This window comes from Pseudomonas sp. WC2 (assembly GCF_050586545.1).
Taxonomy (GTDB): domain Bacteria; phylum Pseudomonadota; class Gammaproteobacteria; order Pseudomonadales; family Pseudomonadaceae; genus Aquipseudomonas.
On the sequence record NZ_JBOBDR010000013.1, the window covers coordinates 115,344 to 173,014 of the forward strand.

The 57,671-nt window shown below is 61.2% G+C and carries 41 protein-coding genes and 3 pseudogenes (1 of these 44 only partly in view); 21 read left to right on the forward strand and 23 right to left on the reverse strand.

All coding sequences use genetic code 11. The annotated features are described in order from the left end of the window. Nucleotides 1–4,046, forward strand: the 3' portion of a protein-coding gene (locus tag ACQ4OE_RS17365; RefSeq protein WP_430947360.1) for a TcdA/TcdB pore-forming domain-containing protein. It extends 3,064 nt beyond the left edge of the window; 4,046 of the gene's 7,110 nt are visible here — the last part of the coding sequence; its start codon lies off the left edge, out of view; its stop codon occupies nucleotides 4,044–4,046. A gap of 67 nt (nucleotides 4,047–4,113) precedes the next feature. Here the strand turns inward: ACQ4OE_RS17365 and queD are convergent, their stop codons facing one another. Both queD and ACQ4OE_RS17375 read right to left on the reverse strand, forming a co-directional pair. Then, complete coding sequence (queD, locus tag ACQ4OE_RS17370; protein WP_003223505.1) at nucleotides 4,114–4,470, reverse strand: 6-carboxytetrahydropterin synthase QueD; 357 nt, start codon at nucleotides 4,468–4,470, stop codon at nucleotides 4,114–4,116. 85 nt (nucleotides 4,471–4,555) lie between these two features. Then, nucleotides 4,556–5,635: a patatin-like phospholipase family protein gene (locus tag ACQ4OE_RS17375; protein WP_122590521.1), complete on the reverse strand. Its 1,080-nt coding sequence runs from the start codon at nucleotides 5,633–5,635 to the stop codon at nucleotides 4,556–4,558. A gap of 247 nt (nucleotides 5,636–5,882) precedes the next feature. Between ACQ4OE_RS17375 and ACQ4OE_RS17380 the strand changes: the two genes are divergently transcribed. The 4 genes from ACQ4OE_RS17380 to ACQ4OE_RS17395 are packed head-to-tail and all read left to right on the forward strand — an operon-like array spanning nucleotide 5,883 to nucleotide 8,484. After that, nucleotides 5,883–6,191 carry a PepSY domain-containing protein gene (locus ACQ4OE_RS17380; RefSeq protein WP_122590520.1) on the forward strand — a complete coding sequence of 103 codons (309 nt, stop codon included), beginning with the start codon at nucleotides 5,883–5,885 and terminating at the stop codon, nucleotides 6,189–6,191. Next, a complete protein-coding gene (locus ACQ4OE_RS17385; protein WP_430947361.1) occupies nucleotides 6,191–6,502 on the forward strand; it encodes a PepSY domain-containing protein in 312 nt (103 codons plus the stop codon). Before ACQ4OE_RS17380 ends, ACQ4OE_RS17385 begins: the two co-directional genes overlap by 1 nt. A 3-nt stretch (nucleotides 6,503–6,505) precedes the next feature. After that, nucleotides 6,506–7,174, forward strand: coding sequence for a response regulator transcription factor (locus ACQ4OE_RS17390; protein WP_122590516.1), 669 nt, complete (start codon nucleotides 6,506–6,508; stop codon nucleotides 7,172–7,174). Then, nucleotides 7,171–8,484, forward strand: a complete 1,314-nt coding sequence (locus ACQ4OE_RS17395; protein ID WP_430947362.1) for a sensor histidine kinase — start codon at nucleotides 7,171–7,173, stop codon at nucleotides 8,482–8,484. The genes ACQ4OE_RS17390 and ACQ4OE_RS17395 overlap by 4 nt, the downstream gene beginning before the upstream one ends. 220 nt (nucleotides 8,485–8,704) lie before the next feature. Here the strand turns inward: ACQ4OE_RS17395 and ACQ4OE_RS17400 are convergent, their stop codons facing one another. Together ACQ4OE_RS17400 and ACQ4OE_RS17405 are read right to left on the reverse strand one after the other, a co-directional pair. Further along, nucleotides 8,705–9,460 carry a methyl-accepting chemotaxis protein gene (locus ACQ4OE_RS17400; RefSeq protein ID WP_430947413.1) on the reverse strand — a complete coding sequence of 252 codons (756 nt, stop codon included), beginning with the start codon at nucleotides 9,458–9,460 and terminating at the stop codon, nucleotides 8,705–8,707. Nucleotides 9,461–9,562: 102 nt separating this feature from the next. After that, nucleotides 9,563–10,852, reverse strand: a pseudogene (locus tag ACQ4OE_RS17405) (HAMP domain-containing protein); the annotation flags it as partial. A 256-nt stretch (nucleotides 10,853–11,108) separates the two neighbouring features. On the opposite strand from ACQ4OE_RS17405, the gene ACQ4OE_RS17410 reads away from it, so the two are divergent. From ACQ4OE_RS17410 to ACQ4OE_RS17420, 3 genes and pseudogenes are all read left to right on the forward strand, one after another. Then, nucleotides 11,109–12,425 carry a Na+/H+ antiporter family protein gene (locus tag ACQ4OE_RS17410; protein ID WP_430947363.1) on the forward strand — a complete coding sequence of 439 codons (1,317 nt, stop codon included), beginning with the start codon at nucleotides 11,109–11,111 and terminating at the stop codon, nucleotides 12,423–12,425. A gap of 197 nt (nucleotides 12,426–12,622) precedes the next feature. Next, nucleotides 12,623–13,447, forward strand: a pseudogene (locus ACQ4OE_RS17415) (cache domain-containing protein); the annotation flags it as partial. A gap of 102 nt (nucleotides 13,448–13,549) precedes the next feature. Beyond that, the gene (locus ACQ4OE_RS17420) at nucleotides 13,550–14,305 is read left to right on the forward strand and encodes a methyl-accepting chemotaxis protein (RefSeq protein ID WP_430947414.1); all 756 of its coding nucleotides are present in this window, start codon (nucleotides 13,550–13,552) and stop codon (nucleotides 14,303–14,305) included. 109 nt (nucleotides 14,306–14,414) lie between these two features. Here the strand turns inward: ACQ4OE_RS17420 and ACQ4OE_RS17425 are convergent, their stop codons facing one another. Beyond that, nucleotides 14,415–15,350 (reverse strand): LysR family transcriptional regulator, encoded by a 936-nt coding sequence (locus ACQ4OE_RS17425; RefSeq protein WP_430947364.1) that lies wholly within the window; start codon nucleotides 15,348–15,350, stop codon nucleotides 14,415–14,417. A 110-nt stretch (nucleotides 15,351–15,460) separates the two neighbouring features. On the opposite strand from ACQ4OE_RS17425, the gene ACQ4OE_RS17430 reads away from it, so the two are divergent. The 3 genes from ACQ4OE_RS17430 (at nucleotide 15,461) to ACQ4OE_RS17440 (ending at nucleotide 16,674) form a co-directional block, all read left to right on the forward strand. Continuing rightward, a complete protein-coding gene (locus ACQ4OE_RS17430; RefSeq protein WP_430947365.1) occupies nucleotides 15,461–15,946 on the forward strand; it encodes a DMT family transporter in 486 nt (161 codons plus the stop codon). A gap of 2 nt (nucleotides 15,947–15,948) precedes the next feature. Next, nucleotides 15,949–16,404 (forward strand): DMT family transporter, encoded by a 456-nt coding sequence (locus ACQ4OE_RS17435; RefSeq protein ID WP_122590647.1) that lies wholly within the window; start codon nucleotides 15,949–15,951, stop codon nucleotides 16,402–16,404. 102 nt (nucleotides 16,405–16,506) lie between these two features. Continuing rightward, nucleotides 16,507–16,674, forward strand: coding sequence for a metallothionein (locus ACQ4OE_RS17440; protein ID WP_122590502.1), 168 nt, complete (start codon nucleotides 16,507–16,509; stop codon nucleotides 16,672–16,674). 23 nt (nucleotides 16,675–16,697) lie between these two features. Here ACQ4OE_RS17440 and ACQ4OE_RS17445 read toward each other — a convergent pair whose 3' ends face one another. Next, complete coding sequence (locus ACQ4OE_RS17445) at nucleotides 16,698–16,970, reverse strand: hypothetical protein (RefSeq protein ID WP_430947366.1); 273 nt, start codon at nucleotides 16,968–16,970, stop codon at nucleotides 16,698–16,700. A 38-nt stretch (nucleotides 16,971–17,008) separates the two neighbouring features. Next, entirely contained in the window at nucleotides 17,009–17,236 is a 228-nt protein-coding gene (locus ACQ4OE_RS17450) for a DUF6555 family protein (protein ID WP_122590498.1), read from the reverse strand. A gap of 136 nt (nucleotides 17,237–17,372) precedes the next feature. Here ACQ4OE_RS17450 and ACQ4OE_RS17455 point away from each other — a divergent pair, with 136 nt between their 5' ends. The 3 genes from ACQ4OE_RS17455 (at nucleotide 17,373) to ACQ4OE_RS17465 (ending at nucleotide 19,451) form a co-directional block, all read left to right on the forward strand. Then, entirely contained in the window at nucleotides 17,373–18,155 is a 783-nt protein-coding gene (locus ACQ4OE_RS17455; protein WP_430947367.1) for an AraC family transcriptional regulator, read from the forward strand. Between the two features lie 137 nt (nucleotides 18,156–18,292). Next, nucleotides 18,293–18,466, forward strand: coding sequence for a DUF1427 family protein (locus ACQ4OE_RS17460; protein ID WP_007969534.1), 174 nt, complete (start codon nucleotides 18,293–18,295; stop codon nucleotides 18,464–18,466). 28 nt (nucleotides 18,467–18,494) lie between these two features. Beyond that, the gene (locus ACQ4OE_RS17465; protein ID WP_430947368.1) at nucleotides 18,495–19,451 is read left to right on the forward strand and encodes a quinone oxidoreductase family protein; all 957 of its coding nucleotides are present in this window, start codon (nucleotides 18,495–18,497) and stop codon (nucleotides 19,449–19,451) included. An 89-nt stretch (nucleotides 19,452–19,540) separates the two neighbouring features. Here the strand turns inward: ACQ4OE_RS17465 and ACQ4OE_RS17470 are convergent, their stop codons facing one another. Next, a complete protein-coding gene (locus ACQ4OE_RS17470) occupies nucleotides 19,541–20,500 on the reverse strand; it encodes a nucleoside-specific channel-forming protein Tsx (RefSeq protein WP_430947369.1) in 960 nt (319 codons plus the stop codon). A gap of 513 nt (nucleotides 20,501–21,013) precedes the next feature. On the opposite strand from ACQ4OE_RS17470, the gene ACQ4OE_RS17475 reads away from it, so the two are divergent. The 3 genes from ACQ4OE_RS17475 to mnmH all read left to right on the forward strand — a co-directional run bounded on the left by ACQ4OE_RS17475 (nucleotide 21,014) and on the right by mnmH (nucleotide 33,911). Then, nucleotides 21,014–31,537 (forward strand): autotransporter-associated beta strand repeat-containing protein, encoded by a 10,524-nt coding sequence (locus tag ACQ4OE_RS17475; protein ID WP_430947370.1) that lies wholly within the window; start codon nucleotides 21,014–21,016, stop codon nucleotides 31,535–31,537. A 236-nt stretch (nucleotides 31,538–31,773) separates the two neighbouring features. Continuing rightward, nucleotides 31,774–32,808, forward strand: coding sequence for a selenide, water dikinase SelD (gene selD / locus ACQ4OE_RS17480; protein ID WP_430947371.1), 1,035 nt, complete (start codon nucleotides 31,774–31,776; stop codon nucleotides 32,806–32,808). Then, nucleotides 32,808–33,911, forward strand: a complete 1,104-nt coding sequence (mnmH, locus tag ACQ4OE_RS17485) for a tRNA 2-selenouridine(34) synthase MnmH (protein WP_430947372.1) — start codon at nucleotides 32,808–32,810, stop codon at nucleotides 33,909–33,911. The genes selD and mnmH overlap by 1 nt, the downstream gene beginning before the upstream one ends. Before the next feature lie 139 nt (nucleotides 33,912–34,050). Here mnmH and ACQ4OE_RS17490 read toward each other — a convergent pair whose 3' ends face one another. Beyond that, nucleotides 34,051–34,725, reverse strand: a complete 675-nt coding sequence (locus ACQ4OE_RS17490) for a histidine phosphatase family protein (protein WP_430947373.1) — start codon at nucleotides 34,723–34,725, stop codon at nucleotides 34,051–34,053. Nucleotides 34,726–35,042: 317 nt separating this feature from the next. Between ACQ4OE_RS17490 and ACQ4OE_RS17495 the strand changes: the two genes are divergently transcribed. Together ACQ4OE_RS17495 and hemB are read left to right on the forward strand one after the other, a co-directional pair. Then, nucleotides 35,043–35,741, forward strand: coding sequence for a glutathione binding-like protein (locus ACQ4OE_RS17495; RefSeq protein ID WP_430947374.1), 699 nt, complete (start codon nucleotides 35,043–35,045; stop codon nucleotides 35,739–35,741). Nucleotides 35,742–35,992: 251 nt separating this feature from the next. Beyond that, nucleotides 35,993–36,967 (forward strand): porphobilinogen synthase, encoded by a 975-nt coding sequence (hemB, locus tag ACQ4OE_RS17500; RefSeq protein WP_430947375.1) that lies wholly within the window; start codon nucleotides 35,993–35,995, stop codon nucleotides 36,965–36,967. Nucleotides 36,968–37,097: 130 nt separating this feature from the next. On the opposite strand, the pseudogene ACQ4OE_RS17505 reads toward hemB, so the two are convergent. Next, nucleotides 37,098–38,632: pseudogene (locus tag ACQ4OE_RS17505) on the reverse strand (FAD-dependent monooxygenase). Between the two features lie 288 nt (nucleotides 38,633–38,920). After that, entirely contained in the window at nucleotides 38,921–41,125 is a 2,205-nt protein-coding gene (locus ACQ4OE_RS17510; protein WP_430947376.1) for a TonB-dependent receptor, read from the reverse strand. Between the two features lie 267 nt (nucleotides 41,126–41,392). On the opposite strand from ACQ4OE_RS17510, the gene ACQ4OE_RS17515 reads away from it, so the two are divergent. Then, nucleotides 41,393–42,484, forward strand: a complete 1,092-nt coding sequence (locus ACQ4OE_RS17515) for a DUF1615 domain-containing protein (protein WP_430947377.1) — start codon at nucleotides 41,393–41,395, stop codon at nucleotides 42,482–42,484. A 7-nt stretch (nucleotides 42,485–42,491) separates the two neighbouring features. On the opposite strand, the gene ACQ4OE_RS17520 is transcribed toward ACQ4OE_RS17515, so the two are convergent. The 11 genes from ACQ4OE_RS17520 to ACQ4OE_RS17570 all read right to left on the reverse strand — a co-directional run bounded on the left by ACQ4OE_RS17520 (nucleotide 42,492) and on the right by ACQ4OE_RS17570 (nucleotide 55,218). Then, a complete protein-coding gene (locus ACQ4OE_RS17520; protein WP_122590477.1) occupies nucleotides 42,492–43,184 on the reverse strand; it encodes an anti-sigma factor domain-containing protein in 693 nt (230 codons plus the stop codon). Continuing rightward, entirely contained in the window at nucleotides 43,181–43,714 is a 534-nt protein-coding gene (locus ACQ4OE_RS17525; protein WP_430947378.1) for a sigma-70 family RNA polymerase sigma factor, read from the reverse strand. Before ACQ4OE_RS17525 ends, ACQ4OE_RS17520 begins: the two co-directional genes overlap by 4 nt. Before the next feature lie 164 nt (nucleotides 43,715–43,878). Continuing rightward, nucleotides 43,879–44,400, reverse strand: a complete 522-nt coding sequence (locus ACQ4OE_RS17530) for a DUF3455 domain-containing protein (RefSeq protein ID WP_430947379.1) — start codon at nucleotides 44,398–44,400, stop codon at nucleotides 43,879–43,881. Between the two features lie 168 nt (nucleotides 44,401–44,568). Beyond that, entirely contained in the window at nucleotides 44,569–46,203 is a 1,635-nt protein-coding gene (locus ACQ4OE_RS17535; RefSeq protein WP_430947380.1) for an ABC transporter ATP-binding protein, read from the reverse strand. Between the two features lie 14 nt (nucleotides 46,204–46,217). Beyond that, nucleotides 46,218–47,240 carry an ABC transporter permease gene (locus tag ACQ4OE_RS17540; RefSeq protein WP_122590470.1) on the reverse strand — a complete coding sequence of 341 codons (1,023 nt, stop codon included), beginning with the start codon at nucleotides 47,238–47,240 and terminating at the stop codon, nucleotides 46,218–46,220. After that, nucleotides 47,240–48,304, reverse strand: coding sequence for a microcin C ABC transporter permease YejB (locus tag ACQ4OE_RS17545; RefSeq protein ID WP_401044297.1), 1,065 nt, complete (start codon nucleotides 48,302–48,304; stop codon nucleotides 47,240–47,242). The genes ACQ4OE_RS17540 and ACQ4OE_RS17545 overlap by 1 nt, the downstream gene beginning before the upstream one ends. 1 nt (nucleotide 48,305) lies before the next feature. After that, nucleotides 48,306–50,171: an extracellular solute-binding protein gene (locus ACQ4OE_RS17550; RefSeq protein ID WP_430947381.1), complete on the reverse strand. Its 1,866-nt coding sequence runs from the start codon at nucleotides 50,169–50,171 to the stop codon at nucleotides 48,306–48,308. Between the two features lie 149 nt (nucleotides 50,172–50,320). Then, the gene (locus ACQ4OE_RS17555) at nucleotides 50,321–53,032 is read right to left on the reverse strand and encodes a TonB-dependent receptor (protein WP_430947382.1); all 2,712 of its coding nucleotides are present in this window, start codon (nucleotides 53,030–53,032) and stop codon (nucleotides 50,321–50,323) included. Nucleotides 53,033–53,238: 206 nt separating this feature from the next. Further along, the gene (locus ACQ4OE_RS17560; protein ID WP_007918272.1) at nucleotides 53,239–53,640 is read right to left on the reverse strand and encodes an ExbD/TolR family protein; all 402 of its coding nucleotides are present in this window, start codon (nucleotides 53,638–53,640) and stop codon (nucleotides 53,239–53,241) included. Then, nucleotides 53,640–54,326 carry a MotA/TolQ/ExbB proton channel family protein gene (locus tag ACQ4OE_RS17565; RefSeq protein WP_371857721.1) on the reverse strand — a complete coding sequence of 229 codons (687 nt, stop codon included), beginning with the start codon at nucleotides 54,324–54,326 and terminating at the stop codon, nucleotides 53,640–53,642. Before ACQ4OE_RS17565 ends, ACQ4OE_RS17560 begins: the two co-directional genes overlap by 1 nt. Nucleotides 54,327–54,393: 67 nt before the next feature. Beyond that, nucleotides 54,394–55,218 (reverse strand): energy transducer TonB, encoded by an 825-nt coding sequence (locus ACQ4OE_RS17570; RefSeq protein ID WP_430947383.1) that lies wholly within the window; start codon nucleotides 55,216–55,218, stop codon nucleotides 54,394–54,396. A gap of 1,113 nt (nucleotides 55,219–56,331) precedes the next feature. On the opposite strand from ACQ4OE_RS17570, the gene ACQ4OE_RS17575 reads away from it, so the two are divergent. Beyond that, nucleotides 56,332–56,955 (forward strand): glutathione S-transferase N-terminal domain-containing protein, encoded by a 624-nt coding sequence (locus tag ACQ4OE_RS17575; protein WP_122590463.1) that lies wholly within the window; start codon nucleotides 56,332–56,334, stop codon nucleotides 56,953–56,955. A gap of 128 nt (nucleotides 56,956–57,083) precedes the next feature. Here the strand turns inward: ACQ4OE_RS17575 and ACQ4OE_RS17580 are convergent, their stop codons facing one another. Next, nucleotides 57,084–57,524: a CBS domain-containing protein gene (locus ACQ4OE_RS17580; protein WP_064389193.1), complete on the reverse strand. Its 441-nt coding sequence runs from the start codon at nucleotides 57,522–57,524 to the stop codon at nucleotides 57,084–57,086. Nucleotides 57,525–57,671 lie beyond the last annotated feature (147 nt).

The following is a 57,671-nucleotide window of genomic DNA, read 5'->3' on the forward strand; positions in this document are numbered from 1 at the left end:
AGCAGCAGTCTGCGTTGCGTCATCGCTCGCTTTCGGAAAATTCACGGATGGGCGAGAGTCTGGCGCAGCTGGATGCCTACCAGCGAGTGCGGGAATTCGATTTGGCCACCACTCAATTGCGCAGTGAGCATTCGCTGGGGCGTGAATTTCTGCCGCTGCTGGAAACCCTCAAGAACAGCGGGGGCGATCAATTCACGTTGACGATGATGGATGCGCTCAACCCCAAAAACACCGTCCATGTCACAACCGCTGATTCGCGATTTATGAGAATCAAGCGTCACATCCAGCATCTGGTTGAGTCCGCCGCCGGCAAGAACACGTCACCGGGTGAAAGCGACGGGGGCAGCCGACTGAGTTTTGCCTTTGCCATCCAGACCCTGGTCACCGAGATGCGCAGCCGGGAGTACCAGTCCGAACACGGAGCGGTGCCGGCGCTGTCCGTTGCCCTGCAGATTCAGGTCTATGTGAGCTACGCGCAGCTGGCCTTCGGTGTCGTGACAGACGCCGCGCAGGTGATCAACCTGGTGCGCCAGGTCGCCGCCAGCGAGCAGGCACTGGTCAAGCAGCAGGCTTCAGTGTCCGGACGTGTGCTAGGGCGGGTCGGTGCTCCGGCGGGCGTCGGCTTCTCATTGGTGAATATTGGTTTCGATATTCATGGCCTGATTGTGGCAACCAATCAGGAACAACGCTCGCGCTTGACCACGCAGTTGGTCTTCGATGTGGCGGCGTTGGCACTTGATGTGACCGCGTTGGCGGTAGGAGGAACGGTGGGCGCGGCGGCGTCGGCGCTGTCCGTGCCACTGTTGGGCATCGGGATCGGGGTGACAGCGATTGCAAGCAATCTGGGCGAGATCAACGACAAGGCCCGGGCTGTCGGCAGGCATTTGTTCCTGATTCACGAAGCCTATGGCCCTCAAGGATGCGAGATCAAGGACGGCGTGCTCATCTTTGCCCCCGAAGCGATCATTACCCGTCTTGATTTAAAGGCCCGCCGAGCCGATTTCGACAGCCAGAAGTTTTTTCCGCCGATTTTTGCCACGGTCGGGCTGCCCGACTACAGCAAAAAATCCGAAGACCTGCACCGGGCAATCAATATTCGCGAGGCGATGAAACGGGATAGCCATCTCGAGTTCGGACATGCAGATGATCAAGGCATTCACACGGTCGTATTGCCCTGCACGCCGCTCTGTTACTACGGTTATGAGTTTCAGTTGGGGAGCGCGGGCTTTGCGCCGGACGAGGATATCTACTCGCGTTTGAGAGACCACCAGGCCCATTATGAAAGCCTGCCGCGAGGGGAATTCGAGGAGGGCATGAGCACCTCGTATCCGAACGTTCTGGATATTTGGAAGGAGCAAATCGAGTTCCCCTATTCAGCGAATGGCGAACAGCGCTTCCAGTTTTTTTCCACCTCGCCGTTCCCTCATGTTCTTTACAAGTTGGTGCCGGTCAACAAACCCACAACGATTAGCGTGCAACTGAATGAGCATGCGCGATATCTGGTGGTTCCTGAACTGCCGGACGAATGGCATCAACTGTTGAGTTACGACATCAGCGCGGACAGGGGCTTATCCCAATTGACCCTGACGCGCGGCCTCGTCTCTGTACGCCTGCGTCAGTCGCTGCCGGTCGGAACGGAGTCCCCTGAAGGATGGAAAGACACGGTCAGCTGGTTGATTCGTGCGCCGTGGGTGAGCGATACGGAAATTGGCTTTATCGGTGACCAACTGATCGTTGATGGCATCCGGATTACCGGCTTCAGCGGGTTCCTTCAGCTCAAGGGTGGGGAACTGTTCCAGTTCAACCCTGAGCGAAACGCCTGGATGCTGGTATCGATCACGCTGGAAAAACCCGCGCAATTGTCCAGTCCCGTGTTGCAACGTCTGCGCGCACTTTCTCAAGCCAAGCGAAACGCGACGGCTTATGTACCCCTGCATAATTTTGTCATCCCGTTTGATGAAGGGGCTGACCCGCAGCACACCACGGGCTACTACGATGTGGCAGCGGACCGGATGGTGTATGTGCGCGATCTTCCTGCGTCTTTGATTGAAGGCGTTGTATTGGCCGCGGTTGCAGGCTCGCAGGCGTGGTTCTATCAACCGGATCACGCCACTGTGTGGCGAGTGGACGCCGTGACCGGGTATGTCAGACACGCCTATCGCCTGCTGACTCCGCGTCAGGGTTCGAAAATCGTTGCAGCAGAGCTGACCGCCGACGGAAAACTGCGCGTGGTGCAGGAAACGATCAGCGAGGAGCAAACCCGCTACACGCTTGAGTATCTGATTGCCGAAAACAGCCTGACGTTTGTCCATTTCAACGCGTTCGAAAAAGTCTGGCGCGAGGACATGTTCGGCCTCGACTACTGGAAAGAACCGCTGAATCGTTTCCGGCAGCCCGATACGAAGATCGATGACACCACCGCCATGGACGTGCCTCTGAGCCGCTGGCGATCCGCCGATTTCGTCGCGCTGCGTGGCTACAACCAAGGCGATACGGTCGTTTCCGGCTGGATTCGCATGAGCGATTTCAAGTTCTACTTCAACAACGAATCGAGTGACGACTCGCCCGGGCAAAAAGTTCTGCTGATGTCGAATCAGTTGGATGATGGGATGATTTTTTACGACGTGAAAAACAGGTCGCTGATCCGTGGTTTTCCCGAACCCCAGAAGGGTGACTTCCTGCCCGATGAGGTCGTTGAACACGACGTCGCAGAAGTGAGTCAGTCGGCAGGTCGATACATCATGACCAAGACCAATGGGCGGATGTTCGACATCGCTCAAGACGGTGCGCTGGTGTTTATCGGCGTTGGCAAGCGTTGGCTCGAACAGCAACCGGACTGGCCCAACGCTCTGCCTGAACTGGTGACGGCCTACGGAAAGCGACCGTTCCCGGTGATAGGCGTCTCCGATTTCACCCAGCGTGCGATGCTGGCTGTCTGGTGTATCGACAACAGACTGTTGGTGAGCCAGGTCAGTCCCGGTAAAGAACTGGCGCTGCTGGGCCTGACCCCGGACGGTGAGGCGGGCTGGCTGCTGGATATTGAAGCGGGGCAACTCTATCGTCAGGCATTGAGCTCAGCGTCGTCAGTGCGCGAGGCGTTTGCCGGCGGGACGAAACTGCGGAATCCGCAACACTTGCCGATCGCGCAAAAGGTCTGGTCCGATTGGTCATTCGCCAAAGTGGAAATCAATGGTCAGGGATTGCTGGGGCGGACCCGAGACGGTGTCAATCTTGAGCTGTCTGATCATCAGCCCGCGAAGATTGTCGGCGTCGAAAATCAGTGGTCTCAGACTGAACAGACGGGCATGTCCCTGAACGCACGTTTGCGAAAACTGCTTTCCGGCCATGACCATGCGCCCATGCTGACGATTGAGAACCTGGGCAACAGCTTTACCTACTATGTTGCCGAGCAGGACTATCTGTTTACGGTCGACGCGCGGCAGGACGGCCAGTGGTCGGTGCTGCTGGGTGTGCAGAACCAGACAGAGTCATTGTTGTTCGATCCGTTCGACAGTCTGGTCTTGAACCGTGGCTCGAAAAACCAGATCTGGCTCACGGACAGCCATGCGACTCGAGAGGGTGAAATACTCACGCTGGCAACCGAGTACAAAATCGATGACTTGCAGCCTTTGCTGGTCGATGGTGTCGACACATTGATATTGGCGTTCGGTGGTATGTCGCAGATTTGCCGGGTTGCGGAAGAAGTCTGGCAGCGCCTGGAGTGTCTCGTCGTTGATCGTCGAAATACGCCTGAGCAGATCGGCTCATTCGAGCACAACCTGGTGCTGGAAATGGCCGGGCGCGATCAGATGCTGCTGTCAGAGGCGGGGGGAAATCTGTTGCTGATCGATCCGGACAGTGCGCGCACCTTGATGGTTCTGAATGGAGAACCGCAAGAAGCGCAGGGTCGAGTGCCGCTGTACCTGAGCTTCAACATTCAGGGGCGCGAGCACAAATACAGTCTCGGACAGTTGCATGGCGCCTTGAAGGCACAGAAGCACAATGGCGTTGAATTGAAGACGGTGATCAGCTCACTCATCGGTTGAAACGTCGGGCGATGACTCAGTCGCAAAAAAAGGCTCGCGAGCATTGTCTGCTCGCGAGCCTTTTTGCTTATTCGCCGCGATAGATGCAGCCGCTGGTGCAGGTCTCGTGAATACGGATCGCGCTCAGTTCCGGCAGCAACGGCTTCATTTCATTCCAGATGAATTTGGCCAGCACTTCGCTGGTCGGGTTTTCCAGGCCAGGAATGTCGTTCAGGTAGTTGTGATCGAGACGCTCGTACAGCGGCTTGAAAATCGCTTTGATCTCGGAGAAATCGCGGATCCAGCCGGTGTGCGGATCGAGGTCGCCGCTGAGGTGAATCGCCACTTTGAACGAGTGACCGTGCAGACGTCCGCACTTGTGGCCGTCCGGGACGTGCGGCAGGCGGTGGGCGGATTCGAAGGTAAATTCTTTGAAGATTTCCACGGTATTTTCAGCTCTGTTCAGATGGCGTTCGCCGCAGCGATTCGGGCAGGCGGCGAGTTTACCAGCTTGTGTTTGGCCGTGCTGACTAAAGGGTCAGCAAGCGCTCGGCGAGGCGACCATTGGCAGTCAGTTCGAGGAATTCGTCGCCCAGACGGCGGCTCTCGTCCATCGCCGCGTGCCAGTATTTCTGCCGACTCGACGCGTCGCCCATGAAGCGTTTGAAGTCGTTGCGGTCGGGCAGTTTGCCGTAGGGCAGACGCGCCAGATATTCCTTCGACGGCGCGAGCAACAGCACGTCCTGCAGGCGTTCCACCGAGGCTTTGCGCCACGGCAGGGTTTTGTCGAACCAGCCGGGAATCACTCGGTCGGTGAAGTGCGGATAGAGCACGATGCCGTCGCCGCTGTAGGGCAGGTCGAGGTGATAGTCGAGCAGACCGCCATCGCGGAAGGTGCCAGCACCGGCGCCCGGCAGGTCGCGCACGCCTTCCATGACCATGGGAATCGAACCCGAGGCGAGCAAGGCCTGACGCAGATTGCCGGCATTCAGGGCAACGAAACGTGACGGGAAATCGTTCAGTGCATTGACCGGCGGGGCGAGGCGCGGATCGTGGATGATCAGCCGTTCGAAGTGCCGCGACAGTCGAGCGCGGCCACGCAGGTTATCGGCGATCACCGAGCCCAGTGCCAGCCCCAATCGCCCGCGATGGTCATCGGCAAGACGCCCCTGACTTTTCACTACCATGATGTTCAAGCGGTAATGCGCGTTGTCGAGGATGCTCGCGTCGCGGCCATCGAGCAGGTCATTGAGCATGCGCTGCGAGCTCTGACTGATCTCGGCCATGGTTACGCCTTTGTTGAAATTCTGCTCGGCGTACAGGTGACCGAGGCGGCGAATGCCTTCGGCGGCGTCCGGCAGGCAGGCGCTGGCGAAGCGCCAGGAACCGACCGACGCCCCAATCAGCGAACGCTCGCGCGGCGCACTCGGCAGCCATTCGCCGAACAGCGCCAGATCGAGTCCCTGAATTCCCAATGCCTTCGGTCCACCGGCAGCGCCGGGCAGGGTGCCGACGTCGGCGGCGTTCAGGCCCTCGGCGCGAATACGCGCCATGGCGCGCGGGCCGGCCTTGAGGGTGAGGGCAGGGAATTTGATGTGGATGGCGGTCATACCGGTCTCGATCGTTAGCAAGCGAAGGATTATAGAACCACTGCGGCCCTCTGTGGGAGCGAGCCTGCTCGCGAATGCGGTGTGTCAGACACATCATTACTGACTGACACACCGCATTCGCGAGCAGGTTCGCTCCCACAAGGGGGTAATGTGTTGCGCTGGGGCAATGATGGCAATTCAGTTTCAGTTAAGTTCAAATCGCTAAGGTGCCCACCGTAAAGCAGCACATAAAAAATACGGAGACACCATGAAAACCCTGACTGCCCTGACCATCGCCTCGATCATCGGCTTGACTGCCGGCACCGTTCACGCCCGCGATCTCGGCCCCGATGAGGCCCTGCGTCTGCGTGACGCTGGTACTATCGTGTCCTTCGAGAAGCTCAATGCCACCGCGCTGGGCAAACATCCGGGCTCGACGATCACCGATACCGAGCTGGAAGAGCAGTACGGCAAGTACATTTACCAGATCGAAATGCGTGATCCGCAGGGGCTCGAATGGGATCTGGAATTAGACGCGGTGACCGGGCAGGTTCTCAAGGATCATCAGGATACGTAATGAAGGTTAATGTTCGCGCCACGCGCCGCACGGCGTGGGTGCTGTTGTTGTTTTGCTCGACGGCCATGGCCCGCGACCTCGGTCCGGACGAGGCCCTGAATCTGCGCAAGCAGGGTGTGATCCTGCCGCTGGAGCAAGTGCTGCAGCAGGCGATGGATCGCTATCCCGGCGCGAAACTGCTGGAAGTCGAGCTGGAAGAAAAACACGACGTCTACATTTATGAAGTCGAGTTGCTGACCGTCGAGGGTGTCGCCCGTGAGCTGCACTTGAAGGCCGATACCGGCGAATTGGTGAAAGACAAGGAAGATTGATCGATGCGTTTGCTTTTGGTGGAAGACCACGTACCGCTGGCCGACGAATTGCTCGCCGGTCTGCAACGCCAAGGCTATGCGGTGGATTGGCTGGCGGACGGCCGCGACGCGCTGTATCAGGGCAGCAGTGAGCCGTATGACCTGATCATTCTCGACCTCGGCCTGCCCGGCGTGCCGGGGCTTGAGGTGTTGGCGCAGTGGCGTGCTGGCGGCCTGGCGATCCCGGTGCTGATCCTCACCGCGCGCGACTCCTGGGCCGAACGCATCGAAGGATTGAAGGCCGGTGCCGACGATTACCTGACCAAACCGTTTCATCCCGAAGAGTTGTATTTGCGCATTCAGTCGCTGTTGCGTCGCTCCAAAGGCCAGTCGAATCAGCCGACATTGCAGGCTGCCGGCCTGCACCTGGACGAGGGGCGCCAGTGCGTGGTGCGAGATGGCGCCGACATTCAATTGACCGCGGCCGAATTCCGCCTGCTGCGCTATTTCATGCTCCACCCCGAGCAGATCCTCTCCAAAAGCCATCTCGCCGAACACCTCTACGACGGTGAAACCGAGCGTGATTCCAACGTCCTTGAAGTGCACGTCAATCACCTGCGGCGCAAGCTTGGCAAAAGCGTGATCGAAACCCGCCGCGGCCAGGGTTACCTGTTCGGCGGGCAAGCTTCGTGAGGTCAATCCAGCGCCGCTTGAGCCTGGGTTTGATCAGCGTCATGGTGATCGTCGGCGTGGTGGTGGCGCAAACCAGTTTGTGGCTGTTCGAGGTGGGTTTGCAGCGCTACCTCGAAGCGGGTCTGCGCAACGACAGCGAAAGCCTGCTGGTGGCGCTGGTGCGTGGCCCGAATGGTTTGCAACTGGATGAACGACATCTGTCGCCGGCCTATCAGCGGCCGTTTTCCGGGCATTATTTCCGCATCGACTTTGCCGACAGCCACTGGCGCTCGCGCTCGTTGTGGGATCAGGATCTGCCGCTGATGGAACATCCCGGTCTGCACAGCAACCTGCAATTGGGCCCGGACGGCCAGCAACTGCTGGTGCTGCGTTCGGACTACCGGCGCTTGGGCCAGTCAATTTCGATCAGCGTCGCGCAGGATTACACGCCGGTGCGCGAGAGCTTTCAGCGCATGCGCCAGATTGGCTTGGGCCTTGGTTTGGCGGCGTTGCTGTTGATTCTGTTCTTGCAGCGCTTGACCGTGCGCCGCGCATTGAAGCCGCTGGAAAGAGCGCGCGAGCAGATCGCGCAGTTGCAACAGGGCCAACGTTCGCAACTCGACGATCAAGTGCCGGTGGAGCTGGAGCCGCTGGTGGCGCAGATCAACCATTTGCTCGCGCACACCGAAGACAGCCTCAAGCGTTCGCGCAATGCCTTGGGCAACCTTGGTCACGCATTGAAAACGCCGTTGGCGGTGCTGTTGAGCTTGGCGTCGAGCGAGAAACTGGATGCCCACCCGGAGCTGCGCAAGATCCTCACCGAACAGTTGGAACAGGTGCAGCAGCGGCTCAATCGTGAACTTAATCGCGCACGGTTATCCGGGGATGCACTGCCCGGCGCGCTGTTCGATTGCGATGCTGAACTGCCGGGGTTGCTGGCGACGTTGAACATGATTCACGGCGAGCATCTGGCCTTGAGTTACGTCGCCCCAGCGGGGCTGCAACTGCCGTGGGATCGTGAGGATTTGCTGGAGCTGCTGGGCAATCTGCTCGACAACGCCTGCAAGTGGGCGGACGCCGAGGTGCGCTTGAGCGTGGTCGAAACGGCTGAGGGATTTGCCCTGAGCGTGGAAGATGACGGGCCGGGGATCCCTGAAGAACAGCGCGCGCAGGTGTTCAGTCGGGGAGCGCGGCTGGATGAGCAGACGCACGGGCATGGGTTGGGACTGGGGATTGTGCGCGATATTGTTGATACGTGGGGCGGGACGCTGATGTTGATGGAAAGCGAGTGGGGCGGGCTGAAAGTGTTGATTGAACTGCCTCGGCGGTGAGGCTTTTAGAAGCCCCTCACCCTAGCCCTCCCGAAACGTCGGACCGCCCAGAGGGAGAGGGGACTGACCGAGTGGGATGGCCGAGGTATGCCGACTTGGGATATCGAGTCGAACTCAGGTTTTGAAAAGCACATAGATCGGCTCCCTTTCCCCTCTACCCCTTGGGGGAGAGGGCTGGGGTGAGGGGGAAAGGATTTACCTGACACCCCAAAATCCCGGGTCACACCCGAAACTGATCCATCAAACTCTGCTGCTGATTCGCCAGGCTGTTCAGCGACTGACTCACTCGCGCTGACTCGTTCGCTTGGCCGGACAACGATTCCGTCACATCGCGAATCGTTGCCACGTTGTTATTGATCTCCTCGGCCACCGCACTCTGCTCTTCAGCGGCGCTGGCGATTTGCAGGTTCATGTCGCTGATCACCGTTACCGCCTCACCGATCTGGCGCAGCGCCGTCACCGCTTGACCCACCTGTTCGACACTGCCTTGTGCCTGACGATGGCTGTTACCCATCGAACCGACCACATCCTGCGTACCGCTTTGCAATTGCTCGATGACCTGACGGGTTTCTTCCACCGATTCTTGCGTGCGGCGGGCGAGGTTGCGCACCTCGTCGGCGACCACGGCAAAACCACGTCCGGCTTCACCGGCACGCGCCGCTTCAATCGCGGCGTTGAGCGCCAGCAGGTTGGTCTGCTCGGCGATGGCGCGGATGGTTTCCAGCACGGCGCCGATCTTCTCGCTGTTGGCCGCCAGACCTTCGACTTGCACCATCGCCGCGCTCATGTCGGCGGCGAGGGTGTCGATGCTCGCGGTGGTGCGGTCGATCACGGTCAGGCCCTGACGGGTGGCGCGGTCGGCGTCCTTGGCGGCTTCGGCAGCCTGCGCTGCGCTGCGCGCGACGTCTTGTGCGGTGGCACTCATTTCGTGGGAAGCGGTGGCGACCTGATCGACCTGGCGATATTGCTGCTCCATGCCGGCGCTGGTCTGGGTCGCGATGGCCGACGATTGATCGGCGGTGTTGCGCGCGTCCTGCACCGAGCGTTTTACCTCGGCGATGATTGGCTGCAATTTATCGAGGAACTTGTTGAACCAACCGGCCAACTGACCCAGTTCGTCCTTCTTGTCATAGGCCAGACGACGGGTCAAATCACCTTCACCGCTGGCGATGTCTTCAAGCATGTGCGCCACACCGAGGATCGGTTTGGTCACGCTGCGCGCCATCAGCCACACCAGCAGCAGCCCGATCAACGCGGCCAGCACGCCGAGGCTCAGCTCGATCAACGTGCCTGAATGATTGCTCGCGTCCAGTTGTTGCTTGAGCGCTTCGGCGCGGCTGACCAGGACTTTCTCCGGCACATCAAGCAACACGCCCCACGACGGGCCACCGGGAATCGGCTGAAACGGCGACAGCACTTTCAACTGGCCGTTGCTGTGCAGGCTGCTGACGCTGGTGCTCGAAGCGAGTTTGCTCAGCAGTTCGGCGCCGCTGGTTTTGTCCACGGCGTCCAGACGCTGGCTGAGTTTGCTGGCGTCCGGGCTGTAACCGGCGAGCAGGCCGGCGGGGCTGATGATGCTGACGGCGGTCTGGCCGTCATAGAGCTTTTTGCTCGCGCTTTGGCTGATCGCTTGCAGGCTGTTGAGGTTGATGTCCACCGACAGCGAAGCGATGACTTTACCGTCGACCATCAACGGAAAGACGATGCTGGTCATCAGCACGTTGTGGCCGTCGATCACGTAGAAATACGGTTCGATCACACACGGTTTGAGCGTGGCGCGCGGGCAGGTGAACCAGGCGTTGGCCGCCTGACCGCTGGGGCCGGTGCTGGTGTCGGACATGTCGCTTTCCGGCAGCGCCATCGAGGTGACCTTGCCCGGGGTCGGTTGCGACCAGTACAGGGCGAAACGACCTTTGTCGTTGCTGCCCAGTTCAGCCTGACCGGCGAACAATTCGTCTTTGCCGTCCAGCGCGTTGGCTTCGAACACCAGCGACAGGCCGAGCAGATCCGGGTTGGCTTGCAGCGCGGACTTCACTTGGCGGGTCATGTCTTCGCGCAGGTCGAAGGCGTCGAGGAAACGTTTTTCGGCCTGTTCGCGCAGGAACAGCACCTGCCGCGAAAAACCGTGGCCGTACTGATAGGCGTCCATGAACTGCTGGCGAATGCCTGCCGCTTGCACTTCACCTTGGGATTCGATGCGCGCCTGAGCGGACTCGGTGAGCATCTCCATGCTGGAGGCTTTCACCAGTTCGGAACTGTGCTCCATGCGATACAGCGAAAGACCCACCAACAGGGTCACGATACCGGCCAGGCAGAGGCCGGCGAGCAGGGTGATTTTCCATTGGATGGAAAGTTGTCTGAGCGACATGGAGACGTCCTTATTCGATAAATATCTGAGACTTTGCACTGTAACGGCCCAAGAGCAGTTTTCTTGAGCTTCGAGCCGCAAGCTGCAAGCGAAAAAACGCAAAAGCTTGCCGCTTGTGACTTGCAGCTTGTCGCTGCTTCATTCACAGTGCGCGCCCTTCTAATAAGACCCTCTTTGCAAATCCGCCGGTAAACCCGGGCGGACTCATCCTGTCTGGCGGTCGGTTTTCCACCGCAGTGTTTTTCGAGGTAGTGAAATGAATGCAGTCATAGCGGCGGTCGGCGTCATGCTGATTCTCAGCTTGTCCCGCGTGCACGTCGTGATCGCTTTGATCGTCGGGGCGCTGGTCGGCGGCCTGACCGGTGGTCTGGGCATAGACGCCACGCTCAAGGCCTTCAACAGTGGCCTGGGCGGCGGCGCAACGGTGGCGTTGTCCTACGCGTTGCTCGGCGCTTTCGCCGTGGCGATTGCCAAGTCGGGTCTGGCCCATGCGCTAGCCGACAAGGCCTTGGCGATGGTGGACCGCCAACATGCGACCGGCGGCAACAGCGTCAAGTGGTTGCTCATTGGCCTGTTGTGGGTGGTGGCGATTGCCTCGCAGAACATTCTGCCCATCCACATTGCGTTCATTCCGCTGCTGGTTCCGCCGCTTTTATATGTATTGACCAAGCTGCAACTCGACCGCCGCCTGATTGCCTGCGTGATGACGTTCGGTCTGATCACGCCGTACATGTTCCTCCCGGTAGGCTTCGGTAACATCTTTCTCAACGAAATTCTGTTGGCAAATGTTGCGCGCAGCGGCGTCGATATCAGCGGTATCAATGTGACCCACGCCATGGGCATTCCGGCGTTGGGCATGTTGGTCGGGCTGGGCATTGCCTTTATCAGCTATCGCAAAAAGCGCGTGTATGACCTGGCGAAAATCGAGCAGGTCGAACAGGTCGCGGTGCAATACAACCCGTTGAGCCTGGCGATTGCCGGGGTGGCGATTGCCGCCGCGTTCATTGTGCAGTTGCTGCTGGACTCGATGATTATCGGCGCGCTGGTCGGCTTTTTGATCTTTTCGGCCTCCGGTATCGTCAAGTGGCGCGAGACCGATGATCTGTTTACCGAAGGCATGAAGATGATGGCGATGATCGGCTTCATCATGATCGCCTCTTCCGGTTTCGGTGAAGTGATCAAGGCCACCGGGGAAGTGCAGACGCTGGTGCAAGCGTCGGCAGCGTGGATCAATCACAGCAAGGGCATCGGCGCGTTGATGATGTTGCTGGTGGGGTTGCTGGTGACCATGGGCATCGGCTCGTCCTTCTCGACCGTGCCGATTCTGGCGGTGATTTTCGTGCCGTTGTGCGTGCAACTGGGGTTCAGCCCGATTGCGATCGTGTGCATCGTCGGCACCGCCGGTGCGCTAGGCGACGCTGGTTCGCCGGCCTCGGATTCGACCCTCGGTCCGACCTCCGGTTTGAACATCGACGGCCAGCATCACCACATCTGGGACACCGTGGTGCCGACCTTCCTGCACTACAACCTGCCGCTGCTGGCGTTCGGCTGGGTGGCCGCGATGGTTCTCTGATCTGCAAAATCCCCATTGTGGGAGCGAGCCTGCTCGCGAAAGCGGTGGGTCATTCACAATTACAGTGACTGAGCCGGCCCATTCGCGAGCAGGCTCGCTCCCACAGGGGATTGGGGGAATCCCTGACTCAACTTTTGCTTTGGAGTGCCGTTAAAGCCTTTAACCACGCCAATAAAATCAAAAGAGTGAGCCCCACAATGCGCCTGAGCCTCAAGGCTAAAGTCCTGTCCCTCGCCGTTCTTCCGGTGTTGCTCTTTGCGCTGGTCATCAGTCTGACCACGCTGTTCATCCTTCAGGAACAGGCGCACAAAGAGGTCGAACAGACCCGCGAGCGTCTGCTCGGCGACGCCAAAGCGACCCTGCAAAGTTACGTCGCCGTGGCCATGACCACGATCAAACCCCTCTACGACGCCGCCACCCCGGGTGATAACGAAGCACGCGCGCAGGCGATCAAACTGCTTTCGGGCATTCGCTACGGCAAGGACGGCTACTTCTTCGGCTACGACTCCGAGACCGTGCGCCTGTTCAAGGCCAACGACCCGGAAGGCGTGGGCAAAAGCTTCAAGGACAACCGCGACCCCAACGGCGTCTACGTCAACCTGGGGCTGGTGAAAGTCGCGAAGGACGGCACTCACTATCTGCAATACAGCTCGCCGCTGCCGGGCAACGCGCAGGTGCTGGTGCCGAAACTCGGTTACACCGAATACCTGGCGAAGTGGGACATGGCGGTCGGCACGTCGGTCAATCTCGACGGCATCGAAGCGCAAGTGGCGCTGGTCGAAGCGCAGGTGCAGGAGCGCATGCAAGGCGTGGTGCTGAGCATCGTCGGCGTGGCGGTGGTGGTGTTGCTGGTGATCGCGGCGGCGGGGATGCTGCTGGCCAACACCATTCTGCGTCCGCTAACGTTGATGAAAGCCAACCTCGACGACATCGCGGCGGGCGAGGGTGATCTCACCCGCCGCCTGAACATCACCAGCCAGGACGAACTCGGCGAACTGGCCGGCTCGTTCAACCGCTTCGTCGACAAGATCCACGGCCTGGTGCGGCAGATCACCGAGATGACCACGCAACTGACCGGGCTGGTCACGCAGGTGTCGGATCAGGCGCAGCGTTCGGATCAGGCGATGGAGCGTCAGCGCCACGAGACCGATCAGGTCGCCACGGCGATCAACGAAATGTCCGCCGCTGCCCAGGAAGTGGCGAAGAGCGCGCAGAACGCCGCCGTCGCCGCTCAGCAGACCGACGAAGAGGGCCAGAGCGCCAAGCGTGTGGTGGCCGGCAGCATCAAACAGATTCATGCACTGGTCGATGACATCCGCAGCAGCGGTGTGTCGCTCGACAGTTTGCAGCAGGACGTCAGCTCGATTGTCGGCGTGCTCGGGGTGATTCGTTCGATTGCCGAGCAGACCAACCTGCTGGCGTTGAACGCTGCCATTGAAGCCGCGCGCGCCGGTGAAGCCGGGCGCGGCTTTGCCGTGGTCGCGGACGAGGTGCGGGCGCTGGCCAGTCGCACGCAGATCAGCACCCAGGAAATTCAGGGGATGATCGACCGTTTGCAGGCGGGCACGCAGCAAGCGGTCGAGGCGATGCGCCGCTCCAGCGAGGCCGGTGACGGCACGTCGCAACAGGCCAATCAGGCCGGTGCTTCGCTAGATGCGATGGCATCGTTGATTGCGACGATCAACTCGATGAACGCGCAAATCGCCAGTGCGGCGGAAGAGCAGACAGCGGTCGCGGAAGAGATCAACCGCAGCGTGCATCAGATTGCGGTGGCGGTGGATAACGTTGCCGATGAGACGCAACTCGGCGCGCAGACCTCACGCAGCCTGGCCGAACTTGGCCAGCGCCTGGGCAAACTCGTGGGCCAGTTCCGCATCTGACTCCGCTCACAATCCAATGTAGGAGCTGCCGCAGGCTGCGAACTTTCGATCTGCTTTTTAACAATCAAGATCAAAAGATCGCAGCCTGCGGCAGCTCGTACATGGGAAATCACGGTCTGTCCCAATAGGGCACATCACCGAAGCACTCAACGAAGAAATCAATCACCGTCCGCACCTTCACCGACAACCGTCGACTCCCCGGCCACAGCACCGCAATCTGCTGCGGCTCCAGGCTGTTCGACACCTGATATTCCTTCAGCACCGGCACCAGCGTGCCTTCGCGCACCGCTTCACCAATCAGCCACGACGGAAACATCACCAGGCCCAAACCTTGTTCTGCGGCTTGGGTGAGGGTGTCAGCGTGGTTGCCGGTGATCGGGCCTTTCACCGAATACGGCGTCCAGTCCTCGCCCTCGCGGCGGAAAAACCAGCGTTGCAGACCGGCCGCGCCTTTGTAGGCCAGGCATTGGTGCTGCGCGAGGTCTTCCGGTGTTTGCGGCGTACCGTGACGCTTGAGATACGCCGGGCTGGCGGCGACCTGAAAACGGTGCGGCGCCAGAATCCGCGCCTGCATGCTGGAGTCGTGCAGCGGGCCGATGCGGAACAGCAAATCCGCGCCTTCTTGCAGCGGGTCGACGTAGTGGTCGGTCTGCTGGATATCCAGTTGCAGCTTCGGATAGCGCGCGCACAACTTGCCCAGCCACGGCGTCAGATGCCGCTGGCCGAACACCACGGGGGCGTTGATGCGCACCAGACCGGTGGGTTCGCTTTGCTGTTCCTGCAATGCCTGTTCGGCTTCCTCCAGTTGCACCAGCACCAGTCGCGCGTGATGGCCGAGCATGCGCCCGGCTTCGGTCGGCGTCACCGCGCGGGTATGGCGGTAGAGCAATTGCTGATTCAGCGCCTGCTCCATCAACTGGATCTGCCGCGAGATCGACGACGGCGCCACGCCTTCGCGACGGGCAACTTCGGAAAAGCTGCCGTGGTCGAGTACCGCGACAAACAGCCTGAGTGACTTGAATCCGAGTTCATTAAGCCCGTGCATGGTTTGTCCTGCTGTGCGTGTTGCGCAAAAGTGTTGTCCGGATGCTCCCATTTATCGCAAAGCGGCGCCAGCCGATAATCCGCGCCCTCGTTAATCCGTGGAAGTTGGTTATGCAAACGTTGGATGAAGTGGCTGTTGAGGCGCCGGTGGCGAGGTCGTGGTTGCGCTTGTTGCTGCTGCCGCTGGTGATCCTGGCCGGGATGGGTTTGTCGGTGGAGGCCGGATTGCTCGGGCCGTTGGGTGTGCAGGTCGGGCATCTGTGGGCGACCTTGAGCATTTTTGGCGTCGGCTCGGCGATTCTGTTTTTGCTGCTGCTGTTCGCCGGCCCGCAGAAAGGCCCGGCGCTGAACACGTTGCCGCGCTGGCAACTGATCGGCGGGTTTCTCGGGCCGATCTACGTGGTGGTGTTGACGCTGGCCACGCCGCACATTGGTATCGCCATGACCATGATCGCGATCCTCTCCGGTCAGGTCGGCAAAAGTGTATTGATCGATCATTTCGGCTGGTTCGGCGCGACGCGTAAAAAGGTCAACGGTGAACGCTGGCTGGCGCTGCTGCTGATTGTGGCGGCACTTGTTCTGATTGCTCGGGGTTGATGATGAGTCTGATTATTTTGCTGGCCGTGGTGGTTGCAGCGGGTGCGGTATTGAGTGTTCAAGCGGCGATCAATGGGCGTTTGGGCGAATCCGTTGGGGTGTTGCGCAGTAGTTTGCTGACGTTTGCCGTTGGGGCCGTGGTGACCGGGTTGCTGATTCTGTTTTTCGAACCGGCGCATTCGGTGGGGTTGCTTGATGTGCCGAAATGGCAGCTCAGCGGCGCGCTGTTTGGTGTGGTGTACATGATCGTCATGGTCGGCGCGGTGCCCCGGGTCGGCACGGCGGTGGCGACGGTGGCGGTGATCGTCGGGCAGTTGGGGATGGGCATGTTGATTGATAATTTCGGTTGGCTCGGCAACCCCGCCATCGACTTGTCCGCGAGCCGGATTCTGGCGATGGTCTGTTTGGCGCTGGCTTTGGTGTTTATGTATCGGAGTAGTGTGCGTTCGGCTGATTGATTGGGTTAGGGGCATATCCCCAAGATCCCGGACACCTCCTACACTGGTTATCAAGGCTTGCCCATCAAGCCTCAGACAACCACCAAAACAGGAGTCTGTCCCATGCCTGATAGAAAATGCGACTGCGCCGAATGCAAATGCATGATCAAGGAAGGCGATCATGCCTACGCCGTCCACGGCAAACACTACTGCTGTGAAGCCTGTGCCCATCACCACAAAAGCGGCGAAAAGTGTTCAAGCAAAGGCTGCGATTGCGGCCATTCCAAATAACTGCACGCATAAAAAAGTGGAGCCTAATCAGGCTCCACTTCCAGTTTCAGGCTCTCATCATCCAGCCGCTCGGCATGCCGCACCGTACCCTGTAACCGCCGCCCTTCAACCCGGACAACCACGGTTTTCGCCTGGTCGAGATCTTGCGGTAAAGGCGCGGGCACTTTCAGGGCGAAGCGGTACGGATCATCTTCCACGGCTTCCAGGCCGACGCGACAGTCCACACTCCTGGTGATTCGCCCAAACAGCGTATCGAGGCCGTAGTCCAGATGCGCCGGGCTGATGATGGTGCTCATGGTGATTCCCCCGAATGATACCGATGGCCTGATCGAGCTTAGCTGGTCGGTCGCCAAACGACGTTTTCGACGCCGAATTTTTCTGCCATCGGCTTGCTGGTCTTTTGCACTTTCTCCCGGCCGAAACGCGGAATTCGACCGACACCGGCATCGCAGCTCGCCCAGTGCCAAGCCTCGGCATTATCCATTTTGTCCGAACGGATAATGAACGACTTGGCGGCGCCGTGAAGGGTGTATTCGATGACGTAGAGTTTTGCGTTGTTCATAAAGCCCGTAATCCTCCCTGTGGTAATAGAAGGATCGCGGCGCGTCGGGAAAATTCACTCGGATTGTCCGACGGTATCTATCGTTGGCGACGTGCGGCTGCACTGGTTACCATGGCGCTTCCGCCAACCCCAACGAATGCTCGTCATGGCCCTTGCCGCGCCCCCCGATCTCAGTGACACCGACGTGCCCGTGCAGCGTGTCGCGCGCACCTATCCGCGTGGCTTGTTCATCGAGCCCCATGAGCATGTCTGGGGCCAGCTGCTGTATGCCATGAGCGGGGTGATGTGGGTCGAAACGCCGCATGAAGCGCTGGTGGTGCCGCCGCAGCGCGCGGTGTGGTTGCCGCCCGGTGTGCCGCACGGAATTCGCGTGGTCTCGGATTTGCAGATGCGCAATATCTACCTGCGCCCGGCGCTGGCGGCGACGCTGGATCAGACGGTGCAGGTGATCGAGGTCGGTGGTTTGCTGCGCGAGCTGATCGTCGGGCTGGTGGAGCAGGGCGACAGCGGCGAGCCGGAATACTATGAGGCACTGGTCGGGCTGGCGTTACTGGAGCTGAAACGCGCAAGGCGTTCGCAGCTGAAGATCCCGATGCCGGATGACTCGGATCGACGTTTGATGAATCTGTGCCAGGCAGTGATGGCGGCGCCGTCGCTGGAAATTCCTTTCGAGCAACATGCGGAAAATGCCGGCGCCAGCGTGCGCACCTTGGCGCGGTTGTTCAAGGACAGCCTCGGCATGGGTTTCGCCGAATGGCGTCGGCAGGTGCAACTGGCGACGGCGGTGGCGGAGTTGATTCAGGGCGTGGCGGTGAGTGTGATTGCCCGGGAGCTGGGCTATTCGCCGAGCAGTTTCAGCGACATGTTTCGGCGGGAACTGGGTGTCGCCCCCTCACAATTTGCAGTGGAGCAGGATTAATCAACCCTGCATAAATCCACTGTGGGTTCTGCGGTGTGCATTCGATACTTGTCCGAAATTCAGAAGTCCTTGGCCGATGCCGCCGCGCCCACATCCCTAGACTCTGCCCATTCCCTTCAAACGGCGGAGTTCTCTCCATGAACTACCTGATTTCGCTGGCCATCGGTCTGGGCGTCGGCCTGTTGTACGGCGCGCTGGATTTCCGCTCCCCCGCACCGCCGGCCATCGCGCTGGTCGGTTTGCTCGGCATGCTCGCCGGTGAACAGTTGTGGCCCATGGGCCGGCAACTGGTCGCCGGTTGGCTGTCCTGAATTCCTTTCTCCTTCGGTGGATCACTCCATGAAAGCACTGCAATTCGATAAAACCGGCGACCTGTCGGCCCTGCGTTTCGTCGAGGTGCCGACCCCGGTGCCTGGCGCTGATGAAGTGCTGGTGCAGATCAGGGCGGCGGGTTTGAATCCCAGCGATGTGAAGAACGTCCTTGGCCGTTTTCCCTACACCACGCTGCCACGGATTCCCGGTCGGGATTTCGCTGGTGTCATCGTCGAAGGTCCGCCAGCGCTGATCGGCCAGGAGGTTTGGGGCACGGGTCGTGAGCTGGGCTTTTTCGCCGATGGCTCTCACGCAGAGTTCGTCAAACTGCCGGCCAACGGTGTCGCACTCAAACCGTCGCGCCTGAGTTTCACCCAAGCCGCCAGCCTCGGCGTGCCTTACACCACGGCGTGGGATGCGCTGGAGCGCAGCCTGGTGACGGCTGACACCCGCTTGCTGGTGATCGGCGGCGGCGCGGTGGCCACGGCGGCACTCGCATTGGCGAGAGTGCGCGGCGCGCAGATTCTGGCGGCGGCGCGGCGTCCGGAGCAGGTCGCGGATTTGCAGGCGCAGGGTTATCGGACGATTCAACTGGATAAACCCGAAGACCTTGGCGCGCAGGTCGATGCGGTGTATCGCGGTGGCGCCGACGTGATCTTCGACACCACCGGTTTCTGGCTGCCGGCCTCGGTGTCGGCGCTGGCGACTTTTGGCCGCATCGCAATCATCGCCGCGCCCGTGGACGGTCAGGTGCAATTGCCAGCGCTGGCGTTGTATCGCCGGGGCGGTTCGGTGGTGGGGGTGAATACGCTGCTGTACGGCGTCGAAGCCTGTGCGGCGATGCTCGGCCAGTTTGGCCGGCTCTTCGACGAGGGCTCGCTGCCGCTGCCGCAGGGGCTGGTGGAGTCGCCGCTGGCCGAAGGGCTGCAGCGTTATTCGGATGTGAATCAGGGCAGCGGCGACAAGGTCATCCTCATCCCCTGATCCAGCGCCAAACCCTGTGGGAGCCAGCAGCGCTGGCTCCCACGGTTTTTTTGTGTGGATCTCAGGATTGCGCGACGTCACGCTGAACATCAGAACTGATAACCGACGCCGGCGTAGTAACCCCAGCCGTTGGAACGCGCGCGGAAATTGCCGTCGCCGAAATTCAGCTCGCTGCCGTCCTCCCAGTTGCCGCCGTTGTGGAAATATCGCCCGACCAGCGTGAAGCGCAAATGGGTGAACGAGTAGAGCAGCACGTTGGTTGCCACCGTCGCATTGGCGGTGCGCGCCGGGTTGTCCTTGTGGATGTCGGAGCCGAAATCGAAGTTGGTGAAGCCGATGTAGGTCAGCGAAGCGCCGTTGCTGAATTTGTCGATGGGGATGATGTATTTCAGCTGCGCGCGGTAGCCGTCCCACGAATATTCGTTGCTGGCGCCGTAGTTTTCCCACTGGTAGCGACCGTACAGGTTGGCCGACAGATTGACCCGCGAGTGGGTGTCGATGTCGGTGCCGAAACCGCTGTAGAGGGTGTTGGCGCGGTTTTCTTTGCGGCTGCCGTGGTCGTAGATCCAGTCGAACGCGACGTACCATTCCTTGAACGGGCCGATGGCCAGGCTGCGCCCGGCGAGGTAGTCGATGGAGATGCGCGGCTCGTGCTCCATGAACACCGGTGAGCCGTGATCCCATACGCCTTTGTCGTGGCTGTTGCCGATGTTGAAGATCTTCGGGATGTCGATGTAGCCGTACAGTTCGAAGGGGCCTTTGCGGCCGAAGTACTCGTATTCCAGGTAGATATCGTCGGCGGGTTGCGGGCCGAAGCTGATGTCTTTGCTGCCGATCAGCATCAGGTCCTGGTTGTACCAGTCCGACAGGTATTCACCTTTTTTCGGCGGGCTGGCTTCCGGGCTCAGTGCTTCGCCTTGTGCCGACTCTTCCGGCAGGGCGGGTTGGGCAAAAGCGCCGGCGCTGTGAAGTCCGGTAACGCCGGTCAGTAGCAAGGAAACAGCAAGCGAGCGCACAAACGGTGCGCGAACAGAAGAGGCGGCGTGCATTCAAAGTCCTTTTTTCGGATCGAGGCCCGTGTTCCGTGGGCTTGTACGGTTTTGTTACGAAAACGTTGGGATTGACGTTACGCAAACGTTTGCACAAGGCGTACCAGAATCTTCAATGAGCTGAAAAATCAGCGCTTTCCGGTTTTTTCCTGATGTACCGGTCAGACACGGTTTTCCAGGCACTACAGTCCCTGTGGGAGAGCGCCTGCTCGCGAAGGCTGCCTGACAGAAAAATATTCGCCAACTGACACACCGCTTTCGCGAGCAGCCTCGCTCCCACAGGTGTGGTATCGCCCTCAGAACCAGTCATAGCTGGCCGAAACCCCGATTCCAGACCCCTCTAGTATTAAAGTATTAACACCATTTAATCCGTGCCCCATCGCCGGGCGTCTACTAGCTTTGTCCCCAAGAACGCGGTTTTTGTGATGACCGTCGCAGTCTTGATTCGCGTGTGGAATAAGCACGGCTCTGCGCGCCTTCAAGGAAGAAATTGGCCACGACAAGGAGTAGCCCGTGGAAGCAAGGTTTGGTGTCGCCCTCGTTTCGCGTTTTTCCCCACTTTCCCTTGCTGTGCATCTGAGCGTCGCCGGACTGTTGTTCGGCGGGATCAGTGCCCCTGCGCTGGCCACATGCTCCACGGCCGGTTCAATCGTGACGTGTACGGGGGTGCCGCCACTGCCACTGGTTCCCAACGACTTTGCCAGTGCCTCTAACAACCTGACGGTCAACGTCAACAGCGGCGCGCAGATGAACGCGACCCTTGGCGGGCATGTCATGGACTTGACGGGGGTCAACATTACCCTGAACAACTCCGGCATCATGGACCCGGCAGTGCTCGGTCTGGTGTCGGTTTTGAGTGGCGGAGCATTTATCGGCAGCGGCGCTACCAGCACGGTCAGCGTGCTCAACAACGCTGGCGCGATCATGCGGGGCACCGGGATGTTACTGGGGCTGAACCTGACGAGCATCGACGGCCTGGCCCTTTCGGTTAACAATGCGGCAACCGGCACCACGAGCATCACCAACAACGGCACCATCACCTCGACCGGACTCTCGATTGGCGGCATCACCCTGGCCGACACCCCGGTAGTCGGCGTCTACGGTGGCTCGCAGGTCAACATGACCAACAGCAGCACCGGCGTGATCAACGGCCGTATCGCCTTCGAAACGTCGGCGGCGGGCAACACCTTCACCAACGCCGGGGCGATTACCGGCGGCGTGTCGATGGGCGCGGCGAGCACCAACACCTTTACGGCCGTGACCGGTTCTTCGGTGCAGGTCGGTGACGGCGTGCAAGTCAGTGTCGGGCTTGGCGGCCTGATCAACATCAACCTGACCTTCGCTCCAACCGGTACGGTCGATGGCGGCGCGGGCGGCACCAACAGCCTGATCCTGCAAAACCCGGCCGGCGTCGGCGGCGGTATCACCGGGACTGGCACGGCGTCGAGCGCTACCTACGTCAACTTCAACAACCTGACGATCAACAGCGGCACCTGGACCTTGCAGGGGCCATTGGTCAGTGGCGCGACCACGCTCAATGGCGGTATCGCCAATTTCAACAACAACGCCTCCTTCGGCAGCGGGTTGCTCACGTCCAACGGCGGGATTCTGCAGGCCAGCAACGCCGGGTTGAATATCAGCAATCTGATTTCCCTCGGTGCCGGCGGCGTCACGGTACAGGGCGGCAACGCGACCACTTTGAGCGGGGTGATTTCCGGCAGCGGCGGTTTCACCAAGACCGGTACCGGCCAGCTAAACCTCAGCGCCGCCAACACCTATCTGGGCAACACCACGCTCAACGGCGGCACGGTGCAGATCAGCAACAATCAGGCGTTCAGCACCGGCGCCCTCAACGTCACCGGCGCGACGACACTGAGCGCGCCGGGCACGATCAGCCTGGCCAACGCCATCAGCCTCGGCGGCACCTTGACCGCCGGCGGCACCGGCGCGCTGACCCTCGGCGGTTTGATCAGCGGCAGCAGCGGCCTGACCAAAACCGGCACTGGCAGCCTGACCGTCAGCGGCGCCAACACCGGTTTCACCGGCACCACCACTCTCAGCGCCGGCAGCCTGCTGGTGACCAACAACAACTCGCTGGGCAGCGGCGCACTGAACACCGCCGCCGGCACCAGCCTCGACAGCACCGCCAACGTCACCCTGGCCAACAACATCGGCATGACCGGCGCGCTCAATGTGCTGGGCAGCAATGCCCTGACCCTCGGCGGTGTGTTGAGCGGAACCGGCGGCATCACCAAAAGCGGCACCGCCAGCCTGACCTTGACCGGCAACAACACCAACAGCGGCAACACGCTGCTAAACGCCGGCAGCCTGTTGGTGGGCAGCAACACCGCGCTGGGCACGGGCGCACTGAATACCGCCGCCGGGACCACGCTGGATGCGACAGCGGCAGTGACCTTGGCCAACGCCGTCGCAGCGACCGGGGCGCTGACCTTTGGCGGCACGCAAGCATTGGGCCTGAGCGGCGTCGTCAGCGGCGCCGGCAACCTGATCAAGAACGGCACCGCGAATCTGAGCCTCAGCGGCAACAACACCTTCTCCGGCGGTACCGCACTCAACGCCGGCACGCTGATTGTCGGCTCCAACACCGCGCTGGGCACTGGCGCACTGACCACGGCGGCGGGCACCACCCTCGACGCCAGCACCGCCGTTGCACTGACTAACGCGGTCTCGCTCGGCGGCAATCTCAACGTCGGCGGCAGCGCCAACCTGACCCTCGGCGGTATCGTCAGCGGCAGCGGCGGGCTGACCAAAAACGGCGCGGCCAACCTGATTCTCAATGGCGCCAACACCTTCCTCGGTGCCATCGCGTTGAACTCGGGCACGATTACGGCGGGTGCCAACGCGGCGCTCGGCAGCGGCAACATCACCGTCGGCGGTGTGGCAACGCTGGACAGCAATGCGGCGGTAACCCTCAACAACGCGGTCATTCTCAACAACAGCCTGGGGATCGGCGGCAGTAACGCGCTGACCCTCGGCGGTGTGATCAGCGGCGCCAGCCAACTGGTGAAAAACGGCGCGGCCAATCTCACGCTCAACGGCACCAACACCTATAGCGGCGGCACCACGCTGAATGCTGGCAGCCTGACGGTCGGCAACGGCGCGGCATTGGGCACCGGCGCCTTGTCGGTTCAAGGCGCGGGCACCCTCAACGGCAGTTCCGCCGTGACCCTCAACAACAACGTGATTCTCAACGCCAACCTCACCACTGGCGGCGCCAACGCGCTGACCCTCGGCGGGGTGATCAGCGGCGGCAACGGTCTGATCAAGACCGGCGCGTCGAGCCTGACCCTCAACGGCAACAACACTTACACCGGTACTACGGCGCTGAATGCCGGTTCACTGATTGTCGGCTCCAACACCGCACTCGGCGCCGGCACACTGAACGCCTCGAACGGCACCTCGCTGGATGCCAATACCGCCGCGACGCTGGCCAACAACGTCAACCTCGCCGGCACTCTGACGGTGGGCGGCAGCAATGCGCTGACCCTCGGCGGCGTAGTCGCCGGTATCGGTGGACTGACCAAGAACGGCGCTGCCGACCTGACCCTCAACGGCGCCAATACTTATTTTGGCAACACCGCGCTGAACACCGGCAAACTCACCGTCGGCAGCAACACGGCGTTGGGCTCCGGCACGTTGAACGCGGCCGCCAACACCACGCTGGACGCCAACACCGCAGTCAGCCTGAACAATGCCGTAGCGCTGGCCGGTGCCTTGAACATCGGCGGCACCGCGAATATGACCCTGACCGGCCTGGTCAGTGGGGCCGGCAGTCTGGTGAAAAACGGCGCGGCCAATCTGATTCTCAACGCCGCCAACAACTACCTCGGCGGCACCACGCTGAACGCCGGCACTCTGACTGTCGGCAACAGTTCGGCGTTGGGTTCCGGTGCGCTGACCGTCGCTGGCGCGTCGACACTTGACAGCAACTCGCCGCTGGTCAGCCTCAACAACGCGGTTGCCTTGAACGCTGCGCTGACCGTTGGCGGCACGCAGAATCTCACCCTCGGCGGCGCCACCAGCGGCACTGGCCAACTGATCAAGAACGGCGCGGCCAACCTGACCCTCAACGGCAACAACAGCTTCAGCGGCGGCACCACGCTCAACGCCGGCACGCTGACGCTGGGCAATGCCAATGGCCTCGGCAGCGGCGCATTGGTCGTCGGTGGCGCGGCAACGTTGGATAACAGCGCCTCGTTCGGCATCGGCAACGCCATTACCCTGAATGCCGGACTGACCGTTGCCGGCAACAATGATTTGAGCTTGAACGGCATCATCGACGGCGCCGGCAACCTGACCAAAAACGGTCTGTCGGACCTGACCCTGGCGGGCAACAACACCTTCACCGGCGCGCTGAACATCGTCTCGGGCAGCGTTACCACCCTCAACAGCAATGCGCTGGGCAACACGGCTGGCGTCAACATCAGCGCCGGCGCCGGACTGAATCTGGGCAGCGACGCCAGCCTCGGCGCACTGTCCGGCAGCGGCAGCGTGCAACTGACCGGCAGCAACACCCTGACCGTCGGCAGCGGCGACGTCACCAGCACTTTCGACGGCGACCTCAGCGGCAGCGGCGGCCTGGTCAAAGTCGGCACTGGCACTTTGAACCTCACCGGCATCAACGGCATCACCGGCAACACGGCGATCAATGGCGGCACCGTCGATCTCAGCGGTTCGCTGGTCAGCACGCAGATCAACATCAACAGCGGCGGCACCCTGACCGGCACCGGCTCGGCGCTCGGCTCCGTCAACGTCAACAGTGGCGGGCATCTGGCGTTGTCGTCGGGCAACCAACTGTCCGCTGGTGCGCTGACCCTCGGTGCGGGCAGCAACGTCGATGTGGCATTGGGCACGCCGTCGACCTCATCGCTGATGAACGTCGGCGGTAACTTGACCCTCAACGGCAATCTCAATGTCACCGATGCCGGTGGATTCGGCGTCGGCGTGTATCGGCTGTTCAACTACACCGGCGCGCTGACCAATCTCGGTCTGGATGTCGCCAGCGTGCCGGTCGGTTACGGCCTCGGCGATCTGGTGGTGCAGACCGGCGTGGCCAATCAGATCAATATTCAAGTGTCGGCACCCAACGTCAACATTCGTTATTGGGATGGCAGCCAGACCATCGCCAACGGCGTGGTCGATGGCGGCAGCGGCACGTGGAACGCGGTCGGCACCAACTGGACCGATGCCAACGGCCTGGTGAATCAGCCGTGGGCGGGTGACTTCGCAGTGTTCCAAGGCACTGCCGGCACCGTGACGGTGAACGGCACGCAAGCATTCACCGGCATGCAATTCCTCACCGACGGCTACAACGTGGTCAACGGCGCGGCGGGGCAACTCACCGCCGTCAACGGCACCGGTGGCACGACTTCGTTGCGGGTTGATCCGGGCGTGACCGCGACCATCAATGCCAATATCGATGGCAGCGGCATTCTCAATAAACTCGACAGCGGCACGCTCGTGCTTGGCGGTGCCAACGCTTACACCGGCGGCACGCAACTGGACGGCGGCAAAATCATCGTCGGCAGCAACACCGCGTTGGGTACCGGCACGTTGACGGCGAATGCCGGCACACAACTGGACAGCAACGCGGCGGTGACACTGGCCAACGCGGCGACGCTCAACGGCAACCTCACCGTGGTCGGCAGCAATGCACTGACCCTCAACGGCGTGATTGCCGGCACGGGTGGCCTGATCAAAACCGGCACGGCGAACCTGACCCTCGGCGGCAACAACGCCTTCCTCGGCCCGGTCGCGCTGAATGCCGGCGGACTGATTCTGGCGTCTAATTCGGCGCTGGGTTCCGGCACTTTGAATGCGGCGGGCGGCACCACGCTGGACGCGAGCACCGCGGTGTCGCTGAACAACGCGGTCAATTTGGCCGGCAACCTCGGCATCGTTGGCACGGCGGATCTGACCCTCGGCGGTACGGTCAACGGCGCCGGCAGCCTGAGCAAAAACGGCGCGTCGAACCTGACCCTCAGCGGCAACAACAACTTCCTCGGCGGCACCACCCTCAACGCCGGCACGTTGACCGCCGGCAGCAACTCGGCGCTGGGTCTGGGCAACCTGACCGTGGCCGGTGCCTCGGCGCTGGACAGCAACAGTGCGCTGAGCCTGGGCAACAACGTTGTGCTCAACGCCAACCTGAGCAACACCGGCAGCAACAACCTGACCCTCGCCGGTGTCGTCAGCGGCGCGGGCGGCTTGATCAAAAACGGCGCGTCGAACCTGACGCTCAACGGCATCAATACTTACTCCGGCGGCACCACGCTGAACGCCGGTACGCTGACCCTCGGCACGGGTGGAGCGCTGGGCAGCGGCGCGCTCACGGTGGCCGGTGCCTCGACCCTCGACAACTCCGCGCCACTGGTGCTGGCCAACAACGTCAACGTCAATGCGAACCTGGCCCTGGCCGGTAACAACAATCTGACCCTCGGCGGCATCGTTGCCGGCGCCGGTACGTTGACCAAGAACGGTCTGTCCGACGTGACCCTGAGCGGCAACAACACCTTCAGCGGTACCTTCGATGTGCTCGCCGGCAGCCTGACCACGCTGAGTAGCGGGGCGCTGGGCAACAACGCCACGGTCAATCTCGCGGGTGGCGCGGCGCTCAATCTCGGTGCCTCGGGCAGCCTTGCCAACCTCACTGGCAGCGGTACTGCGCTGATCGGCACGGGCAATACGCTGAGTCTGGGCGGCAACAATGTCAGCAGCACCTTCGCCGGCATCCTCAGCGGTGACGGCAGCCTGAGCAAACTCGGCAGCGGCACCCTGACCCTCAGCGGTATCAGCGACCTGACCGGCGATACCAACGTCAACGCCGGTACCCTGCAGGTCAACGGTTCGCTGGCCAGCGGCAATGTGCTGGTCAACAACGGCGGCACTCTCGGCGGCAGCGGCACCTTGACGGGTGCCGTGACGGTGGCCGACGGCGGCCATCTGGCGGGCGTCACCGGCAGTACGCTGAGCGTGAGTTCGCTGGTGTTCAACGGCAACTCCAACTTCGACGTCGGCCTCGGCACTCCGGTCTCCGGTGGCGGCAATGCGCTGGTCAACGTCGGCGGCAACCTGACCCTCGACGGCACCCTTAACGTCAGTGACATCGGTGGTTTCGGCAGCGGCGTTTATCGCCTGATCGACTACACCGGCGGCCTGACCGACAACGGCATGCTGATCGGCACGGTACCGGGCAGCGTCACCCCGGGCGATCTGCAACTGCAAACCGCGCTGGCCAATCAGATTAACCTGCTGGTCACTGCACCGGGCGTGACCGTGCAATTCTGGGACGGCAATCAACTGGTCGCCAACGGTTCGGTCGAGGGTGGCAGCGGCACTTGGGGCACCGGCACCACCAACTGGACCGACGTCAACGGCACCACCAACCAAGGCTGGAGCAACAGCTTCGCTGTGTTCCAGGGCGCGGCTGGTACGGTCACCGTCAATGGCGCAGAAACCATCACCGGCATGCAATTCGTCACCGATGGCTACAGCCTGGTCAACGGCACGGCGGGTTCGCTGAATCTGGTCAACGGTTCGCTGGGCAATGCCACGGTGCGGGTTGACCCGAACGCCACTGCAACGATTGGTGTGGCGCTCAACGGTGCCGGCACCCTCGGCAAATACGACACCGGTACGCTGGTGCTCAATGCGGCCAACGGCTACACCGGCGGCACGGCGCTCAATGGCGGCAAGATCGTGGTCGGCAACAACGCCGCGCTCGGCACCGGTGTGCTGACCGCTGCCGATGGCACGGCGCTGGACAGCAACGCCGCCGTAACCCTGGGCAACGACGTGGTAGTCAACGGTGGCCTGAGCGTTGCTGGCAGCAACGTCCTGACCCTGGATGGCGATGTCAGCGGCAGCGGCAGTTTGATCAAGACCGGCGCATCAAGCCTGACCCTCAACGGCAACAACAGCTACAGCGGCGGCACTCAGCTCAACGCCGGTACGCTGATTCTCGGCAACAACAGCGCGATCAGCAGCGGAGCATTGAGCGTGACCGGCAACGGCACCCTCGACAGCACGTCCGCGCTGCAACTGGCCAACGCCATCAATCTGGGCGGGCAACTGACCCTCGCCGGCAACCAGAACACCACGCTCATCGGCGCTGTGACCGGCGCTGGCAGTCTGGTGAAAAACGGCAACGGCGACTTGCTGCTCAGCGGCGCCAACACCTACAGCGGCGGCACCACGCTGAACGCCGGCACCACGCGCGGCGATACCAGCAGCCTGCAAGGCGCGATCGTCAACAACGCGACGCTGACCTTCGAACAGAATGCCGATGGCAGCTACACCGGCAACCTCACCGGCGCCGGCACGCTGAACAAAATCGGCAATGGCCAACTGCTGATGACCGGCAACAACGGCTTCACCGGCAACACCTCGGTGCAGGCGGGCAGCCTGCTGGTCAATGGCACGCTCAACAGCGCCAACGTCAACGTCGCCAGCGGTGCCAAACTGGGCGGCAGCGGCCAGTTTGGTGGCGCTGTTCAGCTGGCCAGCGGCTCGACGCTGATCGGTGGCGGCACGGCAACGCCGTTGTCGGTTGGCTCGCTGGCATTGTCGTCGGGGACCAATCTGGACTTCAGCCTCGGCTCGGCAACCAGTTCGACCACCGTGGTGAAGGTGGCCGGCAACCTGACCCTCGACGGCACGCTCAACGTCAGCAATGCCGGCGGCTTCGGCACAGGCGTCTATCAATTGTTCAGCTACGGCGGCAGCCTGACCGACAACGGTCTGGTCTACGGCAGCCTGCCGGTGTCGGCGTCCAACCTCACCCTGCAGACGGCGATCGCCAATCAGATCAACCTGCTGGTGCAAGGCACGCCGGGTGAGGTGCAGTTCTGGAACGGTGGCAAAACCAATCCGGACGGCAGCATCGGCGGTGGTAGCGGCGTATGGGGCCCAGGCACCAACTGGACCGATCCCAATGGCACTCAGGCGCTGGCGTCGAACGGTCAGTTCGCCGTGTTTGGCGGGCAGGGCGGCACGGTCACCGTACAGGGCAATCAGAACTTCACCGGCCTGCAATTTCTCGCCGATGGTTACAGCCTGACGCCAAGTGCCGGCGGTACCCTGACCCCGGTCAATGGACCGGACGGTAGCCTCGCACCGGTGCGGGTCAATTCCGGCGCGAGTGCGGAGATCGCCACGCCGCTGGTGGGCACCGGCGGCATCGAGAAGCTCGATTCCGGCACGCTGGTATTGAGTGGCGCCAACACTTACAGCGGTGGCACCACGGTCAGCGGCGGTACGCTGATCGGTAACACCACCAGCCTGCAGGGCAACATTCTCAACAACGCCTCGCTGTTTTTCGTGCAGAACTTCAACGGCCAATTCAATGGATCATTGAGCGGGCTTGGCGCGATGCTCAAACGCGGTAGCGGCACCTTGCTGTTGACCGGCGACAACCCGTTCAGTGGCACCGTGGCGGTCGATCAAGGCACGCTGCAAGTCGGCAGCCGCAGCGCACGGGCCTCGTTGGGTGGGCAAGTCACCGTGGCCAATGGCGCTGCTCTGAGCGGTAACGGCAGCGTCGGCTCGGTGGTCAACCACGGTGTGGTGCTATCGGGCGCCGAGGCGGGCACGTTGAGTGTCGCCGGTAACCTGACCAACGCTGCCAATGGGTTGCTGGCGCTGACCATCAGTTCGCCAACCGCTACGCCGTTGGCCGTCGGCGGCACCGCGACCCTGGGTGGCGCCCTGCAGGTGAACTCGCTGGCACCGTTCACCGGCAACACCGTTTACTCGGTGATCACGGCGGGTGGTGGTGTGATCGGCACCTTCAGTGCAACGGATCTGCCGCAATACGCGTTCCTCGATTCGGCACTGGTCTATGACGCCAATGCGGTGAACCTGGTGGTCAGCCGCAACGGCAACTCGTTCGCCGATGTCGCCGCCACCAAGAACCAGCGCAACACCGCGCTGGCGCTGATGCGCAACGGTGCGGCGGGGGCGACGTTGCAGAACGAAATCGTCAACCTCAGCGTCGCCGGTGCGCGCAATGCGTTCGACAGCCTGTCCGGAGAGATCCACGCCAGCACCGCCAGCGCCATCCTTGAGGATTCGCGCTACGTGCGTGAGGCGGTCAACGACCGCATGCGTCAGCCTTCGTGCAGCGCGGCGGATGATCCACGCCGTGCCCTGGCGCCAAGTGACAACCAGTTGAGCAGCAACGGTTGCCACGGCGAAATGGTCGGCTGGGCCCGCGCACTCGGCGCGTGGGGCGAGTCGGACGGTGACAGCAACGCGGCGAAACTCGACCGTAACCTCAGCGGCTTCATGCTCGGCACTGACAAGCAACTCGATGACCAGTGGCGCGTGGGCATGGCCGCCGGTTACACCCGCAGCGACATCGATGCTCACGATCGTCGTTCAGACGCGACTGTTGAGAGCTACCACTTGGCGGCGTACCTCAACTCGCAGTTCGATGCCCTGGCGGTGCGCCTCGGCGCGGCGTACAGCTGGCACGACATCGAGACCAAACGCGACGTCAGCGTCGGCAACTACAACGATCGTCTGGAGGCTCATTACGACGCGCGCAGCGCCCAAGTGTTCGGTGAAGTCGGCTACACGATTGAAGCCGGCGGCATTGCCCTCGAGCCATTCGCCGGTCTGTCGTACGTCAACTACGACACCGACAAAGCCAAGGAAAAAGGTGGGGTAGGGCGCCTCGAGGCCGATGCCGATCAGGACATCACCTTCTCGACCCTCGGCCTGCGCGCCGGCAAAGTCATCACCCTGGCCAACGGCGGGCAATTCACCCCGCGCGCGGCCATCGGCTGGCGCCATGCCTTCGGCGACACCAAGCCTGACGCGGACCTGACCTTCATCGACGGCGGCGCCTCGTTCAGCACCCAAGGCGTGCCGATTGCCAAGGACAGCGCGATTGTCGAAGCGGGTGTCGACTTCCAGATCAGCCCGACCGGCAAACTGGGGGTTGGCTATTCGGGGCAACTGTCGAACGACAGCAACGATCACGCGATGACCATCAGCTTCAGCCTTGGCTTCTGATTTAGGGTCGAAGTACGTTTAACCGCCCGGAAGGGCGGTTTTTTTTTGCCTTGTCGCCAGATCATCGTTCCCACGCTCTGCGTGGGAACGCCACCAGGGACGCTCCGCGTTCCGGCTCCGTGAAGGGACGCGGAGCGTCCCGGGCTGCATTCCCACGCGGAGCGTGGGAACGATCGGAAATCTACAATCTCGCGCTCTGCTAGAATCGGCCCCATTAACTGCCAGAGACTCTCCCCATGAGCGAGCCGATTCGTCTGACCCAATACAGCCACGGCGCCGGTTGCGGCTGCAAGATTTCCCCGCAGGTGCTGGAGGTGATTCTGGCCGGCAGCGGTGCGCAGAACCTCGATCCGAAACTGTGGGTCGGCAATGCCTCGCGCGATGATGCCGCTGTATACGAGATTGATGCCGAGCGCGGCGTGGTCTCGACCACTGACTTTTTCATGCCGATTGTCGATGACCCGTTCGACTTCGGCCGCATTGCCGCGACCAACGCGATCAGCGACATCTACGCGATGGGCGGCGATCCGCTGATGGCGATTGCGATCCTCGGCTGGCCGGTCAATGTGCTGGCGCCGGAAGTCGCTCGCGAAGTGATTCGGGGTGGTCGCGCGGTGTGCGACGCGGCGGGCATTCCATTGGCGGGCGGGCATTCGATCGACGCGCCGGAGCCGATCTTCGGCCTCGCCGTCACCGGTCTGGTGGAAAAACGCCACATGAAGCGTAACGACACCGCCACCGCCGGTTGCCTGTTGTACCTGACCAAACCGCTGGGCATCGGCATCCTCACCACGGCCGAGAAAAAGGGCAAATTGCGCGCCGCCGATGTGGGCGTGGCCCGCGACTGGATGTGCACCCTGAACAAACCCGGCAGCCGTTTCGGCAAGCTTGCTGGCGTCACGGCGATGACCGACGTCACCGGTTTCGGTCTGCTTGGGCATCTGGTGGAAATGGCGGACGGTAGCCGGCTCACCGCGCGCATCGCCTACGACCGCGTGCCGCGTCTGGACAGCGTCGAGTATTACCTCGATCAGGGCTGCGTTCCGGGCGGTACGCTGCGCAATTTCGACAGCTACGCAAGCAAGGTCGGTCGCGTCCAGGAGTTGCACAAACGCGTGCTGTGCGACCCGCAAACCAGCGGCGGCTTGCTGATTGCCGTCACCCCTGAAGGCAATGACGAATTCCTCACCGTCGCCGCCGAACTGGGTCTGAACCTGGCGCCAATCGGCGAACTGGTTGAGCGACAGACGAACGCAGTCGAGGTGATGTGATGCTCCGCGACTGCACCGACTACCGAGACATTTTCCTCAACGACCGCCCGCTGATGGATGCCCGCGCGCCGGTCGAGTTTCACAAGGGCGCGTTCCCCGGCGTGATCAACCTGCCGCTGATGAACGACATCGAACGGCAGAAGATCGGCACCTGCTACAAGCAACACGGCCAGCAGGCTGCCATCGAGTTGGGTCACCAACTGGTCTCCGGCGCGGTGAAAGCCGAGCGCGTCCAGGCCTGGGCCGATTTCGCCCGGGCCCATCCCGATGGTTTTATCTATTGTTTTCGTGGCGGCCTGCGCTCGCAGATCACCCAGCGCTGGCTGCATGACGAAGCGGGCATCGACTACCCGCGCGTCGGCGGTGGTTACAAAGCGATGCGCAACTTTCTGATCGACACCACTGAGCAGGCCATCGCGCAGTGTGATTTCGTCCTGCTGGGCGGCATGACCGGCACCGGCAAGACCGAGGTGCTGGTGCAGTTGCGCAATGGTCTGGATCTGGAAGGCCACGCCAATCATCGCGGGTCCAGTTTCGGCAAGCGTGCCACGGGGCAGCCGTCGAACATCGATTTTGAAAACCGTCTGGCGATCGACATTCTCAAGAAGCGTGATGCCGGGATCGAGCAGTTCGTACTGGAGGATGAGAGTCGGGTGGTCGGCAGTTGTGCCTTGCCGCTGCCGCTGTATCAGGGCATGCAGCAGTACCCGATGGTCTGGCTGGAAGACAGTTTTGAAGATCGCGTCGAGCGGATTTTGCGTGATTATGTGGTGGATCTTTCGGCGGAATTTGCTGCGGTGCACGGCGAAGAAGGCTTCAACCTGTTCTCCGAGCGATTGCTGGAAAGCCTGAACAACGTGCAAAAACGCCTCGGTGGCGAGCGCCATCAGCGCATGTTACTGCTGATGGAAGCGGCGTTGATCGAGCAGGCGCGCAGTGGCGCGGTGGATTTGCATCGCGGCTGGATCGAGGGGTTGCTGCGCGAGTATTACGACCCGATGTATGTGTTCCAGCGCGAAAAGAAGGGCGGGCGGATCGAGTTTGCCGGGGAGCGCGGGGCGGTGCTTGAGTACTTGCGCGAGCGGGTGAACCAGAAGGGTTGAGGGTGGATTTGCTGGCGCTATCGCCAGCAGGGCTAGCGCCCACAGTGGATCTTCATTGAGCACAAAATGTGTGCCTGGCGCAGATCTCCTGTGGGAGCCAGCCCTGCTGGCGATGGCGCCGGCTCAGGCACCACAGAACTCAGGTCGGGCAAGTTTCCTTGCCATGATCCAGCCCCTGCTTGTAGCTATGGCTCTGCAAACTGGCCTTGCCGTTGTGCCAGGTCAGGGTCAGCACATACAACGAATCAAAATCATCGCCCGACCAGTCGTCGGTGATGTTCTGTTTGCCACCCACCGCTTTGCCCGCGACCTTGTTGATCAGCTCCGGCAGATAGCCGTGGGACCACGCGGTGTAAATCGTCGAGTTGTGGTACTTGTCGTCGAGCAGTTCTCGGGCCAGATCGCTGGTGTCGTTGGCGGAAAACTCGATGTTCACTGGCAGGCCAAGCTTGATCGCCGCCGGGCTGATGGTCATCAGCGGCCGAATGTAGCTGTAGGAATTATCCAGCTCGCCTTCTTCAACGTTGCGCGTCGGGTTGGCGGCGAACACGTAGTCGGCCTTGCCGAATTTTTCCGGCAGCAGCGTCGACAGATCGATGGCGCGATTCAGGCCCTGGCAGTTGAGTTGACCGAGACCACCCTCGGGTTTTTCTGCGTGGCGCAGGAACACCAAGGTCTGGGTGCCGTCGATCGATTGCGCGCGGCTGTCGCTCGACTCCAGTGACAGCACCAGCGCACTGACCGCCAGCAGGGAGGGCAGGGCCACATAGGCACGATGTTTCAAGCGTTTGGCGAAACTCAAAAGGTTCGTCATGTAATAAAGGGTTCTTCAGCAAATTCGGTTAAGGCTGACAAACCTTTACACCGCGGGCTCCCAGCACCGGGTGATTTCCCTGTCGTGAACAGCGTCCTCTGCGAGAAAGACATAGCTCAGAGTCCCCTGAAGCCCGTTTGGTTCGATCCGGGCGAGTGCGCAGCACTTTAACGGCAAGTTCCAACGGCTTGGCCGCAGGTTAGCGACAGGATGTTGCGGATTTAAGAACGCGGTCCGACATGACTGAAAAGAACCCGCGCTAGAGCGGGCCATCCTGGATTATGCTCAGGGCTTTCATTTGTGACTGGATGCTTCCCATGACCGATCTGTCCGCGTTCCCTATCACCCAGAAATGGCCGGCGCAGTACCCTGACTGGATTCAGCTCTATTCCTTGCCGACGCCCAACGGCGTCAAAGTCTCGATCATGCTCGAGGAAATTGGTCTGCCGTACGAGCCGCATAAAGTCGCGTTCGACAGCAACGATCAGTTGTCCCCTGAGTTTCTGTCGCTGAACCCGAACAACAAGATCCCGGCGATCCTCGATCCCCATGGCCCGGAAGACCAGCCGTTGCCGCTGTTCGAATCCGGCGCGATCCTGATTTATCTGGCTGACAAGAGCGGGCAGTTGCTGGCCCAGGAAGGCGCGTTGCGCTACGAAACGATCCAATGGCTGATGTTCCAGATGGGCGGTATCGGCCCGATGTTCGGCCAATTGGGTTTCTTCAACAAATTCGCCGGCAAGGATTACGAGGACAAACGTCCGCGTGATCGTTATGTCGCTGAGAGCAAACGGCTGCTCAAAGTCCTCGACACTCGCTTGGAAGGCCGCGACTGGATCATGGGCGAACGCTACACGATTGCTGATATCGCCACGTTTCCGTGGGTGCGTAACCTGATCGGATTTTATGAGGCGGGTGATCTGGTCGGCATCCAGAATTTCCCTAATGTCACCCGCGTGCTGGAGCGCTTCCTGGCGCGTCCGGCCGTGATTCGAGGCCTGACCATTCCCTCATAATCCAAGGAAAGCACCCCCATCCTGTGGGAGCGAGCCTGCTCGCGAATGCGGTGTATCAGAAACAGATATTCTGACTGAGACGACGCCTTCGTGAGCAGGCTCGCTTCCACAGAGGATTGGGGTGTTCTGAGGGATTATTGCACCCCCGGTAACGCTCTCTTGATTGATCCAGGTTTGTACCCCAACCCCCGCAAGGCATAAGCTTCGCCCCCTACGACTTTCGTCTCATCTTCCGATTTCAGGAAAGCCCCATGTCCAGCCAGTTCCCCGAAGCACGTCCCCGCCGTCTGCGCCGCAATGCGAGCCTGCGCAGCCTGTTCCAGGAAACCGAGTTCACGCTGAACGATCTGGTCCTGCCGATTTTCGTTGAAGAAGAAATCGACGACTTCGTGCCGATCAAGAGCATGCCCGGCGTGATGCGCATTCCGGAGCGCAAACTGGCCAGCGAAATCGAGCGCTACGCCCGCGCCGGGATCAGGTCGGTGATGACCTTTGGCGTGTCGCACCATCTGGATGGCAACGGCAGCGACACCTGGCGTGAAGACGGTCTGGTCTCGCGCATGTCGCGCATCGCCAAGGACGCTGTGCCGGAAATGATCGTGATGTCCGACACCTGCTTCTGCGAATACACCGATCACGGCCACTGCGGCGTGATGCACAACCACGAAGTCGACAACGACCAGACCCTGATCAACCTCGGCAAGCAAGCCGTGGCAGCGGCCAGCGCTGGCGCTGATGTGATCGCGCCGTCGGCCGCGATGGACGGTCAGGTGCGGGCGATTCGTCAGGCGCTGGACGCCGCCGGGTTCACGCAGATTCCGATCATGGCCTACTCGACCAAGTTCGCTTCGGCACTCTACGGCCCGTTCCGCGAGGCCGGTGGCAGTGCGCTGAAAGGCGACCGCAAAAGCTATCAGATGAACCCGATGAACCGCCGCGAAGCCCTGCGTGAATCGTTGCTCGACGAGCAGGAAGGCGCCGATGCGCTGATGGTCAAACCGGCCGGTGCGTACCTCGACATCATCCGCGACATTCGCGAAGCCTCGAACCTGCCGCTGTCGGCGTATCAGGTTAGCGGCGAGTACGCGATGATCAAATTCGGCGCGCAGGCCGGCGCGATTGATGAGGATCGTGTGGTGCGTGAAAGCCTCGGCGCGATCAAGCGTGCGGGTGCGGATCTGATCTTTACTTACTTTGCGATGGATCTGGCGCTGGCGGGGATCTAAGCAACAGCGCAGATTTAACTGTGGGAGCGAGCCTGCTCGCGAAGGCGTCGTGTCAGCCAGCCTATCTGTTGCTGATGCACCGATTTCGCGAGCAGGCTCGCTCCCACATTTGATTCATGGTGTCCTTTAGTCAGGAGCAGTTGAAGAACGGGCGGATCCCGTGATCGCGGAAATACCGTTCAATCACCTTCGGATCCGCAGTGTTATCGGCAATCGCCACATACGTATCAGGGCGCAGCAGGTAAAAGCCGTTACGCCCCAACCCTGCCGTTTCAAACGCCGGTCGCCAGTCGAACACGTGCAGCGGCAGATGATGTTCGTGGCACCAGGCGATCATTTCGTCGCTGGTGTCGCCGTACACATGCACTTGCCAGCACGGCTGGCGCAGCGGTTCGTAGTTATCCCCCTCGCCATCATGGGCCCACGGCAAGCGGTCGCCGCCGTGGACGTGACCGGCGGTGCCTTGGCTGAGCGGCATGCCGCGATAATTGAGGGTGACTTGTGAAACCGTGCGAAAGAGAAACTCGCGACTGGCCTCGAATGAAGCCACTTTCGGGATCAGAAACGGCGCCACGCGCATGCGCAGCAGATCAGCCATCCGCCCTTCGGCGGTGACAAAACTGAAGACTTTATCGGTGGTCGAGACCAGTCGGCGGGCGAAGGCGATGCGCTCGGTTTCATAGCTGTCGAGCAGGCTCGGTTCGGCGCCGCCGCTGAGCACTGCAGCGAGTTTCCACGCCAGATTGATCGCATCGCCGATCCCGGTGTTCATGCCTTGCCCGCCCGCCGGGCTGTGTACATGGGCAGCGTCGCCGAGCAGAAACGCGCGGCCACTGCGAAAGTGCTCGGCCACGCGGTGATGCACGCGGTAGGTCGAGAACCAGTGCACGTCTTCGATGTGCACTTTCAGGTGTTCGATGGCGCGGCTGCTGACGTCGGAAAATTCCAGGGATTCGGCGCGATCCGCACGTTCGTCGCGAACGGTGCCAATCAGCCTCGCGCGGCCTTCGCCGGCCAGCGGAAACACCGCGAGAAAGTCCGCCTCGTCCAAGTCCAGATGCAACTCGCCGTTGATCGCCGGGCCGCTGGCCTGGACGTCGGCGACGTAGAAAATCTGCTGATAGGTGCCACCGGGAAACCCGGCGTCAAGGCTTTTGCGCACCACCGAGCGGGCACCGTCGCAACCGGCCAGATAGCAGGCCTGACAGATTTCCTGTTCGCCATCGGGCAAGCGCAAATGGACGGTGAGGCCGTCGCCGGTTTCCTCGAAACTCTCCAGCGTGGTGTTGCGTTCTACCGTCACGCCGTAGTCTTCGAGGCGTTCGATCAGCAGTTTTTCGTGCTCATCCTGCGGGAAGATTTCGACGAACGCATAGGGCGTCAGGCCTTCACCGATGCGATTGAGCGGCAACTGCGCGACCGGTTTGCCGTTGACCCAGAAATTCGCCGCCGCCACCCGATGACCGTTGCGCACCACGGTGCCGGCCAGATCCAGTTGCCGATACAACTCAAGGGTGCGCGCTTGCACTGCCAGCGCCGTGACGTGGTGCCGGGGGTGGAAGTTTTGTCGATGATGCGCACGCGCACGCCGAGTTTGCTCAGCCACAGGGCCAGCACCAGCCCGGTGGGGCCGGCGCCAATGATTAATACGTCGCTGCGGTGCATGAGAGAGTCCTCTGCATGGGGTGCAGCAAGTATGGATCAGAAGGAGAGGGTGGCCAGTGGATTGGTCAGATGGTCGGTGTTCGGCTTGGGGGCTGTTGCGCGGCGTAGATCCGGGCCCCTCACCCCAGCCCTCTCCCGAGGGAGAGGGAGCCGATTTGTGGGCTTTTCAAACGGTGCGTCCAACTCGGTGGCACACGTCGGCGTACCTCGAAAAAACACCTCGGTCAGTCCCCTCGCCCTCCGGGAGAGGGCTAGGCGGGCGGCGTTCCGATGAGGGGCTTTTCAGGCTTAGAAATCAATCGTCCCCGACAACTTGGCCACACGCGGTTCACCCTGGGTCAGATAACCGCCCTGAGCCGATTCCCAATACTTCTTGTTGGCCAGGTTTTCCACGCCCAGACGTACGGTCACGTCCTTCTGCGAAACCTTGAACGCGTAACGCGCACCCGCATCGAAGCGGTTCCAGGTCGGCAGGCTCAGGTTGTTCGCCGCGTCAGCGTATTGGCCGCCGGTGCGCAGCATCCGCGCGTTCAGCGCTACGCCTTGCAGGCCTGGTACATCCCAATCGGCGCCGGCGTTGAACTGGAAGGTCGGCACGCCAATCGCGTGGTTGCCGTCGTTGGCACCGTTCTGGGTGTTCTTCAGTTCGGTGTCCATCAACGTCAGGCCGCTGATCAGGCGCAGGCCCTGGATCGGCTCGCCGAAGACGTTCATTTCCACGCCTTTGTTGACTTGCTCGCCTTCGCGCACGTAAGTGCAATTGTCGGCATCGATGATTTCGCAATAGCCGTCGCTCGGCTGTTCGATGCGATAAACACCCAGGCTCGCGCCGTAAGTGCCCATGTCGACTTTCACCCCGGCTTCGGTCTGCTTGGAGCGAGCCGGTGCGTAGACTTCGTTGCCGTTGGTTACGCGGAAACCGCCGGAGCTGGTCGGCGAAGTCGGGCCTTGCGCCAGGCCTTCGATATGGTTGGCGTAGAACGACACGTGTTCCCACGGCTTGAACACGATGCCGTAGACCGGCGTGGTGATCGATTCGTCGTAGCTCGAAGAGCGCGGGCCGCTGCCGTAACTGGCGTAGCTGTAGCCCTGAACCACCAGTTGCTGACGACGCAAGCCGGCGGTGACCAACAGGCGATCATCGAAGAAGCCGAGGGTGTCCGAAATCGCCACGCTGCGGTTGAAGGTCTTGCCGACGATGCCCGGATCGCTGTTGTCGCCACCGGCGAAGTTGCCGACCGGCGATGGGGTTTCCACCGGGTGGTAGATGTTGTTCGCGTATTTGGTCAGGTCGAAGTCGTAGGCGCTGCGCTGTTCCGCCCAGATACCGGTCAGACCAAAGTTGAGCTTGTGGCTGACCGGGCCGGTATTGAACTTGCCATTGAGGCCAGCCATGACGCTGGTGTTGTCCTCATCGTGAGGAATGAACGAGCCAGTGGTGAACGAAGCGCCGCTGTTGCCGACCAGCGTGGTCGAGTTGTAGCGGCCGACTTCACGGGTGTGCTTGGCGCCGCCAGCGGCGTAGGCAGTCCAGTTGTCGTTGAGGTCGTACTCGGCGCGGAGCATGCCGAAGGTGTCTTCGATGTCGGTGTAGCCCCACTTCGGCGCGTAGTTGGTATCAGCCGACGGTGCGTCCGGGATGTGCGTGGCGGTGCCGAGGTTGACCGAGTTGCGGCCACCGTTGACGCGTTCTTTCTGATAAGCGAAGTCGCCGGACAGGCGCAGTGCGTCGCCGCGATAGTCGAGGCCGATGGCGAACAGTTTCGAACGCTGGTTTTCGTGATCGATACCGGTGTCGCCTTCGCGCTGCGCCAGGTTGATGCGCGCGCCGAAACGGTTGTCTTCACCGAAACGCTGGCCGATGTCGAAGTGCTGACCGACGCGACCTTCGCTGTTGATATCAGTGGTGAAGCGGCGCAGCGGCTCGTCGCCGGCGCGTTTTGGCTGCAGATTCACGCCGCCACCGATGCCGGAACCGGTCGGGGTCACGCCGTTGATGAAGGCGTTCGGGCCTTTGAACACTTCCACGCGCTCCAGGGCGTCGGTGGAAATGATCTGCCGAGGCAGCACGCCGTACAGGCCGTTATAGGAAATATCGTCGCCAGTCAGTGGCAGGCCGCGGATCATGAAGATCTGCGCCTGGTTGGAGAAACCGGAGGCCTGACGCACCGACGCATCGTTGAGCAGCACATCGGCGACGTTTTCCGCCTGCTGATCCTGAATCAGTTGCTCGGTGTAGGACGCCGCGCTGAACGGCACGTCCATCATGTCCTGATTGCCCAGCACGCCAAGCTGACCACCACGCGCCACCTGACCGCCGCTGTAAGCCGGGGGCAGGGTGTTTGGCGCAGGGGCCTGGGCGTTGATGTTGACGTTGTCGAGCACCAGCTCCTTGTTATCGCCTTCGGCGGCGTGAGCGGTGACAGTCAGGGAGCACAGCAGGGCGAGAAGCGTCGGGCGAAACGGGACGGCGAGTCGAGCTGAAGCGGGCATTTGGATACCTGGAGGCGCACGGCCGGTGAGAAAAAGTAAGGGCGGCGCGGGAACTCCTTGCGCAAATGCGACTCCAGGCGCAAATGATATGTTTTCTCAGTCACGTTTTGCAATCAGTTTGTCATCATCCGCTGAAACCTTTAATCCAGAACGCTGGGCGGCGCTCGGTTCAGATCGCCGGGAACGGCGGCAGGTCGCTAGAGTCCTAGCCTGCGGCACACCATTGGTCGTATGGTGAACCCGGCTCAACGGACTGGATGGAGCAACATGCACAGCCCTCGATTACTGATCACCCTCGCCACATCGCTGGTGCTCGCCGGTTGCGCGGGCCAGCGCAGCAATGAACCCGTACCGCGTCCGCCCGCTGAAGTGAAGGCGGAAATCATCCGGCTGATGCCAGCGAAAACCGCCGATCGCCAAGGCTGGGCCACCGATATCTATGCGGCATTTGCTGCGCAGAACATCAGCCCGACTACGCAAAACCTCTGTTCGGTATTGGCCGTTGCCGAACAGGAATCCACCTTCCAGGCCGACCCCACAGTGCCGGGCCTGGGCAAAATCGCCCGCGACGAAATCGACCGTCGCGCCAGCAAAGTTCACATCCCCAGCCTGCTGGTCAGCGGCGCGTTGCAAGTGCGCTCAACCAACGGCAAGACCTACAGCGAACGCCTGAGCGCCGCGCGCAGCGAGAAAGAGTTGAGCGCGATCTTCGACGACTTCATAGGCCGCGTGCCGATGGGCCGCACGCTGTTCGGCGGCTTCAACCCAGTGCATACCGGCGGGCCGATGCAGGTCAGCATCGAATTCGCTGAGCAGCACGCCAAGGATTATCCGTACCCGGTAGACGGCACGATCCGTCGCGAAGTGTTCAGTCGGCGCGGCGGCATGTATTTCGGTATCGCCCATTTGCTCGGCTACCCGGTGAGCTATCGCGAGCCGCTGTATCGCTTCGCCGATTTCAACGCCGGTTGGTACGCCAGCCGCAATGCCGCGTTCCAAAATGCCGTCAGCCGCGCTTCCGGCATTGCGCTGGCGCTCGATGGTGATCTGATCCGCTACGACTCGATCATGCCCGGCAGCACCGAACTGGCGGTGCGCACCCTCGGCAAATCGCTGGGCATGCGCAACCCGACGATTCGCGATCAACTGGAGAAGGGCAAAACCCTGGAGTTCGAAGAGACCAAACTCTATCAAAGGGTGTTTGAGTTGGCGGAGAAAGCCGAGGGCAAAACCCTGCCGCGTGCCGTGCTGCCGGGGATCGTTTTGCAAAGCCCGAAGATCACGCGCAAATTGACCACGGCATGGTTCGCCAAACGCGTGGACGAGCGCTACAAGCGCTGCATGGCCAAGGCCGGTTGAGGGTTGCTCAAAGCACTTTGACGGCGCGCCCGATTGCCTGGATCGGCCCGGTCGGTTTGCCGATTGGCGAGCCGTTGGCGCCTTCCAGCGTCAGCTCGAACAACTGGTTCGGTTGCAGCGGCGGCAACTTGTCCAGCGGCACCGACAGCGCCTGGCCCGGCTTGACCAGACCCAACGACACCGGCCCTTGCCAGCCATCAGCCTTGGTCCAGAATTCCAGCGCTTTGTCAGCCGGTACTTCAACCACGCCCAGCGGAATCAACTGGATTTCCCGTGAGTCGCTCGCCTGAATCACCCAGCCCGGCGCCTTGTCCTGCGGCGCCACCAGCACCACCAGATAACTCGGTTTCGGCGTGGTCTGGGTCAGCAGGATCGAACCCAAAATCAACGTCGCGGCCAGCCCGACAGCACTCAGCCCACGCCACAGCGGCAGCAGGTTCCACCATGAAGTCGCTGGCGCTTTGGCCGTGAGTCGATCGAGGCTGCGTTCGATCCGTGGCCACAACAGCGCCGACGGTTGTTGCGATGGCGCAAGGTCGGTCAACTCCAGCAGACGCCGCTCCCAGGCATCCACTGCGTCACGTAATTCGGGGTCATTCGGCAGACGCTGTTGCACCGCGATCCGCTGCTCGGCAGGCAGTGTGCCGAGCACGTATTCGCCGGCCAGTTCATCGCGTTCCTGCGCCGATTCAGTGGTCATCCCATGCACTCCCGCAAGGCGTTGAGGCTGCGTTTGATCCACGCCTTGACCGTGCCGAGCGGCGTGTCGAGGCGCGCGGCGATCTGCGCGTGGCTGTAACCGTCGACGTAGGCGTGGAGGATGCAGTGGCGGCGTTGTGGCTCGAGTTGCTCGAGGCAACGATGAATGCGTGCCGAATGCGTATGGGCGTCGAACTCGTCAGCATCGCCGGCCATTTCGTGCTCATCGCCGAGCGAGGTTTCACGACGCTGATCACGCAGCAGATTCAGCGCCAGATGCCGCGTCACCGTGAACATCCAGCCCCGCGCCGAACCCCGCGTCGGGTCAAACCCCGCCGCGCCGTTCCAGATCTTGATAAACGCCTCATGGACAATGTCCTCCGCCAGCGCCGAGTCACGCACCAGACGTTTGGCTACGCCGAGCAGGCGCGGGCCTTCCTGCACATACAAATCGCGCAGGGCCGAACGCTCCCCACGGGCACAGGCGGCGAGACGGGCTTCGTAATCGAAAACGGATTCGGCTAAAGGCATGTCGTGCAATCTAGCTCACTTTCCCCAAACATCCACACAATCGAGTGGCCCCCTATGGGAGCGAGCCTGCTCGCGAAAGCGGTGGTTCAGAGAAATATCCGTCGACTGACACACCGCCTTCGCGAGCAGGCTCGCTCCCACATTGGGCCTTAGTGATTCAACGGTCAGTTCGCCGCCCAGAAAATGTAATCCGCCTGATACTTCACCACTTCCTGCTTGCCCTTGTTCGCTGCCGTGCATTCACTGCCCGGCGCCACGCCGCCCTTGAGTGCGACGCGCTGGATGTAACTCACGCCGGCCATCGCGCCTTTGCCCTCGGCGGGATTGGCCTTGACCAGTTGATAGGGCAAGTTGCCCGGGGTCGATGGCGCCACGGCCAATTGCGTGCCGGTGACTTTCGAACCGTCCTTGGCCTGCCAGGTGGCGGGTGGGCCGAAGTAAGTGCCGACCTGCTTGCCGCTGCGATCATTGAGCACCGCTTTCGGCCCGACAAACGTCCACTCGGTCTGCCCCGGAGCATTGGCTTTGTCGCGGCATTCGTAGGTGATCTCGCCGACGCCGGTGGTTTCCATCGCGATCTTGTGGCCATCCGGCACTTTGATTGCGTCGGGATAACTGCTTTGGGCGAAAGTCGTCGAAGTGACGGCGAGCAAACCGGTGAAGCCAATCAGGTGGGTGATGTTCATCAGTATGTTTCTCCAAAAAGGGTAAACCGCTGACAGCCGAAGAGGGCTGTTATAAGGACTACCCGTGGTGGAGGCGTTTGGATGCAGTGCCTGGAAAATAAATCTCCAACCCGACGACAACCCCTGTGGGAGCGAGCCTGCTCGCGAAGGCGTCGGGTCAGCCAACATTTATGTGACTGATACACCGTGTTCGCGAGCAGGCTCGCTCCCACAGGGATTTTTGTCTGGCTTCAGGCCGGAGGCTTTCAGTAATTCCTGGGTGTAGGGATGTTGCGGCGCGGCGAAGATTTCGCGCGACGAACCCTGCTCCACCACCTTGCCATCCTTGATCACCATCAAGTCATGCGCCAGCGCATGCACCACCGCCAGATCATGGCTGATGAACAAATACGTCAGCCCATGCTTGATCTGCAATTGCCGCAACAACTCGACGACCTGCTTCTGCACCGTACGATCCAGCGCCGAAGTCGGTTCATCGAGCAGAATCAGCGCCGGTTCCAGCACCAGTGCGCGGGCGATGGAAATGCGCTGGCGCTGTCCGCCGGAAAACTCGTGGGGATAGCGATGCCGACTCTGGGGATCGAGGCCGACTTCCTCCAGTACCCGAATCACTGCGGCTTCCCGTTCGGCTGCAGTGCCGATGCCATGGGTCAGCAAGCCTTCGGCAATGATCTGCTGCACCGACATTCGTGGGCTGAGACTGCCGAACGGGTCCTGAAACACCACCTGAATCTGCCGGCGCAACGGCCGCATCAAACGCTGATTGAGCAGGCTCAGTTGCTTGTTGCCGAAACGGATATTGCCCTCTGATTCGACCAGCCGCAGGATCGCTTGGCCCAACGTCGATTTGCCCGAACCCGACTCACCGACAATCCCCAGCGTCTTGCCGCGCTGCAGGGTGAAACTCACGCCGTCCACCGCTTTGATGTAATCCTGCTGCCGACTGAACAACGCCTTGGGCAGCGCAAACCACACCTTCAAATCATCGACTTCGAGCAGGTTGTGCTCGAACTCACTCGGCACTGGCGCACCGCTCGGTTCCGCTTCGATCAACAACCGGCTGTAATGATGCTGCGGCGCGCGGAACAGCGTTTCGCAATCCGCCTCCTCGACGATCTCGCCATGGCGCATCACGCACACCCGTTGCGCGATACGTCGCACCAGATTGAGGTCATGGCTGATCAGCAACAGCGACATGCCGAGGCGTTGCTGCAGCTCGATCAGCAACTCAAGAATCTTCTGCTGCACCGTGACATCCAGCGCCGTGGTCGGCTCATCGGCGATCAACAACTCAGGTTCGTTGGCCAGCGCCATGGCAATCATCACCCTTTGCCGCTGCCCACCGGAGAGCTGATGCGGATAGGCCTTCAAGCGCTGCAAAGGCTGGCGAATGCCGACCAGTTCCAGCAACTCCAACGTCCGTTGGCGAGCAGCACGGCCCTTTAGACCTTTGTGAATCTCCAGCACCTCGCTGACCTGCTTTTCCACCGTGTGCAACGGGTTCAGCGAAGTCATCGGCTCCTGGAAAATCATCGCAATGCGGTTGCCGCGCAAACCGCGCATCTGCTGCTCGCTGGCGTGCAGCAAATCCACGCCGTTGTAGCGGATCGCGCCGCTGCTGCTGACGTTCTTGCCCGGCAGCAAACGCAGGATTGAATGCGCCGTCACCGACTTGCCCGAGCCGGATTCACCGACCAGCGCCAGGCACTCGCCACGGCGGATATCGAGGTTCAAACCGTGCACCACTTCCTGCCCGGCGAAGGCCACGCGCAGGTCACGGATTTCAATCAGGTTGTCGTTCATCTCAGCTCCGGGGATCAAGATCGTGGATCAAACGCATCACGGCAAGCCTCACCAATAAATACCAACAACGACAGAATCAGCGCCAAGGCAAAAAACGCCGTCAGCCCCAACCACGGCGCTTGCAGATTGCGCTTGGCCTGACCGATCAATTCGCCCAGCGACGCGGTGCCCGCGGGCATACCGAAGCCGAGAAAATCCAGTGCGGTCAGCGTCGCAATCGCGCCAGTCAGAATGAACGGCAAGTAGGTAAGGGTGGAGGTCATCGCATTGGGCAGGATGTGCCGGCACATCAGTTCGTTGTCGGTCAGGCCCAGTGCCCGCGCGGCTTTGACGTATTCCAGATTGCGCCCGCGCAGGAACTCGGCGCGCACCACATCGACCAGCGCCAGCCAGGAAAACAGCGCCATGATCCCCAGCAACCACCAGAAACTCGGCGAGACGAATCCGGACAAAATGATCAGCAGGTACAGCACCGGTAACCCCGACCAGATCTCCAGCACCCGCTGCCCGAGCAAGTCGACCCAGCCGCCGTAATAGCCCTGCAACGCCCCGGCAACGATGCCGATCACCGCACTGATGCCGGTGAGGATCAGCGCAAACAGAATCGAAATCCGCGTGCCGAAAATCACCCGCGCCAACACGTCGCGGGCCTGATCATCGGTGCCCAGCCAGTTGCTTGAAGACGGCGGGCTCGGCGCCGGTTCGCTGAGGTCGTAATTGACCGTGTCGTAACTGAACGGGATCGGCGGAAACAGCATCCAGCCGCCCTGATCCTCGATCAGTTTGTGTACGTAACTGCTGGCGTAATCCGGCTGAAACGGCAGCTCGCCGCCGAAATCGGTTTCCAGGTAATCGCTGAGGATCGGGAAGTAGAAAGCGTCGTGATAACGGATCACCAGCGGCTTGTCGTTGGCGATCAATTCACCGCCCAGACAAATCAGGCACAGACCGATAAACAGCCACAGCGACCAGCGTCCACGGCGGTTGGCCTTGAACTGGGCAACGCGGCGCTGACCGAGAGGGGAAAGAGTGAACATCAGGCAGTCCTCGCCGAGAAGTCGATGCGCGGGTCGAGCAGGGTGTAGCAGAGGTCGCCGATCAGCTTGATCAGCAGGCCGAACAGGGTGAATAGAAACAGCGCGCCGAACACCACCGGATAGTCGCGCGACACTGCCGCCTCATAACTCATGCGCCCGAGGCCGTCGAGGTTGAAGATGGTTTCAATCAGCAGGGAGCCGGCGAAAAACACCTCGATCAGCGCCGACGGCACACCGGCCACCACCAACAACATCGCGTTGCGAAACACATGGCCGTAGAGCACGCGGCGCTCGGTCAGACCCTTGGCCCGTGCGGTGATCACGTACTGGCGGCTGATCTCGTTGAGGAAGCTGTTTTTGGTGAGGATTGTCAGCGTGGCGAAGCCGCCGATCACCAGCGCCGTCACCGGCAGCACCAAGTGCCACAGGTAATCGCCGACTTTTCCAAGCGTGCTAAGGCTGTCGAAGTTGTCCGAGACCAGCCCTTGCACCGGAAACCAGTTGACGTAGCTGCCGCCGGCGAACACCACGATCAGCAGAATCGCGAACAGGAACGCTGGCATCGCATAGCCGATGATGATTGCCGTGCTGCTCCAGACATCAAACGCGCTGCCGTTCCTGATCGCTTTGCGAATGCCCAGCGGGATCGAAATCAGGTAGGTGATCAACGTCGCCCACAAGCCCAGCGACAGCGACACTGGCAGCTTCTGCACAATCAGATCGGTGACCTTGGCGCCGCGAAAGAAACTGCTGCCCAGATCCAGCTGCGCGTAGTTTTTCAGCATCAGCCACAGGCGTTCGTGCATGGGTTTGTCGAAGCCGTAATGGTGTTTGATTTCCTCGATCAGCGCGGGGTCGAGGCCACGGCTGCTGCGGCCCGCGCCGCCAATCGCGGCAACTTCACCACCGCCGCCCATGCTGTGCCCGCCGAAGCCTTGGAGACGCGCGATGGCTTGCTCCACCGGCCCGCCCGGCGCGGCCTGCACGATCAGGAAATTGACCACCAGAATGCACAGCAGCGTGGGGATGATCAGCAGCAAACGTCGACTCAGATAACGCAGCATGTCACTGGCCCCCCGCGAGTTGGCTGTGCATCTGTTGCGTGGTCAGCGCCTTGGCCGATACCTCCCACCATGTGTTAAGGCCTTCGTCGTACGCCGGTTGCACGGCGGGCATGCCGAAGCGGTTCTGATACACCGTCGGCGTGCCCTTGGAGTAGTAGTTGGGAATCATGTAGTAACCCCATTGCAGCACCCGGTCGAGGGCGCGGGCGTAATGCACCATGGCCTCGCGGGTGTTGGCCTGGACCAGTCCGTCGATCAGTTGATCGACCGCCGGGTTGGCCAGCACCATCGAGTTGGAACTGCCGACTTGCGTGGCACTTTGCGAGGCATACAGGCTGTACAACTCGCGGCCGGGGGAGACAATCGGATCGCCGCTACGGGGGAAACTGGTGACGATCATGTCGTAGTCACGGGCGTTGAGACGGTTGACGTATTGCGCCGAATCGATCCGGCGCAGATTCAGCGTGATGCCGATCTGCGCGAGGGTGCGTTTGAACGGCAACAGCATGCGGTCGAAACCGCCCTGACCGTCGAGGAAGGTGAACTCCAGCGGATCGCCGTTCGCGTTGACTAAACGATTGTGTTGCGGCGTCCAGCCGGCCTCGGCGAGCAGCTTCAGCGCTTGCAATTGCTTGTCACGGATGTAGCCGCTGCCATCGGTTTTCGGCGCCTCATACACGGTCGTGAAAACTTCGTCGGGGATCTGCCCGCGCAGTGGTTCGAGGATCTTCAATTCCTCGGCATCAGGCAGCGCGGTAGCGGCCATTTCGCTCTTTGGCCAGAAGCTGTTCTGGCGCACGTAGAAGCCGCGCATCATCTGCTTGTTGGTCCACTCGAAATCCCACAGCAGGCTGATCGCCTGACGCACGCGGCGATCCTCGAAGATCGGGTTTTGCAGGTTGAACACAAACCCTTGGGCCGCCGTCGGCTTCTCCGGGGCCAGAATCGATTGCTGCAAACGGCCGTCGCGCAACGCCGGGCTGTCGTAGCCGACCACGTAACCGGACGAGGAAAACTCGCGGTTGTAGTCGAACGCGCCGGCCTGCAACAGTTGCCGGGCGACGTCGGTGTCGCCGTAGAAATTCACCGTGAGGTTGTCGAAGTTGTACATGCCGCGACTGACCGGGAGGTCTTTGCCCCACCAGTCTGGATCACGCTCGAAACTGATGCTGCGCCCGGCGTCGACCTTGCTCACCCGGTACGGGCCGCTGCCCAGCGGGGGCTCGAAACCGCCGCCATTGGCGAAGTCGCGGGTTTGCCACCAGTGTTCGGGGACGATGCGCATGGTCGCCAAGTCCAGCGCGAGGGTGCGGTTGAGGTTGTTTTTGAAGGTGAAGCGCACCTGCCGTGGGCCTTCGATCAGCACGTCCTGCACGTCGGCGTATTGCTGGCGATAACTCAGGCTGCCCTTGGTCATCAGCAGGTTGAAGGTGTAGCGCACGTCTTCGGCAGTGATCGGCGTGCCATCGGCGAAACGTGCTTTTGGATTGAGGGTGAAACGCACCCACAAACCCTCGGGGTCGCGCTCGATCTGCTGCGCAACCAATGCGTAAACGGTGTAGGGCTCGTCAAGCGAACGAAAGGCCAGCGGCGAATACACCCAGTCGTTGACCTGCACCACGGAAATGCCCTGATCGGCATACGGGCTGATGTAGTTGAACCCGCCGATTTCCATCGACGCACGACTGAGCGAACCGCCCTTGGGTGCCTTGGGATCGACAAAATCGAAATGCTCGAAGTTCGCCGGATACTTCGGCGCCTCGCCGTACACCGTCAGCGCATGACTGCCAGCGGCCAGCGCCGAGGAGCCGGTGCACAGCAGCGCACTGCCGAGCAGGAAGCCAGCCATGTTGCGCAAGAAGCTCATGAAATCACCCTGAAAATCCCTGAAAGGCCACGGACCCAATGTGGGAGCGAGCCTGCTCGCGAAGGCGTCTGGTCAGCCGACATCTCTCTTGCTGATCCACCGCTTTCGCGAGCAGGCTCGCTCCCACAGGGGATGTGTTCTGTTTCCGGTTAGAAGTGGTAAGTCATGCGCGCAAACAAGGTACGCCCCAGCGGATCGGTGTAACGCGGGTCATAGCCGCTCTGGAAGTTGTAGGCCTGGTTGGAGAACGGCGGGTTGCGGTCGAACACGTTCTTCATCCCGGCATCGACATCCAGCACCTTGTTGAAGGTGTAACCGGCCGACAGGTCCCACACCGAATACGACGCGACGCGCGCGTGGGTATCGCGGTCGTAGTCGTTGTAACCGGTGGTGAAGCGGTTGGTCAGCGACGCCCGCGCCGCACCGAAGGTCCAGCTGCCGGTGAGGTTGTGTTTCCAGCGCGCGATCACGCCGTCACCCTGAAAGTCGCCGACCTTGTCGGTGAACGGACCTTTGATGGTGCTCTGGAAGTCGTACTCGTCAACGTAAGTGCCTTGCAGCCCGAGACCGAACTGGCCGTACGGCGTGTTCGGGAAGCGATAATCCAGCGACACATCGACACCGTTGGTTTCGACGATCCCGAGGTTGGCGTTGCCGGTAACGATGTAGTTGAGCGTGCCGTCGGCGTTGCGCACGAAGCGATCCGGGTAGGAACCGGCCTGATCAAACACGGTGGATTCCGGGAATGGCTGGATCTGGTTGGAGATGTGAATCCACCAGAAATCCAGACCGACCGAGAGATTGTTGATCGGCTGGTAGACGAAGCCCAGGGTCACGTTGCGCGCCTTCTCCGGGGCCAGATCTTCGTTGCCGCCAATCTGGTTGAGGAACTGCTGCCCGCAATCGCGGCCACCGTTGCCGCCCGGTTGCACCACGCCGCCGGTACACAGCACCGGGTCGTTGTAGTAGCCCTGGGTGAAGGTGATGCTGCGCGGCGAATACAACTCATACAGCGACGGCGCACGGAAACCTTCGCTGTACGCGCCGCGCACCACCAGCTCTTTCAACGGCTGATAGCGGAACGAGTATTTCGGGTTGGTGGTGCTGCCGAAGTCGCTGTACTTGTCGTGACGCACGGCGGCGGAGAGTTCGAGGCTGTCGAGCACCGGCACGTTGATTTCCGCGTAGGCGGCTTTGACGCTGCGATCACCCTCGACACTGCCGTTGGGGTCGATGCCGAGGCTCTGGATGTCGCCGGCGAACGACTCGAAATCCTGATGGAATTTCTCTTTGCGGTACTCGCCACCTAACGCCAGGCCGGACGGGCCGGCACCGAACCAGTCGCCAATCTCGCGGCTGATGCGTCCGTCAAAACCGGCGACCCGGCCAACGGCGGTGGAATAGGCGCCGTGGTACGCCGCTTGATCGATGTATTGCTGACCGGCGGCGGACTGCGGGCCGAACGGGTTGAGCAAGCCGCTGGCCAGACCGTCGATCATCGCCTGATCGCTGACGTAACCGCTGGTGACGCTGGAGACGATTTTGTTCTGGTTGTACGAGGCGCCGACGTTGTAATCCCAACCGCCGACCAAACCATCGAAGCTGAGCAAGAAGCGCTGACTGGTGTTCTGGTCTTTCGATTCACGCGGTCCAGCGGCGGTTTCACGCCAGTTCACATCGACCGGTTGGGTCGGATCGAGGGCGAAATCGGTTGGCGCTGGGGTGATGCCGTTGCCAGGGTAGTAAGGCGATGAGCCGTCGAGGCTCAGACCGGTGAGCGGGGCAGGGCCGACAGCAGTGGCGTTGTTGTTGCGCGACCAGAAGTATTCGAGATTGACGTTGTGGTCGTCGGCCAGTTTGCCGGTGGTCTTGCCGAAGAACGAAGTCTTCTCGGTCTGCGGTACCAGGTCGATGAATTCGCGGGTGCTGAAGCGGCACAAGCCGTCGCGCGCGACCAGGTTTGGCCCGTTGCAATTGCTGTTGGCCAACGGGTTGGTGGCGTTGCCGTTCTGGCTGTAGTTGCCGGGGAAAGCCGTGCCGGAAGTCTGATCCAGACCACGGCCGGGATCGTAGTCGCGGGCGAAGGAGCGGTCGTTGGCGTCGAGGTTCTGCTGCTTGTTGTAGTTGAACACGCCGAGGACGTTGAAGCGGTCTTCTTCGAGGTCGCCGTAGCCCCAACTGGCGCTCATGTCCTTGGTCGCACCGCCGCCGCTGTGGGTCGGGGTTTCGCCGCCGAGGGTCAGTTGGCCGTCGGTCATGGATTTCTTGGTGATGAAGTTGATCACGCCGCCGATGGCGTCGGTGCCGTACAGGGCCGAGGCGCCGTCGCGCAGCACTTCGACGCGCTCGATGGCGGCAAACGGGATCATGTTCAGATCCACCGCGCCGCCGGCCGAGTTGGTCCCCGACAAGGCGTTGTTGGCCAGGCGTCGACCGTTGAGCAGCACCAGCGTCTTGTTCGCGCCGATGCCGCGCATGTCGGCGAACGAGGCGCCGCCGGTGGCTGCACCGACCGAGCCGGCACTGTTGTTGATCGACTGGCTGCCGGTGATGCGCTGCACCAGTTCGGCGGTGGTGGTCACGCCCTGTTTGCGCAACTCATCGGCCTTGAGAATGGTGATCGGCACGGCGGTTTCGGCATCGACCCGGCGAATCGCCGAACCGGTCACTTCGACCCGTTGCAGTTGCGTGGTCGGTGCGGCCACTGCGGCTGCAGCGGGCACGGCGGCGTTGTCGTCCTCGGCGGCTTGCACGGTCCCGGCGCCCATCCCCATGGCCACCAGATACAACGGAACAAAACGGTGGCGAGAAATCGTTGCCACCAAGGGTTTGAGCGTGAAGCGTGGAGTGTTCATCAGCATGGTTATTTCCGATTTTTCAGACGTTATCGAATTGGCCTTGTGAGCCCCTCATTGCTCCGCTATCGGTGATACCGCGCGCGGAAAACCACTTTCTTCAAGCAAGCCGATCCCCTCCGAAGACGCGTGGCGTTTTTTCGGTCGGCTGGTTGCGACAGGATTCAGCGGGCGGTGGCGGGCGTGTTCTCAAGGCGCGCCCGCCACCGCACTCAGTGGGTGGTCATCACCGAAATCTTGGTGATGCCCGAGCGTTCGATCGACGCCATGGCTTTGGCGACCTGGCCGTAATTGACGGCGGAGTCGGCCTGCAACTGCACGCGCACTTCGGCATCCTTGGCCTTGACCTCCTTGAGGCTGGCTTCCAAAGATTCCGGGGCCAGTTCGGTCTTGGCCAGATAGAACTTGCCGTCCTGATCGACGCTGACTACCACCGGGTCCTTCTTTTCGGCGGGGGCGACGGCATCGGTTTTCGGCAGGTTCACTTTGATCGCGTTGGTCATCAGCGGCGCGGTGACGATGAACACCACCAGCAGCACGAGCATCACGTCGACCAGCGGCGTGACGTTCATTTCGCTGAGGACTTCATCGCTGTCTTGGGTAGAAAAAGACATCAGCTGGCCTCCCGCACGGCGGCTGTGGTTTTGCTGGCGATGGCCTGACGGCTGATGGAAAACGCACTGCGCGAAGCGAGGGCGTCGAAGTCGTGGGCGAAGTCATCCATGTCTGCCGAGGCGAGTTTCAGACGGCGCAGGAAGAAGTTGTAGATCAGCACCGCCGGCACTGCGACGGCGATACCGACGCCGGTGGCGATCAGCGCGTGACCGATGGGACCGGCGACCGCTTCCAGGCTGGCCGAGCCGGTTTCGCCGATGCTTTTCAGCGCTTCCATGATGCCCCACACGGTGCCGAACAAACCAATGAACGGCGCGGTGCTGCCGATACTGGCGAGGATTGCCTGGCCGTTTTCCAGCGAGCGGCGTTCTTTCTGGATCTGCTGGCGCAGGTTGCGTTCCAAGCGATCCGAGCGGTTGATGGTGTGCGCCAGTTGTTGCGTGGTGCGCGGTGAATCTTCCACCAGCAGCGCTTCGAAACCGCTGCTGGCGATGCGTGCCAGCGCGCCCGGATACTGGCTGGCGTGTTCGGCGGCGGTGAGCAGATCCGGCGCGCCCCAGAAGGCTTTGCTGAACTGTTTGTTCTGCGCTTTCTGCCGCAGGTACTGCGCCGACTTGACCAGCAGGATCGCCCAACTGACCACGGAAAACAGCACCAGACCCCAGAGGACACCGGGGACAATCATCGAAGACAAATCGTTCATGGTTACACCTCGCTTGCGTTATTCGGTTGTGCGTTGATTGAGCGTTCGGTTATTGCGGCAATTTGAAATCGATGGTCTGGGTGGCGAAGCCGTCGATCGGCGTGTCACCGCGTTTGGCCGGGATAAATTTCCAGTTCTTCACCGCGGCGACGGCGGCGTCATCCAGTTGCGGCTTGCCGCTGGATTTGGTCACCGTCACCGAGCCGGCGCGACCGTTGGCCAACACCTGAATGCGCAGCACCACGCTGCCTTCCCAGTTGCGTCGCAGGGCCAGCGACGGGTATTCCGGCGGCGGGTTGCCGAGGCTGGCAAGGCCGGACACGGCGGCCGATTCCTTGACCGGGCCGGGCGCGGCTGCGGGTGCTGGCGGCGCACTCGGCGTGGCCGGTGCAACGGGCGCGGCGGGTTGTGCCGGAGCAGGCGCGGCTTTTGGCGGCTCGACCTTTTTCACCGGTTTTGGCTTCTCTACCGGTTTCGGTTTTTCGATCGGCTTGGGCTTCTCCACCGGTTTCGGGGGCGGCTTGACCGCGTCTTCGTCTTCCACCGGTTGCTCCGGTTCGGGAGGCGGTGGTGGCGGAGGTGGCGGTGGTGGTTCCGGAGTGGGCGGTGCCGGTGGCGTCGGGCTGGTCAGCTCGACGGTCATTTCCGGAATCTGTGGCGGCGTCGGCAATGGTTCGGTCCGCGATTGCTGGAGAAACCACCAGGCGCCGCCATGTATCAGCGCCGACACAGCCACCAGCAAAACCATCTGCTGTTTATTCAAACCGCCGGGTTGCGAGGTATTGGCTTTAAAGGCCGGGCTGCCCGAAACCGGCGGGATCGGTGCTTCCCGCAACGGCCCCGGCAGGGCTCTGTGCTTTACCGCATCGTTCATTAAAGCTCCCTCGGGTTGATGAAGGGCAATAAGGTGCCGTCCGAACATGTGCGCCATGTTCGAGTGGGTGGGTGCAACTTTCTTTTGGGTGTGCAGAAGCCGATAGTTGAACTATCCGGTTAAACAAGGCTTGCGCAAACTTAGTGGCTTAGCGCCATCGACTTCGTGTGTTCATTAGCCATTCCCTGGTTGTTCTTCTATTAATCGAGACAGCTGTCGGTGTCTCATGCTTGTTACACATAGCAACGGCTGTGCCAGATGTTGCAGAAATGTAGAACTGTTATTTCATCAGTGTTACCCATGTCGCATTTATATAAGTTTTGCCATTGCCGCGCTTATTCCTTGGGGCGCAGATTGCCGCTACTCCGTTTGCCGGAGCTTTTTTAGAGGCGAGTCAGGCTGAGCGCGCTCTCCGGCTGATGGGCGGGATAGAGCGGCTGCTTGACTGGCGGCCAGGGCACTTGCTGGTGCGCGGCGGACTGAATTGGTGCGGGTCAATGTTTTAGCGGGTCACGGGGTGTGTTCCTTGTTCTTGTTTAAATGAAATCAATGTTCGAAGTGTTGAAAGATTCAAATCGGTGGAACAGTTTTGGTGCGCTTGTAAAGAGACTGGAAGTTATTGTTCGACAATCCTGTCGCCGCACAATCAATGCGTCGTTTGCGCAATAACAGTTCGGGTCATATTTAAAAAATAAATAGCACGCCAGCGTCGGCCAATGATTCATTGCCGAATGCAGTGCGCTGTCGGGGTGTCAGGTAATAAAGTAAGTGCGAAGGCAGCCGGGACTGTTCAGATGAACTCGGCGTTGTGCACGAACAAGCGAAGAGAGGGTCATGCGGCAAAGCGTTTGAAGATTCACGCGGTGAACTCCTTATTGCCAGCTCGGACACACGAACTTTTGGTTCGGTATCGCACCTTACAAGAACGCGGGTAGCGTTCGATGAATGCTCTTGGTGCGGGATGGGCACCATCAGCGCTGTTCTGCGAGGTTTGAATTCGCAAGTCGCGATTGCATGGGAAAAACGTGCCAAAACCGATACACACGCAGAATTTTTCTACACCGGGCCTGCCGCCATCTACCCTTGGCAGAGGCCTTATTCGGGGGATCGGCTATGTACCAGCTCTACGGACACAGGAATTCAGGCGCAGCCGCGATTGAAGCGGCGCTGGAACTGTGCCAGATCGCCTACCGCTTCATTGATATCGAAGCGAGTACCGAGGCCGCCGAAGCGCTGGCCAAACTCAATCCGCTGAAACAGATTCCCACCCTGCAGCTGCCCGACGGCAGTGCCCTCACCGAGAGCGCGGCGATTCTGATTCACCTCGGCCTGACGTTTGCGCAGTCGGGCCTGCTGCCGGTGGCGGCGGCTGATCGCGATCAGGCGATTCGCGGCATGGTCTACATCGTCAGCAATTGCTACACGGCGGTCGGCGTCATCGATTACCCTGAGCGCTGGCTGGTGATGCCGGACGAAGCGTCGCGGCAGAACCTCATGGCCGGCGCGCGGGAGCGTTTGCACTGGAGTTGGGAAGTGTTCGCTGACCAGTTTTCTGCCGAGTTGTATCTGGACGACGAAACACCGGGAGCGCTGGATGTGCTGGCAGCGGTAGTGACACGTTGGGCGGGCAGCCGCGAGCATTTGCGTCAGACGCGGCCAGGGTTCTATGCGTGGTTGCAGCGAATTGACCGGCACCCGGTGCTGGCGCCGGTGTTTGCCCGGCATTGGCCGTCCTGACTGAGATGATCGTTCCCACGCTCTGCGTGGTAACGCAGCCCGGGACGCTCCGCGTCCCAACGCGTGACGCAGAGCGTCACAGGAGGCATTCCCACGCGGAGCGTGGGAACGATCATAGGGAGGGAGATTTATTCCCCGCGAATGTACTGCTCCAGCTGTTTGATCAGCTCCGCCTGCTCGGCAATCGCTTCCTTGACCAGGTCACCAATCGACAGCAAGCCGATCAACTTGCCGTTCTCCACCACCGGCAAGTGGCGCAGGCGTTTGTCGGACATGATGCCCAAGCAGGTGTCGACGGTTTGATGGGTGTCCACGGTGATGACGTTCGACACCATGATGTCGCGCACCGGAGTGCCGACGGATGAGCGGCCATGCAGCACGAGTTTGCGCGCGTAATCGCGTTCGCTGATGATGCCGACCACTTGCTCGTCTTCGACCACCAGCAAGGCGCCGACGTTTTTCTCGGCCATCTTCATCAGCGCTTCGAGCACCATGTGATCAGGCTTGATCTGGTGCACTTCCTGATTTTTCTGATCTTTGAGCTTGAGCAGTTGGGCGACGGTCTTCATGGCGGTTACTCAGGTGTTGTCGTTGTTATCCAAGCATCGTAGACGCAAGCGCGCAGGGCAAGGTGGCAAAGCGGCAGATAACACGCAAAAAACGTCATTTGCCGGGTTTTTCCGTGGCCGGCGGCGATTTATCGCCAGCGTCATCCC

Excerpts from the sequence above, each read along its gene's own strand:
- ACQ4OE_RS17375 (WP_122590521.1), bottom strand. The coding sequence starts at position 5,635 with ATGACCGCCATCCACATCAAATTCCCTGCCCTCACCCTCAAGGCCGGC.
- ACQ4OE_RS17380 (WP_122590520.1), top strand. The coding sequence starts at position 5,883 with ATGAAAACCCTGACTGCCCTGACCATCGCCTCGATCATCGGCTTGACT.
- ACQ4OE_RS17385 (WP_430947361.1), top strand. The coding sequence starts at position 6,191 with ATGAAGGTTAATGTTCGCGCCACGCGCCGCACGGCGTGGGTGCTGTTG.
- ACQ4OE_RS17390 (WP_122590516.1), top strand. The coding sequence starts at position 6,506 with ATGCGTTTGCTTTTGGTGGAAGACCACGTACCGCTGGCCGACGAATTG.
- ACQ4OE_RS17400 (WP_430947413.1), bottom strand. The coding sequence starts at position 9,460 with ATGGAGCAGCAATATCGCCAGGTCGATCAGGTCGCCACCGCTTCCCAC.
- ACQ4OE_RS17410 (WP_430947363.1), top strand. The coding sequence starts at position 11,109 with ATGAATGCAGTCATAGCGGCGGTCGGCGTCATGCTGATTCTCAGCTTG.
- ACQ4OE_RS17420 (WP_430947414.1), top strand. The coding sequence starts at position 13,550 with ATGGAGCGTCAGCGCCACGAGACCGATCAGGTCGCCACGGCGATCAAC.
- ACQ4OE_RS17425 (WP_430947364.1), bottom strand. The coding sequence starts at position 15,350 with ATGCACGGGCTTAATGAACTCGGATTCAAGTCACTCAGGCTGTTTGTC.
- ACQ4OE_RS17430 (WP_430947365.1), top strand. The coding sequence starts at position 15,461 with ATGCAAACGTTGGATGAAGTGGCTGTTGAGGCGCCGGTGGCGAGGTCG.
- ACQ4OE_RS17435 (WP_122590647.1), top strand. The coding sequence starts at position 15,949 with ATGAGTCTGATTATTTTGCTGGCCGTGGTGGTTGCAGCGGGTGCGGTA.
- ACQ4OE_RS17440 (WP_122590502.1), top strand. The coding sequence starts at position 16,507 with ATGCCTGATAGAAAATGCGACTGCGCCGAATGCAAATGCATGATCAAG.
- ACQ4OE_RS17445 (WP_430947366.1), bottom strand. The coding sequence starts at position 16,970 with ATGAGCACCATCATCAGCCCGGCGCATCTGGACTACGGCCTCGATACG.
- ACQ4OE_RS17450 (WP_122590498.1), bottom strand. The coding sequence starts at position 17,236 with ATGAACAACGCAAAACTCTACGTCATCGAATACACCCTTCACGGCGCC.
- ACQ4OE_RS17455 (WP_430947367.1), top strand. The coding sequence starts at position 17,373 with ATGCTCGTCATGGCCCTTGCCGCGCCCCCCGATCTCAGTGACACCGAC.
- ACQ4OE_RS17460 (WP_007969534.1), top strand. The coding sequence starts at position 18,293 with ATGAACTACCTGATTTCGCTGGCCATCGGTCTGGGCGTCGGCCTGTTG.
- ACQ4OE_RS17465 (WP_430947368.1), top strand. The coding sequence starts at position 18,495 with ATGAAAGCACTGCAATTCGATAAAACCGGCGACCTGTCGGCCCTGCGT.
- ACQ4OE_RS17470 (WP_430947369.1), bottom strand. The coding sequence starts at position 20,500 with ATGCACGCCGCCTCTTCTGTTCGCGCACCGTTTGTGCGCTCGCTTGCT.
- selD (WP_430947371.1), top strand. The coding sequence starts at position 31,774 with ATGAGCGAGCCGATTCGTCTGACCCAATACAGCCACGGCGCCGGTTGC.
- mnmH (WP_430947372.1), top strand. The coding sequence starts at position 32,808 with ATGCTCCGCGACTGCACCGACTACCGAGACATTTTCCTCAACGACCGC.
- ACQ4OE_RS17490 (WP_430947373.1), bottom strand. The coding sequence starts at position 34,725 with ATGACGAACCTTTTGAGTTTCGCCAAACGCTTGAAACATCGTGCCTAT.
- ACQ4OE_RS17495 (WP_430947374.1), top strand. The coding sequence starts at position 35,043 with ATGACCGATCTGTCCGCGTTCCCTATCACCCAGAAATGGCCGGCGCAG.
- hemB (WP_430947375.1), top strand. The coding sequence starts at position 35,993 with ATGTCCAGCCAGTTCCCCGAAGCACGTCCCCGCCGTCTGCGCCGCAAT.
- ACQ4OE_RS17510 (WP_430947376.1), bottom strand. The coding sequence starts at position 41,125 with ATGCCCGCTTCAGCTCGACTCGCCGTCCCGTTTCGCCCGACGCTTCTC.
- ACQ4OE_RS17515 (WP_430947377.1), top strand. The coding sequence starts at position 41,393 with ATGCACAGCCCTCGATTACTGATCACCCTCGCCACATCGCTGGTGCTC.
- ACQ4OE_RS17520 (WP_122590477.1), bottom strand. The coding sequence starts at position 43,184 with ATGACCACTGAATCGGCGCAGGAACGCGATGAACTGGCCGGCGAATAC.
- ACQ4OE_RS17525 (WP_430947378.1), bottom strand. The coding sequence starts at position 43,714 with ATGCCTTTAGCCGAATCCGTTTTCGATTACGAAGCCCGTCTCGCCGCC.
- ACQ4OE_RS17530 (WP_430947379.1), bottom strand. The coding sequence starts at position 44,400 with ATGAACATCACCCACCTGATTGGCTTCACCGGTTTGCTCGCCGTCACT.
- ACQ4OE_RS17535 (WP_430947380.1), bottom strand. The coding sequence starts at position 46,203 with ATGAACGACAACCTGATTGAAATCCGTGACCTGCGCGTGGCCTTCGCC.
- ACQ4OE_RS17540 (WP_122590470.1), bottom strand. The coding sequence starts at position 47,240 with ATGTTCACTCTTTCCCCTCTCGGTCAGCGCCGCGTTGCCCAGTTCAAG.
- ACQ4OE_RS17545 (WP_401044297.1), bottom strand. The coding sequence starts at position 48,304 with ATGCTGCGTTATCTGAGTCGACGTTTGCTGCTGATCATCCCCACGCTG.
- ACQ4OE_RS17550 (WP_430947381.1), bottom strand. The coding sequence starts at position 50,171 with ATGAGCTTCTTGCGCAACATGGCTGGCTTCCTGCTCGGCAGTGCGCTG.
- ACQ4OE_RS17555 (WP_430947382.1), bottom strand. The coding sequence starts at position 53,032 with ATGCTGATGAACACTCCACGCTTCACGCTCAAACCCTTGGTGGCAACG.
- ACQ4OE_RS17560 (WP_007918272.1), bottom strand. The coding sequence starts at position 53,640 with ATGTCTTTTTCTACCCAAGACAGCGATGAAGTCCTCAGCGAAATGAAC.
- ACQ4OE_RS17565 (WP_371857721.1), bottom strand. The coding sequence starts at position 54,326 with ATGATTGTCCCCGGTGTCCTCTGGGGTCTGGTGCTGTTTTCCGTGGTC.
- ACQ4OE_RS17570 (WP_430947383.1), bottom strand. The coding sequence starts at position 55,218 with ATGAACGATGCGGTAAAGCACAGAGCCCTGCCGGGGCCGTTGCGGGAA.
- ACQ4OE_RS17575 (WP_122590463.1), top strand. The coding sequence starts at position 56,332 with ATGTACCAGCTCTACGGACACAGGAATTCAGGCGCAGCCGCGATTGAA.
- ACQ4OE_RS17580 (WP_064389193.1), bottom strand. The coding sequence starts at position 57,524 with ATGAAGACCGTCGCCCAACTGCTCAAGCTCAAAGATCAGAAAAATCAG.